The following is a 57,671-nucleotide window of genomic DNA, read 5'->3' as shown; positions in this document are numbered from 1 at the left end:
TCAGCAAAGGGGCTCCTCCTGTTGAACACCGGCAGCGACCAGCGTTTACATTGAACAAGCGTTCAAGTTAAACATGGATCGGCAGTCAATTGCGACCCGGGGGCGCCAGGCGGGCGGGCATCTGCGTCGGCCTCTTCGCGGGTAAACCCGCTCCCACAGGGTCTTGCGCTATCCCTGTAGGAGCGGGTTTTACCCGCGAAGAGGCCAGTGCTGAAACCCTGTGGCTACTTCTGCCCCTCGCAGTCGAGCTGCAGGTTGGCCTGGGTAATGTTGCTCTCGGCCGGCACGCTGCGGGTCAGCCAGACATTGCCGCCAATGGTCGAGCCCTTGCCGATGGTGATACGCCCGAGAATAGTCGCGCCGGCGTAGATCACCACATCATCTTCAACGATCGGATGGCGCGGGTGCCCTTTATGCAAAGTGCCCGACTCGTCCGCCGGGAAGCGCTTGGCGCCCAGGGTCACGGCCTGATAGATGCGCACCCGCTCGCCAATGATCGCGGTCTCGCCGATCACCACGCCGGTGCCATGGTCGATGAAGAAGCTCGGGCCGATCTGCGCGCCGGGGTGGATGTCGATGCCGGTGGCCGAATGCGCCAGCTCCGAGCTGATCCGCGCCAGCAGCGGCAGCCCGGCCTGGTACAGGTGGTGGGCCAGGCGGTGATGGATGATCGCCAGGATGCCCGGGTAGCACAGCAGCACCTCATCGACGCTGCGCGCCGCCGGGTCGCCGTGGTAGGCCGCCAGCACATCGGTGTCGAGCAGCACGCGCAGCGCCGGCAGCGCCGCGGCGAAGTCCTGGATCAGGCGCAGGGCGTGCGCGTCGACATCGCTCAGGTCGGTCTTGCCCTGGCGCGTGGCGTAGCGCAGCTCCAGCCGCGCCTGGGTCAGCAGTGCGGTCAGCGCAGCGTCCAGGGTATGGCCGACATAGAAGTCCTCGCTCTCTTCGCGCAGGTCGACCGGGCCCAGGCGCATCGGGAACAGCGCGCCACAGAGTTGTTCGAGGATGTGTCGCACGGCCTCGCGCGAGGGCAGCTCGCGCCCACCCTGCTCGCCGCTGCTGCGGCCGTTGCGCGTGCGCCACTGCTCACGCGCGCCGCGCAGGCCGCTGACGATGTTGTGCAATTGCCAATGCCCTGGGGCTGGAAGTTCGCTCACGGTGCTCTCCTGGCTGGCGGCATTTTTTGTTGAAAGTGCGAGGTAACGGGCGTGGGACGCCGCCGGTGCAAACCACTGTACGGCAAATCCGCCTCTTGGAAAAAACAACGCTTTATTCCATCCTGCGCTAAGTCGGGCATAAGCAGTGCTGACGCGGGCGCCATTCGTGGCCTACCCTCAAAGCTGCCTACCTGTCACAAAAGGCCATAAGGAAATAACAAAAGAAGTTTTTATTATTTCCAGGTCTATGCAGCCCACCTTTATAGTCGCCACCCACTACTTCCACACCAAGCGCGGGGCCCTGCCATGTCGAAATTTGCCAAACCGCTTCTCAACGCCAGCCTGGCCATCCTGCTCGGCACCGGCCTGTTCAGCCACGCCTTTGCCGGCGAGCAGCTGAACACCATCAAGGACAAGGGCGTCCTCAGTGTCGGCCTGGAAGGCACCTACCCACCGTTCAGCTTCCAGGACGAAAACGGCAAGCTGGCCGGCTTCGAAGTCGAGCTGTCCGAGCTGCTGGCCAAGGAGCTCGGGGTCAAGGCCAAGATCCAGCCGACCAAGTGGGACGGTATTCTCGCGGCCCTGGACTCCAAGCGCCTGGACGTGGTGATCAACCAGGTGACCATCTCCGAAGAGCGCAAGAAGAAGTACGACTTCTCCGAGCCCTACACCGTGTCCGGCATCCAGGCGCTGATCCTGAAGAAGAAAGCCGAGCAGCTGAACATCAAGACCGCCCAGGACCTGGCCGGCAAGAAGGTCGGCGTCGGCCTGGGTACCAACTACGAGCAGTGGGTCAAGCAGGACGTGCCGAAGGCCGAAGTGCGCACCTATGAAGACGACCCGACCAAGTTCGCCGACCTGCGCAACGGCCGCATCGACGCGATCCTGATCGACCGCCTGGCCGCGCTGGAATACGCACAGAAAGCCAAGGACACCGAACTCGCCGGCGCCGCCTTCTCGCGCCTGGAGTCTGGCGTGGCCGTGCGCAAAGGCGAGCCTGAACTGCTCGACGCGATCAACAAGGCGCTGGACAAGCTCAAGGCTGACGGCAGCCTGGCCAAGCTGTCCGAGAAGTACTTTGGCGCTGACGTGACTAAATGATTGAAGAAAGCCTGCAACTGGTAGCCGATTCGGTGCCCTTCCTGCTGAAGGGCGCTGGCTACACGGTCATCCTCAGCGTCGGCGGGATGTTCTTCGGCATGCTACTGGGCTTTGCCCTGGCGTTGATGCGCCTGTCGAAGATCCTCCCGTTGAACTGGCTGGCGCGGATCTACGTGTCGTTCTTTCGCGGCACGCCGCTGCTGGTGCAGCTGTTCGTGATCTACTTCGGCCTGCCGCAGATCGGCATCGAGCTCGACCCGATCCCGGCGTCGCTGATCGGCCTGTCCCTGAACATGGCGGCCTACATCTGCGAGATCCTGCGTGCGGCGATTTCCTCGATCGACCGTGGCCAGTGGGAAGCCTGCGCCAGCATCGGCATGACCCGGACCCAGGCAATGCGCCGCACGATCCTGCCGCAAGCCATGCGCACCGCCCTGCCACCGCTGGGCAACAGCTTCATCTCGCTGGTCAAGGACACCGCCCTGGCGGCGACCATCCAGGTGCCCGAGCTGTTCCGCCAGGCCCAGCTGATCACGGCGCGCACCTTCGAAGTGTTCACCATGTACCTGGCCGTGGCCGTCGTGTACTGGATACTCTGCACGATCCTTGCGCACTTCCAGAACCGCATGGAAGCGCGGGTCAACCAGCATGACCAGGAGCACTGAAGATGATCGTAGTAAAAGGCCTGAGCAAGCAGTTCAAGGGCCAGACCGTGCTCAACGGCATCGACCTGACGGTCAAGCCGGGTGAAGTGATTGCCATCATCGGCCCCAGCGGCTCGGGCAAGACCACCTTTCTGCGCTGCCTCAACCTGCTGGAGACGCCCGATGCCGGGCACATCCAGATCGGTGACATCAGTATCGATGCCAACCGCTCGCTGGGCAGCCAGCAGACGGCCATTCGCCGCTTGCGCCAGCAGGCCGGGTTCGTCTTCCAGAACTTCAACCTGTTCCCCCACCGCACTGCGCTGGAGAACGTTGTCGAAGGGCCGCTGGTGGTCAAGAAGACCCCGCGTGACCAGGCCCTTGAACTGGGCCGGCGGTTGCTCGCCAAGGTCGGCCTGGCGGGCAAGGAAGACGCCTACCCACGGCGCCTGTCCGGCGGCCAGCAGCAACGCGTGGCGATTGCCCGGGCGTTGGCGATGGAGCCGGAGGTGATCCTGTTCGACGAACCGACCTCGGCGCTCGACCCCGAGCTGGTTGGCGAGGTGCTCGAGACCATCCGCGGCCTGGCCGAGGAGAAACGCACCATGGTCATCGTCACCCACGAGATGAGCTTTGCCCGCGATGTGGCCAACCGGGTGATCTTCTTCGACAAGGGGGTGATCGTCGAGCAAGGCGAAGCCAAGGCGTTGTTTGCCCATCCGAAGGAGGAGCGGACGCGGCAGTTCTTGCGCAAGTTCCTTGGGACGACTGCCAGTCAAGACTAAGCCCCAGCGTTAAATCCTCTATCGCATTCGCGGGTAAACCCGCTCCCACAGGGTTCTCCAAAGACCCTGTGGGAGCGGGTTTACCCGCGAATGCTTTGGGGCTGGCAAAACACCTGTATCAGACCTACCAGTTCTTCTATCAATATTCCTAAACGTTAGTTCATAAAGCGTTTATAAGCGATTAGGGTATATACACCGGACCACCGGACCAGCAAACGTCTGTCGCCACTACCCCAAGCGACACATCCACTTTGTGAGGTAAGGAATGGTCAGGATCACAATCACCCCAGTGCATAACGCCAGGGCATTGAGTGCAGCCAAGGAGCGGTACTGATGTCCAGCCAACCAGAAACCCTATTCTCCAGCGACCTCGACAGCTCGCCATTGCTGCTCCCGGCCAAGGTCCTGCGCAGCGACGCAGAAGCCTTGCAAGCGGCCCACGAACTGGCCGACGTCGCCCGCCAGCAGGCCGCCAAACGCGACCAGCAGCGCAAACTGCCCTGGGCCGAGATCGAGCTGTTCACCCGCAGCGGCCTCGGCAGCATCAGTGTGCCCAAGGCCTTTGGCGGCCCTGACGTGTCGTTCGCCACCGTCGCCGAAGTGTTCCGCATCATCAGCGCCGCCGACCCGGCCCTGGGGCAGATCCCGCAGAACCAGTTCGGCATGCTCCAGCTGCTGCGCCTGACCGCCAGCGAGGCCCAGCAAGCGTTGATCTTCCGCTCGGTGCTCGACGGCTGGCGGATCGGCAATGCCGGCCCCGAACGCGGCACCAAGGACACCCTCACGCTGAAGGCGCGGATCACCCGCGACGGTGACAGCTATCGCATCAGCGGCGAGAAGTTCTACTCCACCGGCGCCCTGTTCGCCCATTGGGTGGCGGTCAAGGCGCTGGACGACGAAGGCCGTCAGCGCCTGGCGTTCGTGCGCCGCGGCAGCCCGGGCCTGCGCATCGTCGATGACTGGTCCGGCTTTGGCCAGCGCACCACCGCCAGCGGCACCGTGCTGCTGGATAACGTGCCGGTCGACGCGGAGCTGGTGATCGACAACTGGCGCCAGCGCGACCGGGCGAATATCCAGGGCGCTGCGTCGCAACTGATCCAGGCGGCGATCGACGCCGGCATCGCCGAAGCGGCCATTGATGAAGCGATCAGCTTTGTTCGCGAGAAGTCGCGGCCGTTCATCGAGGCCAATGTCGAGCGGGCCAGCGACGATCCTTATGTGATCGCCGACATCGGTCGCCTCAAGCTCGAGCTGCATGCCGCCGAGGCATTGCTGCGCCGGGCCGCACGGGTGCTCGACGAGGTCAATGCCGGGGAAATCGACGATGACGCCGCCGCGCGCGCCTCGATTGCCGTGGCCGAAGCCAAGGTGCTGACCACCGAGATCGCCCTGCAGGCCAGCGAGAAGCTCTTCGAGCTGGCCGGCAGCCGGGCCACGCTGGCCGAGTTCAACCTTGATCGGCACTGGCGCAATGCCCGGGTGCACACCCTGCACGACCCGGTGCGCTGGAAGTATCACGCGGTGGGCGCCTGGCACCTGAACGGCACCCGTCCTGCCCGACATTCCTGGATCTGAGTGAGCGCCTGGGGCCGCCTTGCGGCCCTTCGCGGGTAAACCCGCTCCCACAGGGAACCACGCCGATCCTGAGATCTGCGCCGTACCTGTGGGAGCGGGCTTGCCCCGCGAAGGGCCGCACGGCGGCCCCATGGCCCCGGAGAACACTATGAACGCATCCGTCATCACCAGCGACGCCCAGGCCCTGGCCGTCGCCGAACACATTGCCCAGCAACTGCGCCGCGACAGCGCCCTGCGCGACCGCGAGCGCCGCCTGCCGCACGCCGAACTGGAGCTGTTCACCCGCTCCGGCCTGTGGGCCATCAGCGTACCCAAGGCCTTTGGCGGCGCCGGCGTGTCCAACGTCACCCTGGCCCAGGTCATCGCCCGCATCGCCCAGGCCGACGCCTCGCTGGGGCAGATCCCGCAGAACCATTTCTATGCCCTCGAAGTGCTGCGGGTAAACGCCAGCCCTGAACAACAGCAGCGCCTGTACGCCGAGGTGCTGTCCGGTCGACGCTTCGGCAACGCCCTGGCCGAGCTGGGCACCAAGACTTCGCACGACCGCACCACCCGCCTCAGCCGTGACGGCGCGGGCTATCGCATCAACGGCCGCAAGTTCTACTCCACCGGCGCCCTCTACGCGCAACGCATCCCGACCTCGGTGATCGATGACGACGGCATCCAGCAGCTGGCCTTCGTGCCGGCCGACAGCCAGGGCCTGCAAGTGATCGACGACTGGAGCGGCTTCGGCCAGCGCACCACCGGCAGCGGCTCGGTGGTGTTCGACAACGTCTATGTCACTGCCGACGACGTGGTGCCGTTCCAGAGCGCCTTCGAGCGGCCAACCACGGTCGGCCCGCTGGCGCAGATCCTCCACGCCGCGATCGACACCGGCATTGCCCGCGCCGCCTACGAAGACGCCCTGCACTTCGTCCGTACGCGCAGCCGGCCGTGGGTCGACTCCGGCCTGGACAAAGCCAGCGAAGACCCACTGACCCTGAAGAGCTTCGGTCACCTGTCGATCCGCCTGCACGCCGCTGAAGCGCTGCTGGAACGCGCCGGCGAATACCTCGACCGCGCCCGCGACGACAGCACCGCCGACAACGTCGCCGCTGCCTCGATCGCCGTCGCCGAGGCCCGCGCCATCAGCACCGAGATCTCACTCGCCGCCGGCACCACGCTGTTCGAACTGGCCGGCAGCCAGGCCACCCTGGCCGAGCACAACCTCGACCGCCACTGGCGCAACGCCCGCGTGCACACCCTGCACGACCCGGTGCGCTGGAAGTACCACGCGATCGGCAACTACTACCTCAACGAGGTCAATCCGCCGCGCCGAGGCACGATCTGATGAGCAAGCAGATCCTCCTCAACGCGTTCAACATGAACTGCATCGGCCACATCAACCACGGCCTGTGGACGCACCCGCGCGACACCTCGACCCAGTACAAGTCGCTGGCGTACTGGACGAGCCTGGCCAAGCTGCTCGAACGCGGCCTGTTCGACGGCCTGTTCATCGCCGACATCGTCGGCACCTACGACGTCTATGGGCAATCGGTCGAGGTGCCGCTGAAAGAGTCGATCCAGCTGCCGGTCAACGACCCGCTGCTGCTGGTCTCGGCCATGGCTGCGGTGACCGAGCACCTGGGCTTCGGCCTGACCGCCAACCTTACCTACGAGGCGCCGTACCTGTTCGCCCGGCGGCTGTCGACGCTCGACCACCTGAGCAACGGCCGGGTCGGCTGGAACATCGTCACCGGCTACCTCGACAGCGCCGCCCGCGCCATGGGCCTGGAGCAGCAGCCCGAGCACGACCGGCGCTACGACCAGGCCGAGGAATACCTGCAGGTGCTGTACAAGCTGCTCGAAGGCAGTTGGGACGACGACGCCGTGGTCGCCGACCGCGAACAGCGCGTGTATGCCCGGCCCGACAAGGTGCACAAGGTCGAGCACCAGGGTGAGTTCTACAAGGTCGAGGGCTATCACCTCTGCGAGCCCTCGCCGCAGCGCACGCCGGTGCTGTTCCAGGCCGGCAGCTCGCCGCGTGGCCTGGCCTTTGCCGGCAACCATGCCGAATGCGTGTTCATCAGTGGCCAGGACCACGCCGCCACCCGCGCCCAGGTCGACAAGGTGCGCGCCGCCGCCCAGGCGGCAGGCCGCGACCCGCAGGCGGTCAAGGTGTTCATGGGCATCACCGTGATCGTCGCGCCCACCGAGCAGGAGGCGCACGCCAAGCATGCCGAGTACCTGCGCTACGCCAGCGCCGAAGCCGGTGTCGCCCACTTTGCCAGCTCCACCGGCATCGACTTTGCCGCCTATGACCTGGACGAGCCGATCGGCTTTGCCAAGGGTAACGCGATCCAGTCGGCCACCCGTCAGCTACAGGACAACGCCTGGACCCGCCGCCGCCTGCTCGAGCAGCACGCCCTCGGCGGGCGCTACGTGACCCTGGTCGGCAGCCCCGAACAGGTCGCCGACGGCTTGATCGCCTGGCTCGACGAGACCGGCCTGGACGGCTTCAACCTGACCCGCACCGTCACCCCGGAAAGCTACGAAGACTTCATCGACCTGGTCGTCCCCGAACTGCAACGCCGCGGCCGTTACAAGACCGCCTACCAGGCCGGCAGCCTGCGCGAAAAACTCTTCGCCAGCGATCAGCCGCACCTGCCCGCCGACCATCCCGGCGCCACGTACCGCACCCCTACCCCTGCCCCGACTGGAGCCCTGCGCCATGCTTGATAAACTGTTCCGGCCCGTCGCGGCCGCTGTGTTGTCCCTCGCCATCGGTGGCCACGCCCTGGCCGCCGACCCGCTCAAGATCGGCACCACCGCCGCCTTTGCCATCCCGCTCGAAGCGGCGGTGGAAGAGGCGCACAAGCAAGGCCTGGAAGTGAAGCTGATCGAGTTCAGCGACTGGATCGCGCCCAACGTCAGCCTCAACAGCGGCGACATCGACGTGAACTACTTCCAGCACATCCCCTTCCTGGAGAACGCCAAGGCCGCCGCCGGTTTCGACCTGGTGCCGTACAAGCCCGGGATCATCAACAACGTCGGCCTGTACTCGAAAAAGTACAAAAGCTTCGCCGAGCTGCCCGAAGGCGCCAGCGTGGCCATCGCCAACGACCCGATCAACAGCGGCCGCGGCCTGCAACTGCTGGCCAAGGCCGGCTTGATCACGCTCAAGCCCGGGGTCGGCTACAAGGCCACCGAGGACGACATCGTCGCCAACCCGAAGAAGCTGAAGATTCTTCAGGTCGAGGCGGTGCAACTGGTGCGCGCCTATGACGACGCCGAACTGGTCCAGGGCTACCCGGCCTACATCCGCCTGGCCAACACCTTCGACGCCACCTCGGCGCTGCTGTTCGACGGCCTGGAGAACAAGGAATACGTGATCCAGTTCGTCATCCGTCCGCAAACCAAGGACGACCCGCGCCTGGCCAAGTTCGTCGACATCTACCAGCACTCGCCGGCCGTGCGCGCCGCCCTCAACAAAGCCCACGGCAGCCTCTACCAGGCCGGCTGGGAAGGCTGACATGAGCAACGCCAGCGCCCTCAGGGCGCCCACTGCCCCCGCCACGCCGGCGCCCGGGCGCGAAACGGCCCTGCGCCCGGAGGTCAACCAGGCCCATGTGCGCTTCATCGGCCTCGGCAAGACCTACGCCGGCCAGGCCCAGCCTGCGCTGCACGGCATTGACCTGAACATCCGCCGCGGCGAGATCTTCGGCATCATTGGCCGCAGCGGCGCCGGCAAGTCGTCGCTGCTGCGCACCATCAACCGCCTCGAGCAGCCGAGTCAGGGCCGGGTGCTGATCGACCAGGTCGACATCGCGCCCTTCGACGAAGACCGCCTGGTCGCGTTGCGCCGGCGCATCGGCATGATCTTCCAGCACTTCAACCTGATGTCGGCGAAGACCGTCTGGCAGAACGTCGAACTGCCGCTCAAGGTCGCCGGCGTGGCCAAGGCCGAGCGCCAGCGCAAGGTGCGCGCGCTGCTCGAACTGGTCGGCCTGGCGGAAAAACACCATGTGTACCCAGCGCAGTTGTCCGGCGGGCAGAAGCAGCGTGTCGGTATCGCCCGGGCGCTGGTCCACGACCCCGAGATCCTGCTGTGCGACGAGGCCACCTCGGCGCTCGACCCGGAGACCACGGCGTCGATCCTCGAGCTGCTGCGCGACATCAACCAGCGCCTGGGCCTGACGGTGGTGCTGATCACCCACGAGATGGCGGTGATCCGTGACATCTGCCACCGCGTAGTGGTGCTCGAGCGCGGCGAAGTGGTCGAGCAGGGCGAGGTCTGGCAGGTGTTCGGCAGCCCGCGCCACGAGGTCACCCGCACCCTGCTCGCGCCGCTCCAGGCCAAGCTGTCGGCAGCCTTGCAAGACAGTCTGCGGGCCAGCCCGGCCAGCCGCGAGGCGGCAGTGGTGCTCAAGCTGGTGGTGATCGGCGAGCTGGAGTTGTCGGGCCTGTTCAAGGACCTCGGCGGCCAGGTCAGCCTGCTCCAGGGCGGTGTCGAGACCATTGGCGAGCACGCGCTGGGGCGCCTGATCCTGTCCGTGCGCGGTTCGGCGCATGAGCCGCACCACTTGCTGGAGCGTGCCCGGCGCTGGGCCGATGACGTGGAGGTACTCGGTTATGTGGGTTGATCGTCTGCTGCAAGGCTTGCTGGATACCCTGCTGATGGTCGGTGTGTCGTCGTTGATCGCGCTGCTGGTCGGCGTGCCGATGGCGGTGCTGCTGGTCACCAGCGACAAGGGCGGGATCTACCAGGCGCCGTTGCTGAACCGGGTGCTGGGGGCGTTCGTCAATCTGTTCCGCTCGATCCCGTTCCTGATCCTGATGGTCGCGCTGATTCCGTTCACCCGGCTGGTGGTCGGCACCACTTACGGGGTGTGGGCCGCGGTGGTGCCGCTGACGATTGCCGCGACGCCGTTCTTCGCGCGCATCGCCGAGGTGAGCTTGCGTGAGGTCGACCATGGTTTGGTCGAGGCGGCGCAGGCGATGGGGTGCCGGCGTTGGCACATCGTCTGGCATGTGCTGCTGCCAGAGGCGCTGCCGGGGATCGTCGGCGGCTTCACGATCACCCTGGTGACCATGATCAACTCGTCGGCGATGGCCGGGGCGATTGGTGCCGGGGGGTTGGGGGATATCGCCTATCGCTATGGGTATCAGCGCTTCGACAGCCAGATCATGCTGACGGTGATCGTCATGCTGGTGGCGTTGGTCGCGGTGATTCAGCTGGGGGGGGATCGCTTGGCGAAAGGCTTGAACAAGCGTTGATGCCTCGCGGGCAAGCCCACTCCTACAGGTTTCGCGGTGACCCCTGTAGGAGCGGGCTTGCCGGGACGCCGGACCGCCGCGAAGGGCCGTAAAGCGGCCCCAAAAACATCAATCCCAGCGCAAGTCTTCAGCCGGCACCGGCCGGCCAAACCAATACCCCTGCCCCAACTGACACTGCTGCTCCAGCAGGAACTGCGCCTGCTCCGCCTGTTCGACCCCTTCGGCATGCACCTGCATGCCCATGCTCCGCGCCAGGGCGATGATCACCCGCACGATCGCGATGTCATCCTCGTCCTGCGGCAACCCGGCGACAAAGCCCTGGTCGATCTTCAGCTTCTGCACCGGCAAACGCTTGAGCCGCAGCAGCGAGGAATACCCCGTACCGAAATCATCGATCGCCAGGCTCAAGCCCAGCTCGCGCAACCGGTGCAACTGCTCCAGCGCCACCTCCGGGTCTTCCATCACCGCGCTTTCAGTGACTTCCAGCTCCAGCAGCGCCGGGTCCAGGCCCGTTTCGGCCAGCACCTCGGCCACCTGCCGGTACAGCGTACGCTGGCCGAATAGGCGGCTGGACAGGTTCACCGCGACAAACGCCAGCGCATGCCCGTCGGCCTGCCACTGGACCATCTGCCGACACGCCTGGCGCAACACCCAGGCATCGATCTCGGCGATCAGCCCGGTGCGCTCGGCAATCGGGATGAACTCGCCCGGCGGCACCAGGCCGCGTTGCGGATGCTCCCAGCGGACCAAGGCCTCGACCCCGACCCGCTTGCCGCTGGCCAGGTCATGCACCGGCTGGAAGAACACCCGCAGCTCCTCCTGCTCCAGCGCCCGGCGCAACTCGCTGGCAGTCTCGACCCGATGCTGGGCATGCGCGGTCAATTCTTCGGTGTACAGCGCATAACAGGCGCGGCCATTGTTCTTGGCCTTGAACAGCGCCGCGTCGGCGTTGCGCAGCAGCTGCTCGGCACTCAGCGCGTCACTGGGGAACAGGCCGATGCCGACGCTGACGCTGATGAACAAGCGGTGCTCGTCGAAGCTGAACGGCTCGCGCATGCGCTCGATGATGTCCTGGGCAACGGTGGCGGCCTGGCCGACCTGCTGGCAGTTCTCCAGCAGCACGCCGAACTCGTCGCCCCCCAGCCGGGCCAGGGTCACGCCATTGCCGAGCAGCTCGCGCAGACGCTCGCCGACCAGCTTGAGCAACTGGTCGCCAATGGTGTGGCCCAGGCCGTCGTTGATGCTCTGGAAGTGGTCGAGGTCGAGCAGCAACAGGCCACAGCCGCGCTTGTTGGCCTGGGCGAGGGCCAGCGCCTGCTCGGCGCGATCATTGAACAGCAGCCGGTTGGGCAGGCCGGTCAGCGGGTCATGGTGGGCGAGGAACGCCAGTTCCTGCTCGGAGTGTTTGATCGCGCTGATGTCGCTGAACACCGCGACGAAGTGGGTAAGTTCATCGTTGTCGTCGCGAATGGCGCAGATCGTCTGCCATTGCGGATAGATTTCACCGCTTTTGCGGCGGTTCCAGATTTCCCCGCTCCACTGGCCGTCACGTTCCAGCGCGGTGTAGATCTGCTGGTAGAACGGTGCGCCATGGCGGCCCGACTTGAACTTGCTCGGGCGCTGGCCGATGACCTCGTCCTGCTGGTAACCGGTGATGCGCATGAACGCGCGGTTGACGTGCACGATCAGGCCGTTGCGGTCGGTCACCAGCACGCCTTCGAGGGTGCTGTCGAACACCGCTGCGGCCATGCGCAGGCGCTCGCGGTCCTCGCTGCGCAGGCGCGCACCGATACCGATGAAGTTGAGCAGGCGGGCGCGGGTGATGAAGATCAGAAACCCGCTGAACAGCACCCACACCAGCACATTGATGCAGCGCCCCAGGTTCAGCGCCAACGGGCTCTCGGTCCACTGCTGCAGGAGCTGCTCGGCCAGCACCAGCCAGAGCATCGAGAACACCACGTAGAGCGCGGCCATGCGCAAGGCGTCGCGAACGGAAACAGACATGTCGGGTGGGTAAGCCCATGAAAAAAGAATTGGTATTATAAGGGGGGAAACATGCCGTGACGCATTCCCAGATCATAATTCGCGTCAGGCCGAGTGCCCGTCATCGCCGGGCGAGCCCGCCCCCACGCGGGCTGCAGTGCCTGAACGGGCACTGGCGGGCCACGCGCACGGTGACGCAGGGCTCTGGTTTTATTTCCCCGCGAGGGGATAATGCCAAGCGCAACTTCCCCCGTTTTTCCGAGGGCTTCTACACCTATGTGGTACTACGGTTTACTCGATCTGTCGGCCTGGCAACTGGTCGCGGTCACCTTGCTGATGACCCACGTGACCATTGTCAGCGTCACGATCTACCTGCATCGCTATTCGGCGCACCGCTCGCTCGAGCTGAACGCCGGGCTGAAGCACTTCTTCCGCTTCTGGCTGTGGCTGACCACGGCGCAGAACACCCGTGAGTGGACGGCCATCCACCGCAAGCACCACGCCAAGTGCGAAACCGCCGACGACCCGCACAGCCCGCTGTTCAAGGGCCTGGGCACGGTGTTGCGCAAGGGCGCCGAGCTCTATCGCGAAGAGGCGCGCAACCCCGAGACCCTGCGCATCTATGGCAAGAACTGCCCGGATGACTGGATCGAGCGCAACCTCTACTCGCGCTACAAGCTCGGCGGTATCGCCCTGATGGCGGTCATCGACCTGCTGCTGTTCGGCACCATCGGCATCACCATCTGGGCCATCCAGATGATGTGGATCCCGGTGTGGGCCGCCGGCGTGGTCAATGGCCTCGGCCATGCGGTCGGTTACCGCAACTTCGAGTGCCGCGACGCCGCCACCAACCTGGTGCCGTGGGGCATCCTGATCGGCGGTGAAGAACTGCACAACAACCATCACACCTACCCCAACTCGGCCAAGCTGTCGGTCAAGCGCTGGGAGTTCGACATGGGCTGGGCGTGGATACGCCTGCTGAGCCTGCTGCGCCTGGCCAAGGTGCAGCGCGTGGCGCCGATCGCCCACCGCGTCGAAGGCAAGGCCAACCTGGACATGGACACGGCCATGGCGATCCTCAACAACCGCTTCCAGATCATGGCCCAGTACCGCAAGCTGGTGATCGCGCCGCTGGTCAAGCAGGAGCTGGACAAGGTCGACGCCTCGGTGCGCCATCGCTTCCGCCGGGCCAAGCGCCTGTTGTCGCGCGAGACCAGCCTGCTGCAAGACCGCCATCACCTGCGTATCGAGTCGATGCTCGCGCACAGCCAGTCGCTCAAGACCATCTATGAAAAGCGCCTGGCCCTGCAGCAGATCTGGGCGCGCACCAGCGCCAACGGCCACGACATGCTCGCGGCCATGAAAGACTGGGTGCACGAGGCCGAGGCCAGTGGCATCCAGTCGCTGCGCGACTTTGCCGGCCAACTCAAGACCTACTCGCTGCGCCCCACCGCCTGACCGCCGTTGATCGACACGCCCCGTCCTGGGGCGTGTGGTCCGGAACTTCACCCCCGATTTTCACTCGAATTCGGCATATCGCCCGCGTGGCGGGCCGGATTGTGGCCGCACGCTTCCAGCCGAGAATCGCTCCGTGCTCATGGCCAATAAAAATCCACCCGCGCCGCCCACGCATCGCCCTCCCGAAGTTGCCCAGACGCTGCTTGCGCTGCTCCACGCCCAAGGCGAAGTCGCCCGCCTGAGTGAGCGTGAGCAACTGTTCAGCTCGCTGCTCGACAGCGTCAACGCGGTGCTCTGGGCGTTCGACTGGGAGAGCCGCCAGGTGCTTTACGTGAGCCCGGCCTTCGAGCGCATCTTCGGCCGCCCGGTGAGCCTGGTGCTGGCCGACTACAACGAGTGGCGCGACAGCATCTACCCGGATGACCTGGAGTACGCCGAGCACAGCATGGCCCAGGTGCTGGTCAAAGGTGCGGTGGAAGACCGCGAGTACCGCATCATCAATGCCCAGGGCGAAGTGCGCTGGCTGAGTGACAAGTGCTTCATCAACCAGCAGCGCGAGGGTGAAGACCGGGTGATCATCGTCGGCATCGCCGAAGACATCACCGACAAGAAGCAGCTCGAAGGTGAGCTGCAACGCTTGGCCACCACCGACGTACTGACCCAGAGCAGCAACCGTCGGCACTTCTTCGAATGCGCCCAGCAGGCGTTCGACACGGCCCGCGAAGACGGCTCGGCGCTGGCCTTCCTGCTGCTAGATATCGATGACTTCAAGCTGATCAATGACAGCTATGGCCACCAAGAGGGTGACCAAGTGCTGCAACGCATAGCCGACAGCGGCAAGGCGGTGTTGCGCCGGGGTGATCAGTTCGGGCGCATCGGCGGTGAAGAGTTTGCAGCCGTGTTCCCCGGCTGCACGGCCGAGGTCGCCGAGCAGATTGCCGAGCGCTTGCAGCGTGAGATCCAGCGGTTGAGCTTTACCCATGGGCAGCAGGCCTATGGTGTGACCGTGAGCCAGGGCCTGACCGGGCTGACCGCTGCCGACGACAGCCTCGACAGCCTGTTCGCCCGCGCGGACGCCGCGATGTACCAGGCCAAGCGCCAGGGCAAGAACCAGATCGTACGCGGCTGACCCTGGGGGCCGCTTTGCGGCCCCAGCAATCTAGCCGTCAGCGCTGAGCCAGCGCCCTGCTCATCCCCATCTCCATGTCATCGATCAGCGCTTTGGCAAACCCGCTGAGGATCCGCACCGCACTCCCCGCTTGCCGATCACCCTCCATCTCTGCCTCCGTCGCCAGGTGCCGAATGCACCCCAACAACACCGACAATTCGGAAAACGCATGGTCGAGCGGAATATCCTCACGCACCCGAAACAGGTCCATGAACGGCTCAGTCCCCACCGTGCGCCCCTGCAGCAGAAAGTCACTCATGTGCCTCCCCCTTCGCTCTCGCGTGGACGACCAAGGTGCAGATCATCTGCGAAAGCATCTGGGCATTCTCGAGGCGGAAATCACCCGCATCGATGTGTTCGGCGCTCAGGTAGGATTCGAGGTTTTGGTTGAGCGAGTCCATCAGCGTGCTGGCAGCGGCCAGCGCATCATCGGCCGCGAGGTCGCTGATGATCGAGAAGTAGGAAACAGGTGGGGTGAGGGGTGGATCGGGGACAATCTTTTTCATGGTCAGAACTCTCGTGTGGTTTCAGAGAACCACCACTGGCGTCCTTTCTCACGGAACGAGGGTGGCAGCCGTGCACAGGGTGAGAAACCGAGACACAAGAGAAACCCGGCCAGACCGAAGTCTGCCCGCGCACGGCCGCCATAAAAACTGCCGCAACTTGTGTTGTCGGGTTCTCACACCCGGTCGCCAGAACAAAGCAACCCGATGACGTTATCCCTGGGGTATTTCCCCGACAACACAGCCGCTTCCGCAAGACGCGTAGGATAATTCCTAAGCACAATCAAGCAGTAGTATTTGGTTTCAAGTTAGGAAAGGTCTTACAAGTTGGTTCGATCACCCATCGCACGGACGACACTAATCCTGTGGGAGCGGGTTTACCCGCGAAGCCAACACCGCGGTGGATGGCACCGGCTTTGCCGGTGTTCGCGGGTAAACCCGCTCCTACAAGGTCCGCGCTCCCGTGAAACTGGCGCTGTTCCTGTGGGAGCGGCCTTGTGTCGCGAAGGGCTGCGCAGCAGCCCCGGCGGGCTCAAGCCAGGTGCAATCCAGAAGACCGCGCCACCTCAAACTCATCAGTCGTACTTGAAATCCGCACTGAACTTGCCGCTATCCAGCCACAGCGTGATCAGGCAACGCTTCCAGGGCTTACCGTTCTCGAACAGGTTATTGGCGGCAAAGAACGACCTGAGTTTCACCAGCAACACACGAATGTCATGATCGACGCGCGCAGTTTCAGGCATGAACCACTGCACCTCGCCACCCGACACCTGAAAGTCGTAAAGAAGCTTTGCGTGGTCGCCCTGTTCAGACAACTCGACATCGACAGAAACCCACTGGGCGTGCGTGGGTGCGATTGCCCGCACTGTTTCACCGAGGCCCTGATAAATTTCATCATCGGTATACATTCGGTCCTACCTCACCGGGTGATAATGCCGAGAAACCTGGCCGGCCGATTCAATAAACGTAATTGATCTTGACCTGCTCGCCGCGGCGATAAGAAAGCTTGATCGCCTGCCAAGGCTCACCGCGATTCACGGCATTCTGTTTCAACTCCTTGAGCAATCGATACAATGTCGCGCCATTGTAGTCGCGTTGCGCATCGGTGCTCTCGCGACCCTCTTTCTCGACAGTCAGCTCTTCCTGCATATACCCCTCACCGAGTTCGGCTTCATAGCGCAAAGCATCGTAGCCCTGCGTGATACCCGCTTCGATGAGGCTGAAGATTTCCTCCAGCAGTCGCCCATCCTGCGCAACACTCGTATCCGCTAGAGGAGGATTTGGAATCTTCATCTGGGACTCTCCAACATTCACGCGCTCATATCGCGTTGATCTTGCAAAGCCTCGACCGACTCAGCGCCGCAGCTGATCGAGGATCATCAGATGAACATCCATATTCAGCTTCACCAGATGCTCCAGGTCCGCTTTCCCGCCGATGCACAGCGCAGGCTCGAACGCGTACATCTCGTCTTCGCCTACCGGCCCCAGCTTGGCCAACGCACGCTGGAAAAGCGGTTTGCCCTGGTTGTCTTCAAAGTCGAGGCTCTCCCGCGTGGAGGAGCCTAAAAAGATCCCCACGCTGCGGTCAGGCTGAGGGTTGGGTTTGTGCAGCTGATTTTTCAGCGCGACGATGCCACCCGCCAGGCTCGATACGGTGATCTTGCGCTGGTAACGCTCGCCCCACGCATACAGCGAGCCAAACGCATCCCGTGCGATCACGTGATAGTTGTCGATCTCCGCCAGCCCACTGCCCTGCAGCCACATGTCCAGCGTGGCCTTGTAGGCGTCTGGGTCGACGATCCAGAACAGGCCATCGGCATAGGAGCACCAGCCTTCATCTCGCCAGTAACCGAGCAGCGCCTCGGGCAAGATCGACCGGTACTTGTCGATACTCGACGCGGGCACTTCGCGACGCGAGCACGCTTCACCCAGATTATCGATCAGCGCCTGGAAAAATTCGTCTCTCACTTTGCAGTTCCTCTGAGTAGCTCCAGCCTTACATTCATCTGCGCCTGCCCAGAGCCATTGGCGATAGCCGAAGACACGCTTTCATCCAACGCCTTCAAGCGGCTTGGCCAACTGCCGCCAATCGACGAGTTGACCAGCGAATCGCCCATTCTGACAGGTTCAGGGCTGAACCAACCACCGGCGACCATGTCCGGATCGTGCAATGCCGCCAGCTCCGAGCGGATCTCTTTGGCCCGCACCGTCGCTTCGGCAGAGGCGGTCTTGAAGTCCTTGCCCTTGTTCATCAACGATTCGGTAATGCTCTCCCTCACGTCATTCTCGAAGTCCTTGCCGAACTTGGTCTGTGCGGCGACGGAGTCCGGATTGCGGCCCACTTTATCGTAGGCGTCGCGGGCGCTTTTGAACTCATCCACGGTCATCTTGTTGATTGCATCTTGCTGCGCTTGAAGCTGCTTGTTGTATTCCTTGAGGAAGGTCTTTTGCTGCTCCGGCGTCATGGCCTTGAACTTGTCGCTGTTGAACGGGTTGAACGCCTTGACCGTGAACTCATCCATGGGCGGCACGGCGTTGGCCGGATCTTTCGGTGCCTCAGGCTTGGCCTGTGCGTCATTGGCATTGGTCGCTGGCTTGCCATTGCCCGCCAGCTCATCCGGCGCACGCGTGACCGGCGTCTGCGGGGCATCGACCACCGGCCGTTGTGGCAAGGTCTTGCCCGCTCCCGAGGCCTCGGCCTTGACCACCTTGGCGCCATCCACCGCCATTTTTTCCAGGCTCTCGCGGCCAAGCTTGATGCCGACACTGGCCAGCTTGACCCCACTCTTGGCCACACCGCCGACCCCGGTCAGCACGCTGCCGACGTCCCACACCAGTTCGCCCATGTCACGCCCCAACTGCACGGCGTGCTCGTCACCGCCCTCGGTCAGTGCCGTTTCAATGCGGGCGACCTTTTCCTGAAGACGCTGCTTCACCTCATCCGGATACCCCGCCAGCGCCCCAGGCTCATCGATCAGCCGGCCAATCGCCTGCACCGTCTCGACCGGGTGCAGCAGCATCTGCGCCAGCCCCTGGACATCGTCGAAGCCCGCTTCAGCCAGGCCCAGGCCGACACCGGTCTGGGTCAGGAAGTCCTGCTTCTTGTGGATGTAGCCCCACTTGGCGACCACCTTCATCTTCTCGAGGGCGCCGTCAGCCGCTTCATATTCCTTCTTCGCCTGCACCAGCTGCTGCGTCGCCAGCCAGTTGTTATCCACAGCCCCCGAAGCCGCCGCATTGGCCGTCGCCGCGTCCAGGCTGGTGGTCGCGGCAAGGCCGGTGACCAGGCTGACGATCAGGTTGCGCTTGGCCTCGCGCTGGCTTTCGCTCTCGTTCGGGCTGGCCTCGGAGAACAGCCCGGTGAGCAGGCTCGACGCCGCCGCACCGGCTGCGCCACTGCCACAGCTCTGGCTGCTGGCGGCGGCACCGGCGCAGGCGACGATGCCGTGCAGCGCGGCGTGCAGGGGGTCACCTTCGGCCAGGGTGCCGTCGGCGACCAGGTTGCCGATGTAGCCGGCGCCCTGCTGCTGCACGTAATTGACCACCATGCCTTGCAGGAAGGCACCGTTGCCGGCACTGATGTTGCCGCTGGCGGCGGCCACCAGGGCGGTGGTGATCTGCCGGTAGGTGCCGCCTGCACCCCAGTTGCCGGCTACGCCGTCGGCTTCGTTGCGCAGGCGGATGGCCTTGTCGCGCAGGTCCTGGCTGATGCCGGCATTCGCTTCTTTACTGGCCTGGGCGTCGGCTTCATCGGCCGCCTTGCGCTTGGCGTCGACCTCTTTGGCCTTGTTCGCCAGTAGCGTGCCCGCCTCGTTGGCGAAGGCCTGGACGATCTCGAAGCCGGCACGGATCTGCTCTTCGTCGAAGATCGGCTTGAGCGCATTGCTGCCGTCGCGGTCGCTGGACACGTCGCGGTTGAGCCCGGCCAGGGTTTCGTCGACGCTCTGGCCGGTGCGCTCGCGCTGGGCGGCCGCGTCGGTGATCAGGATCGAGCCGCCACTGATACCGCTGCGGGTCACGCTGCTGGCGCTGTCGCTGGCACTGATGGCGATCGGCAGGCTGGCGCCGATGTCTTTCTCGTTGGTCGGGATCTCGGTGCCCGGGGTGATGTTGCCGCCGGTCTGGACGTTGCCTTTCTGGTCCTTGCCGATCTCGCTGTAACCGCCGCCGACGCTGAAGGTGCTGGCGTCGTACTCGGCCTTGTTGCGGATGTCGCTGGTGGTCAGGCTGGCCGTCACCAGGCGGTTCTTGCCGTCTTCCACGGCCTTGTCGCTGCTGGCGATGACCGCGCCCTTGAGGTCGGTGTTGCCGCCCACGCGGACGTCGAAACCGCCATCGCCGGCCTTGATCCCCGACTGCTCGGTGACGCTGGCGTAGTCGGAGTCCATGTCGGTGCCGCCGAAGTTGGCGCTGCCGCCACTGACCGTACTCATGCCATAGCAGAACGGCGGGATGCACAGGCTGATGCCGACGCCCATGCTCTTCTCGTCGACCTTGAAGGTGTCAGTGTCCTGCAGGCTCTCGATGTTGAGGTCGCCGCCGACATACGCCAGCACCTGCCGGCCGCTGACCACGGCGCCGCGCAGGTTGGTGTCGCCACCGGACACCAGGGTCGCCGTATTGCCCGCTTCGACCAATGCGTTGGTGTGGGTCAGGGTGTCGCCGTCGGCCTCGCCGCGGTTGCCGCTGACGCCCAGGTCGAGGGTGAAGCCGTTGCGCGAGCCGCCCAGCGACAGGCCGATGCCGACGCTGGCGCTGCTGCCCTTGCTGTCGCTGTCCTGCTGGCTGGTGTTGCGCGCCGCCAGCAGGTTGATGTCGCCATCGGCGGCCAGCGTGGCGTTGTTGCCCGCGCGGATCTGGCTGCCCTGCACGGTGATGTCGCTGTCGCTGCCCGCACCGGTGGCGCGCAGGCGCACGTCGTTGCCGGCGACCACGGTCGAGCTGGCGGCGGCATCGCTTTGCTGGACGGTGGTGCTCTGCTGCTGCTTGGTGCCCAACGACAGGCTGATATTGATCCCGCCCGCCGAGCCCGGGTCTTGCGCCACGGCGGTGGCGGCGTTGTTCACCGCCAGCGCTGCGGTGGCCGCAGCCAGCGCCTGCATGCGGCCGTCTTCGGTCTTCTGCGAAGCCTGCTGCATCTGCTGGGTGGTCTGGATGGCGTTGATCACTGGGTTGGTGACCGTCAAGGTAAAGCCGGTCTGCTTGAACAGCGTTTCGCGGGTGCGCTCGCTGGTTTCGCGGGCCTCGGTGATCGCGATCTGCTGGGCCAGGATGTCGATGTCGCCCTTGGGCGCCATGACGTCGCTGCCGACCTGGCGGTACTGGCGGCCGGCTTCGATCATCACGTCGCCGTCGGTGCTGCCAATGGTGCTGGCGCGCGCGGTCTCGCGGGTGGTGAGGTCCTTGACGCTCTGCTGCTGGCTGCCCATGGTCACGGCAATGCCGCCACCGCTGAACAGGCCGCTCTTCTTGGTCGACTTGTCGTGGAGCTCGCTGCTGCTCTCGCTGGCGGCTTCAATGTTGACGTCGCGCTCGGCGACCAGCACGGTCTGCTCGGTCGACACCACATCGCTGCCGCGCACGCTGATGTCGCGACCGGCCTGCAGGTAGGTCTGCTCGGCGCTGAGCGTGGTGCCCGTGGCCTGGGTCTGGCTGACCGTGTCGCGCAAGGTGGTGGTCTTGCTCGAGAGCATGCCGTTGCTGCCCTTGAACTTGTGCGCTTCGTCGGCGAACTGGTACTGCTCGGAGGCCGTCAGGTTGATGTCGCGGGCGGCCTCGGCCAGGACCATGCCCTGCTCGCTGTTGACCGTGGCGCCGCGCGCGTTGAGGTCCTGGCCGGCGCTGATACGCAGGTCGCCGGTGCTCTGCACGGTGCTGCCGACTTCGCCGCGGCTGGCCTCGTTGCGCCAGTTGCTGGCGTTCCACTGCACTGACTGCTGCTGGCTCTCGGCGACCGTGGTGAGGTTCACGTCGCGCCCGGCCTGCAGCTGGGTCACCCCGCCCTGCCCGGCGTTGACCACCTGCGAACCGACCAGGTTGAGGTCGTTGCCGGCAGCGACTTTCATGCTGCCGTTGTCGCCACTGACGAACAGCCCGGCCACCCGCGAAACGCTGGTGCGGCTGCCCTGCTCGCTGCTGCTGTCACGGGTCAACGAGCGGCTGTTGATGTCCTGCCCGGCTTCGATCGCCAGGCTGTCGGTGGCGCCGATCAGGCCGCCGAGGTTGTTCAGGTTGTCGCGGGTCTGCAACGCGACGTTGTTGCCCTGGATGCGCCCGCCGAGGTTGTCGATGTTCTGCGCGGTCAGCGCGACCACGCTGCGCCCACCGAGGCTACCGCTGTTGAGCAGGTCGCCGGAGAGGTCGAGCTTGAGCTGCTGGCCGGCGATCAGCGCACCGTTGCCGTTGAGGTCGCCCTCCTGCACGCGTACATACACCTGCGGCACCAGCACCTGGCGGGTTTCGCCCGTGGCCAGGGTCACGGTGCGCTCCACCAGCCAGACAATGTCGCTGGTCAGCTGGGCCATCTGCTCGGCGCTCAGGGCCACGCCCGGCACCAGGTTCCAGTCGCTGGCCAGGGTCACTGCATTGTCGATCAGCGCGCGGTACTGGGCTTCGTCGCTGGCGTAGCCGTCGAGGAAGCGCCGCCCGGTGAGCTGGGCGATCTGCTCGCGGATCAGCTTCTGTTCATAGAAGCCGTCGCCCAGGCGTTGCTGGGTTTGCGCCGGGTCGAACTGCAAGCGCTCGAGCATGTAGTCCGAAGACAACCAGTTGCGGTAGCTGGTAAAGCGCGGATCGGTCTCGATCAGGTAGTTGCGGGTGCCTTCGGGGTTGGTCTGGAACAGGCTGTTGCTCGGCAGCGCGAGGTTCAGGCCGCCAGTGCGCACCTGGTCGGCGACGCCCTGGCCGTCGTTGAGCTTGACCTCGACCACGGCACCGACCCGGTACTGGTCGCCGACGTCGGCGCTGACCGCGCCGACCGTGGCCACTTGCTGGCCGACCTGCAACAGGTCACGCCCGCTCACCTGGGTGCCGCTGCCGTTGATCACGGCGTGCTCGGCCCACTCGGTCGGGGTCAGGTCGATGTCCTGGATCAGCGGCGCCGGGCGGTAGTCGGCGACACTGCTGCCCTGGCGGTCACGGCCCTTGCGCTGGATGCGGTAGAAGTTGGTCGCGGTGCCGGCATCGCTGGTCACCCGCTGGCCGTCCACCTCGGTGTTGATCACCTGCGCCGCGCCGGCCTGCAACAGGCCACCGGCGAGGATCCGGCTCTTGTCGTTGAGCACCGTGTCGCCGCTGAAGGTCAGGTTGCCGCCCGCCAGGATCTGCGCCGGTGCCGAGGTGGCGATGCGGGTTTCGGTGACCACGCGGGTGTAGTCGTAGCGGTTGAAGTTGTCGCGCACGCCTTCCGGGGTGTTCAGGTGATCGACTTCGTCGCGGTAGACGGACACCTGGCCGGCCTGGTAGCGGTTGGGCGAGCCGCTGATCTGGTACTCGCGCAGCTGCTCGCGGCTGAGTTCGACGTCGACGGTGCTGAAATGCTCGTTGGTGTTGCGCAGTTCGCGCACCGCCAGGTTCATGGCGCCCAGCGACTCGACCGTGGCACTGGCGTTGGCCAGCACATCGGCGCGGCCGGTGGCGTGGTCGTCGGCATCCAGCGCGCCGCCAATGGCCATATCGCCGGCACTGAAGATCAGCGCCTGTTCGCGGTTGTCGATGCGCTGGCTGCCGATGTCCAGGCGCTCGCGGGCGGCGATGACGGCCGCGCGGTCGCCTTCGTTGAGGTTGGCCAGGGTACGGCTGGCAATCGCCAGTTGGTCGCCGTAGAGGCGCCCGGTGCCCAGGTTGTACAGCTCGTCGGCTTGCAGGCGCACCTGCTGGCCGTCGACCAGGCCACGGTTGATCAGTTGCCCGCTGACGCGCAGGTCGACCTGGTTGGCCGACAGCTCGCCGCTGGCGGCATTGTCCAGCGACTGGCTGCGCACCCGCAGCGACTGCCCGGCGAGGACCTGGCCGCTGTTGACCAGGCTGCCACCGACCTCGAGGTCTACCTTGCCATTGGCTTGCAGCTGGCCAGCCAGGACCAGGTTGCCCTGCTGGCGCAGGATCAGGTCACCGAGGCTGAGCACCCGGCCACTGCCGCTGAAGTAGGCGGCATTGAGCGACAGCAGGCTGCCGCCGATCAGGGTGCCGCTGCCGTTGTCGATGGCCAGCCGCAACTGCGCCGGGTCGCGGTCGGCCAGGCGCAGCTCGCTGCCGGCGGAAATCAAGCCGGCATCGTTGTACAGCGCCTGGGCCAGGCCCAGGTCGATCACGCCGTCGGCGCGCAGCGCGCCTTGCTGGTTCTCGAGGGTGTCGGCACGCAACAGCAACGACGCGCCTTCGATGCCCTGGTCAGCGCCCTGGGTGGTGCGGTTGTCGAGCTGCGCGGCAGTCAGGCTCAGTTGCCCGCCGCTGCGCAGCAGCCCGCCACGGTTGTCGATGCGCTCAGCCGGGGCGACGGTCAGGGCGCCCTTGGCCTGGACCTGCCCCGCCTGGTTGTTGAGCTGGCTGGTGTGCAGCTGCACCTGGCCCTCGCCGACCACCTGGCCCTGGTTGTTGAGGGTGGTGGCGACCAGCAGCAGGTCGCCTTTGCCGGCGATAAAGCCCTGGGCGTTGTCCAGTTGCGCGGTGCGCAGCTCGACGTCGGCCTGGCCGACGATGCCCTTGTCGCTGCCGGAGTCGGCGTTGTACAAGGCCGCGCCGCCGGTGTCGATAAACAGGCGGCCAGCGGCCTGGATCAGGCCGGCGCTGTTGCGCAGCTCGCCGCTGCGCAGGTCGAGGGTGGCACGCGCGTCGATCACCCCGGCGCTGTTGTCGAGGGCCTGGCCACGCGTGTCGAGCAGCAGCTTGGCGCCGCTGATCACGCCTTGGCGGTTGTCCAGGCCAAGGGCACCCAGCTGGATATCCTGGGCCGCCTCGAGCCGGCCGCCCTGGTTGATCAGGGCGCCGTCGCTGACTTCGAGCAACAGCCCGGCCTGCACCGAACCGAGCACGCCGCCGCTGTTGTCGAGGCGCCCGGCCACGACTTGCATGGCCTCGGTCGCGGCCAGGGTACCGGCGATGTTGCTCAGGCTGTCGGCGCGCACGTTGAGCGTGTCGCCAGCGCTAAGGGTACCGCCGTCGTTGACCAGCTCGGTCGCGCTGAGGGTCGCCGCGCCGCCTGCGGCAAGGGTGCCGCCACGGTTGTCGAGGCGCTCGGCGTCGCGCACTTCCAGGCTGCCGCCGTGCGTCGCGATGACAGTTGCGCCACGGGTGTCGAGTTGCCGGCTGTCGAGCAGCACCTGGCGGCCCTGCACCTGGGCATTGGCAAGCACGGCCTGTTGCGCGGTCACCTGCAAGGCGCCATTGCTGGCCAAGGTCCCGTCGCTGCTGTCGATTGTCGCGGCGCGCACGTCGAGGGTGCCGCTGCCGGCATGTTCGATCTTGCCCTTGCGGTTGGCCAGGGTGCCGGCGTCGAGGTTCAGCTGCTGGGCGTTGCTGGCGATGCGTCCGTCACTGTTGTCCAGGGTCCCGGCGACCTTGAGGGTGCTCGCGCCTGTGCCGGTCTGCACCAGCTCGCCGCGGGCGTTGCTCAGCTGAGCGGCTTCGATCTGCAGGTTGCCGACGTTGACCTTGGCGTCATCGCTGCGCAGCGTCCCGCTGGCTTTGGCGTCGAGTTTGCCAGCGGTGTCGAGGGTGGCTGCGGAAAGGTCGAGATCACCCTGGCTGGCGGTCAGCTTGAGGGTCTCGGCATAGCTGCGGCTGTGGCTCAGGTCGATGCTCTCGCCCTGCAGGTCGAGGGTGCCGCTGGCGTGGTTCTGGCCATGGGCGGCGATCTTTGCCGCCTTGACCTGGAGGGTGGCGTTGCCGCTGGACTTGCCTTGGGCATCGACCCCGGCCGCGATCAGTGAGTCACGCCCACTGTTCAGGCTGGCGGCGTCGATGCGCACGTCGCGCTGGGCGGCCAGTTCGCCGCTGTTACTGACCTTGCCCTGGCTGCTGACCTGCAGCTCGCCCTTGGCGTACAGGCTGCCGCTGTTGTCGATGGCGGTGGCGCTGGCCACGCGGGTGTCGCCGGCGCTGCTGATCGCACCCTGGTTGAACAGCTTGCCGTCGGCGCTGATCTGCACGTCGCCGGCCATGGCGCCGATCTGCCCGGCGTTACTCACGCCAACGCCTGCTTCGGTGCCCACCAGCTTGATCTTGCCGGCGTACATGCCGCCCAGCTCGGCGACGTCGATGGCCACCTCGGGCTTCTCGCTGGCGTCCTTGGCCAAGGCGCTGGCCTGGGTGTTGTCGGCGTTGACCTGGTTGCGCCCGGCAGTAACCTTGAGGTCGTTGGCCCAGATCCCGGCGTTGACCTCGACGCTGCGCGCGATCAGGTCGGTGTAGTCGCTGTCGCGGGCGTCCAGGCCCTTGCCGGTGATGCTCAGGGTGCCGCCCTCGACGCGGTAGCCGGTGATCCGCCCGTTCTCCAGCTGGGCGCGGCCAGTGGTCAGGGTCGAGCGGTCGGCGTTGATGAAGCCGCAACCGTTGCAGCTGATGCCGGCCGGGTTGGCAATCACCACTTCGGCGCGCTGCCCAGCCACTTCGACATAGCCGCGCAACTGGCTCGGGTTGCTCGAATTGACCTCGTTGAGGATCACCCGCGCGCTGCCGTTGCCCAGGTACGGGTTGCCTTCGATCCAGCCGCCGAGCTGGGTCTGGCTGTTGCCCACCGAGTTGTTGAGGATCGCCCCGCGCCCGTCGACGTCGAACTGGCTGTAGGTGTTGTGCGACACGCCGCCAGCGCTCGGCGCCTGGATGTTCACCTGCGGCGTGCCGTTGGCACTGTCGATCACCATCGGCCGCTGGCCGCCTGGGGCGCTCGGGTCGGCGACGATGCCGGCGGCCCAGGCCGGGGCCACGCTCAGGCTGATCAGGCCGAGCGCGCCCATCAGGGCAAAGCGCAGCCCGCCGAGGGTGGCCACGCACGGCTGCACGCTGGCGCCGCCGCCAGCACGCTCACCGGGCGCCTTGCCCTGGCTGCTGACCGTCTCCGCCACTACCATGAGCAGGCCGCGCGCCTTGTTGAAAATGACTCGATACAGATGCTTGTTCATTGCAATTCCCTTGCGGTGCGGTCAGGCGCGGGTGGCCAATGGGTGAGCGGCAAACCAGGCGCGCGCCTGCTCGGGGATCACCCCGATGCCATGGAAAGTCTTGACCTTGAGGCCGCGCTCTTCGCCGCGGTGGTACAAGGCGCGGGCGCAGCGGTTGTGGAACAGGCGGTGGGTCAGCAAGCGGGTGAGCGCGGCCGTGTGGCCGAACGGGGCAACCCAGTCGTTGAACCACAGGCGCTCGCCGCTGTGCCAGTCGGCCTCGGCCAGTTCGACCGGCGCGTTGCTCAGGTAGCGTTGCTCGGCGTCAGCACTGAGGTTCAGCCAGGAAACGAAGAACACCGGCTTGCCGCCCTCGCTGCCAAGCACGAACTGGCGATGCTTGAGCGCGGGCAGAAGCAGGCTCGACAAGCTGTGCAGGGGCGCATCGCGGTGGGCCTTGGAGTGCATCCACAGCCAGGTGGCGCAGCCCAGGGCCGTGGCTTCGTTCCACGGTTCGTCGAAGATCGCGGGGGCGGTGATGTCGAAGTCGTCGATACGCATGGCAGGCCCTCAGAACGACAGCGCGACAGTGAAGGCGCTGGTGAAGTTGGCGGTTTCGAAGCCATCCGGCTTTTTCAGCGGGGTGCCCCACGACCAGTCGTAGGACAGGTTGCGGTAGCCACCGCGCACACCGACCACCGCGCCGGCCAGGCGCCGGCCGACCAGGTAGTCGGCGGAGTTGCCGCCGACCTCGCCATAGTCGACCCCGGCGTACAGCTCCTGGCCGCTGCTGCCCAGCGCCAGCCCCAGCTCGTTGCTGAGGGTCCAGCCGCGGTCGGCGGAAAGGATGTTTTCGCCATCGAAGCCGCGCACCGAATAGCGCGTGCCGATGCTGAAGCGGTCCTGCGGGACCAGCTCGGTGCGGTTCCATTGCGCGCGCCAGCCGCCGATGTAGCGCAGGCGCTGGCCGTAGGCGTTGAACGGCACCTGCAACTGGGCGTCGGCGGTGATGATCTTCGAGCGCGAGGTGCCGTCGCCGAAGGCCTCTTCGGGCGCCGCCAGGGCGCTGTGTGCACCGGTGCCGCGGCGGTAGGCGAGGCCCAGGTCGAGGGTCGCCGGGCCGATGAACTCACGGTGGCCGACCCCGGCCTGCCAGCCGGCCATGCGCCGGTGCTGCTGGAGGATCTCGGTGTCATCGATGAAGTTTTCCGAGGAGCGCGTCCACAGGCTGCCCCACAGGGTGGTCTTGCGCACCGCGTCGCGGTAGACGAGGCGCGACAGGCGCAGCTCGTTGTTGCGGCTCTCGCCGCGGTACTGGAACGCCTGGTTCACCCCGGCCACGGTCTGGTGGTAGTCGTACTCGCTGCTGGTAAAGGCCAGCTGCCAATAGCCGAACGGCAGCGAGTAATGCAGGGTGTGGCCCTTGGAGCCCTTGTTGCCCGAGGTGCCGCCGCCCAGGTCGTGGTTGAAACTGGCGTAGAACAAGTCGTTGAGCGACAGCGGGTTGTCCAGCGACAGGGCCACCGCGCCCTGGTACTTGCCGGTGGTCTTGCTGCCGCCGTTGTCCACCGACAGGCTCACTCGGGCCGGCAGGCGCTGGCGCCAGGCGATGATCACGTCGCTCTCGCCGGGCTTGGCGTCGCTGGCGCTGGCCGGGGCGATACGGATGTCGGCCTCCGCGGTCGGCACCCGCTTGAAGTTTTCCAGGGCTTGCTCGATGTCGCGCAGGTTGAGCAGCTCGCCTGGGCGGGCGGGCATGGCGTTCCAGGCGTTGGCCCGGCCGCTGGTGCCCTCGGCGAAGCGCACCTGGCCGATGCGCCCGGGCAGTACGGTGAGCACCAGGATGCCGCTGTTGAGGTCCTGGGCCTCGGCCATCACCCGGGTGGTGACGTAGCCCTTGGCGATGATCGCGTTCTGCATGCGCTTCATCGTCAGGTTGATGCCAAGGGCGCCCAGGCACTGACCGACCGCCGGATCGTCGCTCGGGTTGGCCGCACGCAGCGCCCACTGGAACTGCTCGGCGGCGTCGCCGATCAGGCGGATGTCACGGATCGCGAAGCACGGTTTCTCGTTGCGTGGCAGGCGGCCTTCGGCCTCCTTGGGCTGGGCCGCCTCCAGGCGCACGTCGGGCCGTGCCTCGAGTTGCTCGCGCAGCAGCCGCTCACGTTCACGCTGGCGCAGCTCTTCATCGGCGGTCGCCGCCACGGCCGCCTGGGCAGCGACCAGCCCGCCCAGCAACAGGCACAGCGACACGGGGCGCAGGGTATCGAGAAGGCGGCGGGCGACAGCAGCTGTCGACGCCCGGCGTGGCGGGAGTGAGGGCATGGCACATCCTTGTGGTACGGAAACAGGGACAGGCCGGGGACAAGGGGGGAAATTGTCCTACAGGCCTAAGATCGACCGGTGAGACGGGTGAGGGCAGGAAAAGTTGCGTGGGATGTGCAGAAAAACCTGAGGAAATCGGGTTTTGTGAAGCAAATCCCATTAGTTGCGTCGGGTTTTGTCGCGGCAGTATTGGCGAGGTGTCAGGCGCTGCGGGGTTGACTGGCTAACCGTGGGGCCGCTCTGCGGCCCTTCGCGGCGGTCCGGCGTCCCGGTAAACCCGCTCCCACAGGGTTCGGCGCAATCCCTGTGGGAGCGGGTTTACCCGCGAAGGGCTGCAAAGCAGCCCAATGCAGACTCACTGGCCAGGGGCTGGCGCTTGCTCGCCGTTATCAGCCTGGGCCTCAGGCTCAGCCTGTGGCACCTGCACTTCGGGCTGGTCAGGCTCCGCCGCCTTGGCCGGTGGGTGCTGCACCTTGCGCAAGCGGGTCAGCTCCGGCAGGCCAAGCTTGAGCAAGCGCGCGGTCTTGTTGCTGGCGACCTTCTCCAAGCCTTGGTCGGCCGGCAAGCGCGCCAACTGCCCGGCCAGGCTCATCGCCAGAATCTCCCGCGAATACACCCCGCCACCCAACGCATAAACCGCGGCGATCAACTCGCGCAAGGTCAGCGGCAGGCGCCAGCGGGTGCGCAGGGCCGAGCCGAACGGTGCGCCGAAGTCATTCAGCGCCGACTGCACCTGCGCTTCGTCCAGCTCGCCACCGGCCAGCCGCCACTCCTGCAGGCAACGCAGCACCGCCAGGTCGCCCAGGCAATGCAGCAGCCCCGCGCAGTAGCAGCGCGCTTCGTCGACTTCCAGCAGGCGCGCCAGGGTGCGGCCGTACTCGGCGGTGTGCAGCGAGAGGTCCCAGAAATGCGCGGCGTGCCTGGCCAGCAGCGGGTCACTGAGGCGCGCGCTGCGCTTGAGGGTGAGGCCGAGGAGGAGGTTCATGCTCTGCGTGCTGCCGAGCTTGTTCAGCGCCTGCAGCAGGGTCTGCACCGGCGCCTCGCGGTGCATCGCCGCGCTGTTGGCGGCGGCGATCAGCACACCGGTAACCTGCGGATCGTTGCGCACCTCCTCTTCCAGCACCTTGAGGTTGAGGCCCTGAGGGTTGAGCGCGCGCTTGATCGCCACCTGCACGTCGGCCAACAGCGGGCCGCCATCGGCAGTGGCGCGGCGTTGCTCGAGAAACGCTGGCAGCTTGGCCCCGGGATGCAACGGTGGCACCGGGCAGGCGATCTCTTCGCCCGCGGCGGTCAGGAGGATCTCCAGGCGTTTGCGCAGTTTGTCGAGGTTGAGCGGTTTGCTCAGGTATTCGGTGGGGTGCAGCGGCAACACTTCACGGACACTGGCGCTGTCGCTGCGCTCGCTGAGCAGGATGAACGGCAGGCTCGGCGTCTCACCCTTGGTGCGCACCTTGCGCAGCAGCTCCAGGCCATCGACCCCGCCCAGCTCGCGGGCGGCGATGATCAGGTCAGGTTTGCTGGCCAGGGCGCTGACCGCTTGCGAGCCGTCGGCGCAGATCTGCAGGCGGGCGTCGCAACGTACGCTGAGCAAGGTTTCGCGCAACATGTCACGCACCCAGGGATCGCCTTCGGCAATCAGTACGCAAGGCGGGTTGGGGTCTGCAGCGCTCATGGTCAACTCCTGAGTAATCCTGACACGCAATCCGTTGCAGCTTCCAAGGCAAGTCCATCGGCTTACCATAGCGCCTGACGCTGACAATAGGCATAAAAAAACCCGCCTAGGCGGGTTTTTTTCTAACGCGTTTCACACTTTTCAGGCGAGTTCAGCGAAGCACGCTTCGATGATTGCCAGGCCCTTGTCGAGCAGTGCGTCTTCGGCAGTCAGCGGCACGAGGATGCGCAGGACGTTGCCGTAGGTGCCGCAGGACAGCAGGATCAGGCCCTTGTCACGCGCCTTGGCAACCACTTGGTTGACGGCAGCGGCGTTCGGGGTGTGCGAGCCAGCGGCGTCGAACACTTCAACGGCGATCATCGAGCCCAGGGCACGCACGTCACCGATGATCGGGTGCTTGGCCTGGATCTGCTTGAGGCCAGTGACCAGACGCTCGCCGACAGCCTTGCTGCGGTCCAGCAGTTTCTCTTCTTCGAACACTTCGATCACGGCCAGGGCCGCGGCGCAAGCGATCGGCGAACCGGCGTAGGTGCCGCCCAGGCCGCCTGGAGCAACGGCGTCCATGATCTCGGCCTTGCCGCACACACCGGCCAGCGGGAAGCCGCCAGCGATGGATTTGGCGAAGGTGGTCAGGTCAGGCGCGACGCCCATCTGTTCCATGGCGAAGAAGGTGCCAGTACGGCCAGCGCCGGTCTGTACTTCGTCGGCGATCAGCAGGATGCCGTGCTGGTCGCACAGGGCGCGCAGGCGCTGCATGAACGGCTTGGTGACCGGGATGAAACCACCTTCGCCCTGAACCGGCTCGATGATGATCGCGGCGATGTCACGTGGCTCGGCGTCGTTCTTGAAGATGCGCTCGATGGAAGCGATCGAGTCGTCGATGCTCACGCCGTGCAGTTCGTTCGGGAACAGCGCGCGGAAGATGCCGCCTGGCATCAGGCCCATGCCGGCCGAGTACGGTGCGACTTTACCGGTCAGACCCAGGGTCATCATGGTACGGCCGTGGTAGCCGCCGGTGAAGGCGATCACGCCAGCACGGCCGGTGGCGGCACGGGCGATCTTGACGGCGTTTTCAACGGCTTCGGAGCCGGTGGTGACCAGCAGGGTCTTCTTCTCGAAGTCGCCTGGGACCAGCGCGTTGATCTTCTCGCAGACTTCTACGTAGGGTTCGTAGGCCAGCACCTGGAAGCAGGTGTGGCTGACCTTGGTCAGCTGCTCTTGCACGGCCGCAACCACTTTAGGGTGCAGGTGGCCGGTGTTGAGTACTGCGATGCCGCCCGCGAAGTCGATCAGTTCGCGGCCTTCAACGTCGATCACGGTCGCGTTCTTCGCCGATTCGACGAAGATCGGGTGGATCTGGCCAACGCCACGTGGGACGGCGGCGACACGACGTTGCATCAAGGATTCGTTGGTCTTGCTCATAATGCCCTCATTCGCGCCGATGCTGACGGCGCTTTTATTCGGGGGTGGCTGGGTGTGTTCACGATCAGTATTCGTTGATCGACTGGCGTGAACGCCCTGGCCACCAGGTACTGCGATGTAAAAAAGACCAGCGAGACGTCGCTCTCGCGCCCCGCTGGCAGAGGTAAAAACCTTGCTACTGAATCAGACGCTGATGCACAGGTACTTGATTTCGAGGTAGTCCTCGATGCCGTACTTGGAACCTTCGCGGCCCAGGCCCGAGGCCTTGATGCCACCGAACGGTGCAACTTCGTTGGAAATCAGGCCGGTGTTGATACCGACCATGCCGTATTCCAGGGCCTCGGCGACACGGAACACGCGGCTCATGTCACGGGCATAGAAGTACGAGGCCAGGCCGAACTCGGTGTCGTTGGACATGGCGATGACTTCGGCCTCGTCCTTGAAGCGGAACAGCGGCGCCAGCGGGCCGAAGGTCTCTTCTTTAGCGACAGCGGCGGTTTTCGGGACGTCGATCAGGATGGTCGGCTCGAAGAAGTTGCCTTCGATCAGCTTGCCACCGGACAGTACCTTGGCGCCCTTGGAGATCGCGTCTGCGATGTGTTCCTGGACCTTGGCCACAGCCTTGCCATCGATCAGCGGACCGGTGGTGGTGCCGTCTTCCAGGCCGTTACCGATCTTCAGCTTGGCGACAGCGGCCTTGAGCTTCTCGGCGAACGCGTCGTAGACGCCGTCCTGGACGTAGATACGGTTGGCGCAGACGCAGGTCTGGCCGTTGTTGCGGTACTTGGAGATGATCGCGCCTTCGACTGCCTTGTCCAGGTCAGCGTCGTCGAACACGATGAACGGGGCGTTGCCACCCAGCTCCAGGGAAACCTTCTTGATGTCCTTGGCGCATTCCTGCATCAGCTGGCGACCGATTTCGGTCGAGCCGGTGAACGACAGCTTGCGCACGATCGAGTTGCCGGTCAGCTCGGTACCGATGTCGCCGGCGCTGCCGGTGACCACGCTGAACACGCCAGCCGGGATGCCGGCACGGGTGGCCAGCTCGGCCAGGGCCAGGGCCGAGTACGGGGTCTGCGAAGCAGGCTTGAGGACCATGGTGCAGCCAGCGGCCAGGGCCGGGCCGGCTTTACGGGTGATCATCGCCGCCGGGAAGTTCCACGGGGTGATGGCCGCGGTAACACCGATTGGCTGCTTGATGACGATCAGGCGCTTGTCCGGCTGGTGGCCCGGGATGGTGTCGCCGTAGACGCGCTTGGCTTCTTCGGCGAACCACTCGATGAACGAGGCGGCGTAGGCGATTTCGCCCTTGGCTTCGGCCAGTGGCTTGCCTTGCTCGGTGGTCATCAGGCGAGCCAGGTCGTCCTGGTTCTCGATCATCAGCTCGAACCAGCGGCGCAGCTTGTTCGAACGCTCTTTGGCGGTCAGTGCACGCCAGGCCGGCAGGGCCTTGTCGGCGGCTTCGATGGCGCGACGGGTTTCGGCGGCGCCCATCTTTGGCACGGTACCAATCACTTCACCGGTGGCCGGGTTGGTCACCTTGATGGTCTGGCCGTTGTCCGCATCCAGCCATTCACCGTTTACGAAGGCTTGCTGGCGGAACAACTGAGCGTCTTTGAGCTGCATGTCGGCTTCCCTTGAGCACCGTGCGCGCACGGGGCGAATTATTGATTGTTGAAATAAGCGCCCCTGCAGGAAAACGCCATCGCGGGGCATCGCGCGTTTGAAATCTCAAACGAATCGTAAGGGTCTGTTGGGTCTTGGACAATAGGCTGTTCGAAAAAAAGAACGAGTGGTTGAACACCTCGTCTGATTTTCGATCGCCAAAGGGCCGCAAATCGGCCCCGAGAAAGGTAGCCCATGTGGGCCAGAAGGTAAAAAGGAGGGCCGACGGCCCTCCGGCAGGAAGGGATCAGAACGCCTTGGCCAAGTCGATCACCAATGCCCGGTAGCCGACACTCCCGGGCTGGCGGCTACGCACTTTCAACTCGACCAGCACTTCCTGGGTGCCACGGCGCACTTCGTTCAGGGTGGTGGTGGTCAGCTTCTCCTTGGTCAGGAAGTCCACCGACGCCGAATAGATGAACTGGGTATCGGTCTCCGGCCGGTAGGCCACCACCGAGGTCACCGGGCTGTACCACTCGTCGCCACGCTCCTTGCCGTACTCCCAGACCTGCTCGACGGTGCCCTTGGCCTCGTCGATCCGGTACTCCACCGCACGGCTGTAGTTGCCGCTGAGCCTGGTCGGGGCGAAGTTGCGCCCCCAGCCATTGTCGAACACGGTCAGCGTGCCCTGCCCGGTCAGCCAGGCGGTGTGCTGGGTCCACGACCAGTCGAAGCCTTCGGCGTAGATCCCGTCCTTCTGCGCGAGCACCTGGCCCTGGCTGTTGACCGGGGTCAGCACCTTGCCCTGCAAGCGCTCCGGCCAGCCTTGCGGCGACGCCAGAATCCACTTCACGCTCTTGTCGCGGGCAATCTTCACCACGCCCTGATGGCGTGCTGAAATGATAATGCTGTCGTCATCTGCGTCGTAGTCGATGGCATTCACGTGCGCCCAGTTGCGCCCGGTGCCCACGCCCGGAATGTCACCGAACGGCAGGTCGCCTTCAGCCAGCTCATTGGCCAGGTTGCTGTCCTGCTTGTGCACGCCGTCGGGCAACTGGATCGCCGCCTTGCCGAGGGTGCCGAGCAGCGCGCCGCGGTACGGGTCGAGGATCTGGTTGAGGTCCCAGAAGTCCAGCACGTCGCCGGCTTCATTGACTTCGATGATGTGGTCGCGCACCGAACGCACGCGCTTGCCGTCCGGGCGGCGGTAGTCGCTGGTGCCGACCCGCAGCAGGTAGGTGCCGTTGGGGGTTTCGCGGATCTCGTGCGAGAAGTCGGCGAACTTGTCGGGCAGGTTGCGCTGCCACACCTGGCGGCCGAGCAGGTCGTATTTGGAGTAGGTCTGGCCCTGGCCCCAGATCAGCTTGCCGTCGCGGGTCTGCTGGAAGCCCATGGTCCCGCCGAGGCCGTCGCGACGGTTGGAGTCGTGGATCTGCTCGATGTCCAGGTACCAGCGCACGTCGCCGTTGCTGTCGGCGATCCAGTTGTTGCCGACCTGGTCCCACTCGGCGGCGCCGCCCAGGGCGTTCCACTTCAGCGCGCGGCCACCGGGGATGTCGCCCAGCAGGTGGTTGAACAGGTACAGGCGCTTCTCGAAACCGGGGGCGACCTTGACCGGCTCGACTTCAGGCAGGGCTGCGGTCTGCTTGGCCACCACCGGCAGGCGCACGGCCGGGGCGTAGATCTGGTAGTCCTCGCGGATCCGCTCACCGTCCAGCTTGTAGCTGACTTCGACCTGGTTGACGTGGTCCGGGTACAGGCCGAACACCGGAATGCCGCCGTAGGTCCACAGCGAACGGTCAGACACCTCGTAGGCGATGTCCACGCCGCGCTCGCCACGGCCACGCACACGGACATGGGCGGCGCTGATGACCCGGCCGCCATCGCGGATGATCGCGGTCAATGGCGCCAGGCGGTACGGGTTGACGACCACATCGCCGAGCAGCGCTTCATCGTGATCGGGCACCTTGGCGGTCAGGCAGGCGCCTTCCGGCAGAACAGGGGTTTGGGTCTTGGCATTCATGGCAAAGCTCCTTGTGCTCAGAAGTCGTAACGGGCGGTGGCGCCCACGGTGCGCGGGGTACCCAGCACGCCGGCATAGCCGCCGTTGGCGGAGTTCCACAGGCTGGTGAAGTAGGTCTTGTCGCCGGCGTTCTTCACCCACAGCGACAGGTCGAGGACGCCGTCGCCCTGGTCCAGGCGCACGCCGGTGGAGAGGTTGACCAGGGCGTAGCTGGGGATCTGGCCGAAATCGGAATCGTCGATGGTGCCCACCGCGCGGGAGCGGAAGGCGTAGCTGGCAGTCACGTAGGGTTCGATCCGCTCGGACAGCTGCCACTTGTATTGGGCATTGAGGTTGGCGATGTACTTGGAGGCGCCGACCACCTGATGGCCAGACAGGTCGCAGGTGGCGTTGGCGTCGGCCAGGCTCACTTCAGGCGGGCACGGTGCGTCCTTGTACTCGGTGTAGCGCACGTCGTTCCACGAGCCGTTGAAGTTGACCGTGAGGCCGTCGATCGGCAGCGCGGTGGCCTCGAACTCCAGGCCACGCGAGCGCACGCTGCCGGCGTTGGCCAGGTACTGCACGCGGTTGACCTGGTCGTAGACGTTGGCCTGGTAGCCGTGCACCTGGGCCCAGAACAGGTTGGCGTTGAGCTGCAGGCGGTTGTCGAGCAGGGTGCTCTTGACCCCGACTTCGGCGTTGTTGACCCGCTCGGTGCCGACCAGCAGCGAGTCGGTGCCCAGCCGCGGCGCGGCGCCCACGGTGAGGTTGACCCCACCGGACTTCTCGCCATGGGTCAGGCTGGCGTAACCGAGCACCTCATCGCTGAAGCGGTAGCTCAGGCTGACCAGGCCGGACGGGCTGAAGCTGTACTGGTTGAGGTCACCGGAATCGTAGGCGCCGATCCGCCCGTTGCGCGCCGTGGCCGCCGCGCCGGTCACCGCCGCGCCACCGCTGGGTGCATCGCGGGTGACCCAGGCGCTCTTCTCTTCATAGGTGCCGCGCACCCCGGCGGTGAAGTCCAGGCGATCCGTCAGGTGCCAGGTGCCTTGGGCAAACAACGCGTAGCTGTCGGTGTCGATGTGGCCATCGCCGAGGGTCGTGACGTTGGCCAGGGCGCCGGCCGGGGTGGCGTTCCAGATGTCCGCCTGCGGGCCATAAGCGGTGAACGATTTGTTGTCCAGGTCCTGCTTGAAGTAGTAGGCGCCGAGCACATAGTCGAAGAAACCACCGGTAGGCGATGCCAGGCGGATCTCCTGCGAATATTGCTTGTCGCGCACCGAGACCCCGGCGTTGTAGCTCGCGGCCACGTTGAGGCCGTCGTCGTTGCGCGGGGTGAAATCCCACCAGCGGTAGGCGCTGATCGAGGTCAGGGTGAAGTCGTTGGGCAGGGTCCAGTTGGCCTCGACCGAGGTGCCGCCCTGGAACACCGTCACCTGCTGGTCAGAGTCGAAGTTGACCTGGCGGTCCTTGCCCGACACCAGCGTGGCACCGGCCTGCGCGGCCAGGCTCTCGTAGCGGTTGACGCCGTTGATGGTCGGCCCGGTGCTGTACAGGCTGAGGATGCCGTTGTTGGAGTCTTCTTCGTTGTACTCGCCGATCCAGCGCAGGTTGAAGGTGTCGCTCGGCTGGAACAGCAACTGCGTGCGGAAACCCTGGCGCTTGCCGCCATTGAGCGTGTCGCCGTTATAGACGTTCTTCACATAGCCGTCGTCTTCGGTGCGGTAGGCACTGATGCGCCCAGCCAGGGTCTCGCTGATCGGGCCGGAGAAGCTGCCCTGGGTCTGCCAGTAGCCGTCTTCAGCCAGCGACGACTGCACGCTGCCTTCAGTGTGAAAGGTCGGTTTGCGGGTGGTGATGTTGAGCACCCCAGCCGTGGTGTTCTTGCCGAACAGGGTGCCTTGCGGGCCGCGCAACACCTCCAGCTGCTCGACGTCGAGCAGGTCGAACACCGCCATGCCCGGCCGGCCCAGGTAGACGTTGTCGAGGTAGATGCCGACGCTGCCTTCGAGGCCGTCACTGGCCGGGTTGTTGCCCAGGCCGCGGATCGAGATGCTCGACTGGCGGGCATGCACGTAGGACACGTTGGTGCTCGGCACCAGTTGCTGGAGGTCCTGCACGCGGTAGATGCGTTGGGTTTCCAGGGTTTCGCTGCCGAGCACGCTGATCGGCGTCGGCACGCTCTGCGCGGTCTCTTCACGGCGACGGGCATTGACCGTGACCGTGCCGAGCTTGGCGGCCTGCTCGGCCGCAGGCTTGGCGCTGACCGGCTCTTCGGCATGACTGCTGCCGGCGGCGGCCAGCAACACGCCAGCGGCCAGGGGTTGCAGGGCAAACAGTGCGGCGCGCTTGGGCCAACGGGATAGTCCAGACATATACATGCTCCTTGAGGCTTGGGCCGTGGCGAGCATTTCCGTTGGCGGAACCGAATCGCGGTTTGGCAGACTTATATTCTTATTGGGTATATAAATATGTTTAATTCATATTTTGTGGAATAAGTAACACCCTTTATAAGGTTCACGACCCTTCCCATCAATTGCATTTCACCGAAAGTTTCCATGTAGAAAATGCATATAGATCTCCGTCAGCTCCGCCACTACATCGCGCTCGTCGAGCACCGCAGCTTCGTCGCCGCGGCAGCGGCGGTGAACTTGTCGCAATCGGCGTTCAGCCGCAGCATCCAGACCCTCGAGCACAACATCGGCTGCCGCCTGGTCGACCGCGCCAGCAAGGAGCTGGCGCCGACCCGGCAGGGCTTGCTGGTGCTCGAGCATTCGCGGCGCCTGGTGCATGGCGCGCATAACCTGGTCAACGAGATCAACCAGTTCAACGGGGCTACCACCGGGGTGGTGCGTTTCGGTTCGGGGCCGGCACCGGCAGGTGGCCTGGTGCCGCGCGCGGTGGCGCGTTTCGTCAGCGAGTTCCCGGCGGCGCGCACCTGCTTCCAGGTGGATAACTGGCAGGCGCTGAACCGCCGGCTGATTGCCGAGGAGATCGAGTTCTTTGTCGCCGACACGCGCCAGTTCGAGGCCGACCCGGATTACCGGGTGCACAAGCTGACGCCGCAGCGCTGGCACTTCTGCTGCCGGGCGGGGCACCCGTTGACCGAGCAGGCCGAGGTGCGTGCGCGGGACCTGTTCGACTACCCGCTGGCGACCACCTTTCGCCCGCCGAATATCCGCAAGATCCTCAGCGACCTCAGTGGCCGGCAGGACTTCCTGCCCAGCGTCGAGTGCGAGCATGGCTATGCGCTGCTCAACGTGGTGTTGCATTCGGACACGATCGGCATTGCCTGCGGGGCCAACCTGCGGCCGTATCAGGGCGAGGGTGGCCTGGTGGCGTTGAAGCTGGTGGATCTGAGCCAGGAGCAGGAAGACGAGTGCTACACCCGCTATGGCGTGGTGAGCCGGGTGGGCTATGGCTTGTCGCCGTTGGCGCAGGGGTTGGTCAGGCAGCTGATTGCCTGTGACAGCGAGCTCTAGGTTCGCCAGAAAGATTCTGGTGCCGCTTCGCGACCCTATCGCGGGCAAGCCCGCTCCTACAACCCTGTAGGAGCGGGCTTGCCCGCGAAGGGCCGCAGCGCGGCCCCGGCTATGTCAGCCTTTACGCGTGGTCCGGCTCAACTGCCCATCGATGCCCACCGGCACCTCGCCGGCCAAGGTCACCCGCCGCACGATCCGCGGCTGGGTACCGTAGTCATCCAGCGCATAATGCTGCGTCGCGCGGTTATCCCAGATCGCCACGTCACCCACCTGCCAGCGCCAGCGCACGGTGTTCTCGAGCCGCGTCACATGCCCCTGCAGCACCGCGAACAGATGCTGCGAGTCCGCCAGCGAATAGCCCTTGATGCGCTTGACGAAGTGCCCCAGTTGCAACGCCCGCTCGCCACTGATCGGGTGCACCCGCACCACCGGGTGCTCGGTCTCGTACACCGTCGAGGCGAACACCTTGCGGTAGCGCTCGAGCTTGGCCGGATCGACGTCCGGCTTGACGCTGGCATAGTCATATTCATTGCTGTGCACCGCCCAGAGCTTGTCGGCCAGCTCGCGCAGCGCCTCCGGCAACTCGCGATACGCCGCCGCCGTGTTGGCCCAGACGGTATCGCCACCCGACGCCGGCGCCACCACGCTGCGCAGGATCGACGCCTTGGGGTAGGCGTCGACGAAGGTCACGTCGGTGTGCCACGAATTGGCCCGCTGGCCCTCGGCACCGTCGAGCTGCATCAGGTAGCTGGTGCCATCGACCACCGGCACCGTAGGGTGCGCGACCGGTTCACCGAGGCGCTTGGCAAAGGCCTCCTGGCGTTGATCGTCGAGATGGTCCTGGCCGCGGAAGAAGATCACCTTGTGCTCCAGCAACGCCGCCTGGATGGCATCGAGGGTGGCGGCGTCCAGCTCGGCAGACAACTTGACCCCGCGGATCTCGGCGCCAATGCGCCCGGCAATCGGTTGAATCTCGAGTTCGACAGTGTGTGGCGCAGCGGCCAGTGCGGCATTGCTCATGGGGTGCTCCTCAAGGTCTGATAACGGGCTTTGTGCGGATCAACGGGCGGCCTGTACGGCCTGGTCGTGTTGCAAGGCGGCATCGAGGAAGCGCGGCTCGATCCATTCGGAAACCTGGAAGCCGCGGCGGATCAGGCGCTCCTTGGCAGCCAGGTCGACGCCCTGCTGCAGCAGGCCGACGAATTCGGCGTCCAGCCGCGGATCGAAGTAATGCGCGAGGTTTTCATTGGCCAGGTCGCCTTCGAGGATCACCCGCGGGTAGTTGGCGGTGTTGGCGACCAGGTCGACATAGGCCTCGCGGTTGTTCTCGTCACGCAGCCACTGGGTGGCTTTTTCCTGGGCCTTGACCAGGCGTGCGGTCAGCTCCGGATGCTGGCGGATGAACGCGCCGGTACCGAGCAACACCGCCTGGGTGCTGCCGGCGCCTTTCAGGTCACGCGAGTTGACCGGCAGCTCGACCAGCCCCCGCTCACGCAGCGAGAGCAGGTTGGACAGGCCCCAGGTGGCGTCGATCTGCTTGGCGGCGATGGCCGCGTTGGCCGCATTGAAGTCGAGGTTGATGACCTTCAGGTCACGCTCGGACAGGCCCTGGCTGGCCAGCGCGCTGGCGAACGAGAGCTGGTTGGCGGTGCCGCGGAACACCGCCACACGCTTGCCCTTGAGGTCTTGCAGCGAGTGGATGCCCGAGCCCGGCACCACGCCCAGGTAGCTCTTCACCCCGCGCACGCCGGCCGACAGCACGCGGGTGTCGAGGCCATTGGCCTTGCCGATGATCGCGGCCAGGTCGCCGAGGTAGGCGAAGTCCGCCTGGCCGTTGGCCAGGGCTTCGTTGATCACCGGGCCGGCACCCTTGAAGAAGCGCCAGTCGATGGTGATGCCGTCCTTGGCGAATTCGTTTTCCAGCAGTTGCTGGCTGCGCAGCACATCGACCACGCCCCCGGCGCTGGGCTTACTGCCGGCACTCAGGTCGGGCACGGCGATGCGGATCGTGTCGACTTCGGCGGCCTGGGCGGTCAGGGCAAAGGCACTGAACACACCGGCCAGTACGGTCGGGGCAAAACGGCTGAGCAAGTGACGGAGTGGGGATGTCATGGCAAGGCTCCTTGGCAGGCTGCCACCGGAAAGGTCCGGCGCTTTGCTCAGAAGCTAGGCAGGTCTGCTTAGAAGCAACAAAGATCAAATCTTCATTCTTTAGTAACTAAAAAACATAAGTCACACGCTGCGTGGCTCGCAGCGGGGTTTGCGGAAAACGCATGGAAAATATGAGGAAAACGCAACGCCCTTACCCTTCCCGATGCATGAAACGCATGCTCTTATCTCTTGAAGTCATTAATGGAGATTTTTTATTCCATAAAGGCATAACCTAAAAACGCTTTGAGAGGCGCGCTGATGAGCGAGATTCTGGGAAAGGGATGGCGATTGCCGGGGCCGCTGCGCGGACCTTTCGCGACACAACGGCGCGCCAACAACAAGCCGCGTGGCGCTCGCTGGCTGCCGTGGCTGCTGCCGCTGGCACTGGCCGCACTGTGGGTGATCGCCAGCCGCCAGCACTGGATGAGCGAGCAGATCCTGCCGGCGCCGACCCTGGTCTGGCAGAGTGCCCTGGACTTCGGCACCGGCGAACTCTGGAGCCACCTGTGGATAAGCCTGCAGCGGCTGGCCTGGGGCCTGATCGCGGGGGTCACCCTCGGCTTGCTGCTGGGCACCTGGCTGGGCGCCTCGCACCGCGCACAAACGCTGGTGCTGCCGACCTTCGTGGCCCTCGCCCAGATCCCCACGTTGGCGTGGATCCCGCTGTTCATGCTGTTTTTTGGCATCGGCGAAATGCTCAAGCTGGTGGTGCTGATCAAGGCGGTGGTGGTGCCGGTGACCCTGCACACCCTGGTCGGCGTGCGCGACGCCCAGCCCAAACTGCGCGAAGCCGCCGCGACCCTGCGCCTGCCGCGTCACCTGGTGTTCCGCCGGCTGCTGCTGCCAGCCGCCCTGCCCTCGTTTCTGGCCGGCGTGCGCCTGGCCCTGGCGACCGGCTGGACCTCACTGCTGGCTGTCGAGCTGCTGGCCTCCAGTGAAGGCATCGGCTACCTGATGGTCTGGGGTCGGCAGCTGTTCATGCTCGACCTGGTGTTCCTCTGCATCCTCCTGATCGGCCTGGTCGGTGCCGTGATGGACCGCGGCTTCAGCAGCCTTGAGCGGCGCCTGCTGTACTGGCCACAGCCGGCCACCGGCGAACAGCGCCGGGCGATCGTGCCGCGGGCCTGGCAAGGCCTGCTGCTGCCGCTCGGCCTGTTGCTGCTGTGGCAGGCCAGCAGCCACTTCGGCTGGGTCGACCAGAACATTCTCACCTCGCCGTTGGGCGTGCTGCACAGCCTGCGCGCCGGTATTGAAGACGGCTCGCTGCTCGAGGCGCTGCGCCTGAGCCTGCAGCGGACCTTGAGCGGCCTGCTGCTCGGCGGCGGCGCCGGCTTCGTACTGGGCCTGCTGCTGGGCCTGTCGAACCCTGCCGAGCGCGCGCTGGGCCCGACTCTGTCAGCCCTGCGCCAGGTGGCGATCTTTGCCTGGGTGCCGCTGCTGACCGCGTGGTTCGGCCTCGGCGAAGGGGCCAAGCTGGTATTCGTCGGCCTGGCGGCGTTCTTCCCACTCTTTATTGCCACCCAACGCGGCATCGCCAGCCTCTCGCCGCAACTGGGCGAAGCCGCCCGCGCGCTGCGCCTCGATCTGCCCCAGCGCCTGCGCCTGCTGGTCTTGCCCGGCGCCGCCCCGGCGATTTTCGCCGGCCTGCGCCTGTCGCTGATCTACGCCTGGCTGGGCACCATCGGCGCGGAATACTTCATGCCCTCGGACGGCGGCATCGCCAGCCTGATGCTCGGCGCGCAACAGCTGTTTCGCATGGACCAGGTGATGGCCGCGATGGTCCTGATCGGCCTGGTCGGCGCCCTGCTCGGCAACCTCGGACAACGCCTCGAATCGCGCGCCACGCGCTGGAGAACCGCATGAACGCCTTTATCAATGCCGCCCTCAATGCGGCCAATCAAGCCGACGCCACCCCGCCGCTGGTCAGCTTCGAGCAGGTCGGCAAGACCTTCACAGTCGACGGCCAGGCCTTCGAGGCGATCCACAACTTCGACCTGTCGATCAACGAGGGCGAGTTCATCGCCATCGTCGGCGCCTCGGGCTGCGGCAAGTCGACCCTGCTGCGCCTGCTGGTCGGGCTCGACACCGATTACAGCGGGCGTATCCGCGTCGACGGCAAGCCGGTGACCGGGATCGGCGGCGAGCGCGGCATCGTCTTCCAGGAGCACCGGCTGTTCCCGTGGCTCAACGTCGAGCAGAACATCGGCCTGGGCCTGGTCAACGAGAAGCTGACCCAGGGCGAGCGTGCCCGCCGGGTCCACGAGTTCGTCCAGCTGGTCGGCCTGGTGGGCTTCGAGTCGGCGTATCCGCACCAGCTCTCCGGCGGCATGGCGCAGCGCGTGGCAATCGCCCGTGGGCTGGTCGCCAGCCCGCGCATCCTGCTGCTCGACGAACCGTTCGGCGCGCTGGATGCGCTGACCCGCCAGCAGTTGCAGGATGAGTTGCTGGCGATTCGCGAGCGCTCCGGGATCACCACCTTGCTGGTCACCCACGATGCCGAAGAAGCTACCTACCTGGCGGATCGGGTGGTGGTGCTGGAGCCGCGCCCGGGGCGGATCAAGGCGGTGGTGGAAATCGACCTGCCGCATCCGCGCCAGCGCACTGGGGTGGCGTTGCATGGGCTGCGCGAGAAGGTGCTGCACCAGATCACCGGCGATGGGAGCTATCTCAAGCCACAGGTGCACAGGGTGGAAGGCTTGCGGCCCGAGCTGATCGCGCTCTGAGCAGTGCCAGGGCCGGCGCTGCCTGGCGTCGCCTGTGCCTTGGAAAAACACCACATATCAAGGCGATGGACGCCCTTCGCCAAGATGGGTATCATTACGCCGCGTTGCACTCGTAGCTCAGCTGGATAGAGTATTGCCCTCCGAAGGCAGTGGTCGTGGGTTCGAATCCCGCCGAGTGCGCCATATCAGAAAAAAGCCCTGGGATGATCTCCCGGGGCTTTTTCGTTTGCGCCGCCTGAACCCATCAGTCCTGTTGCGCTTCGATCAGTTGCCCGCCGCGCCTGTCGCCATGCAGCGCCATGTACCGCGCCAGCTGGCCGAGGCGCACCTCCAGCGCCTGGAGCAGGCGGTGGCGGGTGTCGAGCACCGTGCGCTGGTTGAAGAGCCCCGGCTCTTCCAGATACAGGCCAAACGCACGGTTGATCTGCGCGGCAGGGGTCACGATGTAGTTCTGCCCGGCATTGTGGTTGTACAACGCGACCATCTGGCCGTTCTTGTTTCCGGCGTTGTGCACGAACATCAAGCTCACATGTTGGCCCGGGCGAATCCGCACCTCGCCATTGTTCAGCTGGAAGCAGGCCTCCTTGCCATCTTCCAGGCGCACCCAGAATTCATGCTCCTGAACGTTGTGGCTGCTGACCTGCAGGCTCGACGAGCTGCTGGTGCCGGAGCCAGTGCCATTCCAGATGTAGCCGCCGCTGGTGCTGTGCGAATGGTAGGCGTCGAGGTGGGTCTGGTTGCGCTTCTGGCTGTCCAGCACCTCGCCATTGAAGACGAAGAAGCCCAGCTGCCGCTCGAAGTGGTTGAACGGCTCTTCGATGAAATTGACATCGTCGGGGGTCAGCGTGATGTCGTACATGGTGCGGATCATTTCTTCACGCGCGGCCTTGTCGCGCTTGGCCTGTTCCTGCAGCTGGGCCCGGCGCACCTTGGCGTCGTCGATGGCCTTGAGTGCCTGGGCCTTGAGCAGCGGGGTCTTTTCCTGGGCGTAGCCGGCGGCCTTGTCACTGGCCTGCTTGATGATCGGCGCCGCTTTCTGCCCGGCTTCCACGGCCAGGTCACGCGCCTTGTCCAGGGCCTGGGCAGCCTTGGCGGCCAGCTCGGGGTTAGCGTCGTAGGCTTTCTTCTTCAGGTCATCCCAGAGACTCATTCTCTTCACGCTCCATTCATCGATGATCGGATCAGCCCATGCGCTGACCGGGATGCTGGCAGTTTAACCTCAACCGAGGGAATCTGACGTCAAAAAGCCAGCTAACAAAATTGACGGGGAAATCATTTTGCCAGTAGTGTTGTCCGGTTATTCGGTATCAAGGTATGTATGCCGAACGGATTGATTCAAGACTAGGCAGGGTCTACAAGGATGCGCGGAGTATTGCTACGCAGCGGTAAAAGTGAAGACTTCACCGCATTGGGAGAGACCGGCCAGCCTGTCTATCGCGCGGCCTTGCAGCTTCGCGAGGCGATCCGGCGCAAGTACCCGGAGCATCCGCACCTGGTCGAGCACCTGGCCATCCCGCAGTCGGATGCGCTGGGCAGCACACTCGATTGGTACAGCGAGCGCCCCGGTGACGTGATCCCCTGGAGCAGCGCCACCGAGGAAGAGCGGGCGCCTGCGCGTGCGCAACTGGAAGTGCTGCAACTGCGTATCAACGACCTCAGCAACAGCATGCTGGGCCTCGACAGCAACGGCGCGCCGCTGCCCAACACGCGCAATGCCGCCCAGGGCGACAGCACGGTGTTCGGCAAACTGCTGACCTGCGTGGTGCCGTTCCCCGACGAAAACTTCGTCTACCTGGTCGATGGGCGCCCCGTCCTGACCTTCTGGGGCTTCATCCATGCCGGTGCCGAGCGCAGCCGGCAGCCGCTGCACTGCCTGTATCCGCGTGTAGCCCCGGTCGCCGAGCCGGCCCCCGTCGTGCCACCGCCGATTACCCCCGCACCCGTCGCCCCTGCTGCGCCCATCGCACCGGTACCGGTGCCCGCCAGCCCGTGGTGGCGCCGTTGGTGGCTGTGGCTGCTGCCCTTGCTCCTGCTGTTGGCCTTGCTGCTGTTCGGCCTGCGCGCTTGCGTGCCCGGCTTTAACCTGCCTGGCATGGGCCTGCCGAACGGCGACCTGAAACTGCCTGACACTGGCCACAACCTGCCGAGCGGGAATGGCACGGGCGCCGGTAACCTGGTGCCTGGCAACGGGCAAGTGCCCGGTCACACGGTTGTGCCGCCGACCGATGGCGGTCAAGCCCCCGAAGTCGCCAATCCCGACGCTGCCACTGGCACCGAGCAACCGTCGCCCGAGGCGCCCGTTCCAGCACCAGAGCCAGGCAACGAAGCTCAAACGCCGCCGGCACCGCCAGAGCCGCCCCAGCCAGAGCCCCAGCCCGAGCCAACCCCAACGCCCGCGCCGCCCGAGCTGACCGAGGACAACCCGCAGACTGGCGCCCAGCCCAACTTGCTGAGCATCCCGCCGGATGCCGCCGATGGCACCGCCAAGTTCCTCAATGGCGACTACGCCGGCGCTGGCATCCAGGAGGTCGGCACCGGCAAGCCGCTGCGCCTCAAGTACGACTTCCAGGACGGTAAAGGCCAAGCCACCGTCAGCCGCTCGGACGGCGTGCGTTGCCAGGCGCCGGTTGCGGCACAAATGAACCAGGGTCAGCTGTCGATCAACAGTGCAGGCCAGGCGGCCTGTGCCGATGGCAGCAGCTACGACCTGCCCCAGGTGAACTGCAAGCCAGGCGCTTCCGGCCCGGCTGACTGCAACGGCAACTACGGTGCCGACGCCTTCCCGATGCTGATGAAGCAAGCCGGCCAATAACACGAGACGCAGACGATGTTGCCCGAAATCACCCAGTTCGAAGAAACGGTCACGCTGGTCAGCGATACCGGCATTCAATTCATGGATTTCGCCCTGCGTCTCGGCCCCGATGGCGAGCAGGCCGGCAAGTTCGTGCAGTTGAACAACGGCATGGTGCCGACCCGCCTGTTGTGGTCGCGCGAGTACAAGGACTTCTACGAGCCCGAGCCGGACAAAGTCGTCCAGGTCGAGTTCGACAGCAGCGACGACAACCACTTCCGGGTCTCCATGGAAGAAAGCCTGAAGCTGTTCGACGGCGTCTGGCTGCCGCTGCCGTTCCTGCGCTTCATGCCGCCGCACCGCTTCGACGAAGGCCCGAACAACTGGGCGCGGATGCGCCTGGTGAAACTCGCCGAGCCTGACGTCGATGGCAATACCCACCGCCTTACGCTGGGCTTCGACAGCCGCATCATGCCGGCCGTCGCCGGGTCGCACTACCTGGCGCCAAGCGACGAAGACGTGCGCGCAGGCGTGGCGTTCAAGCTGGCCTGCAGCGCCCGCGAGTATGGCTGGTTCCTGACCCACGGCTGGATCCGCGAGTGGCTTGCCGAGCTGTATGGCGAAGCCCGCGCCGAATGGACCCGCGAGCGCCTCGAGCGCGACCTGCAGGGTAACCGCCACCTGGGCCACTACCTCAACGTGCTGAGCCTGCTGCGCCGGCCGATCCCGGCCGAGCAGAGCAACGAGAAGCCCAAGGTCGAGATCCCGGAAATCAAGGTGGTCGCCAACGAGACCCAGGGCGTGGTCCAGCCGATCCCGGTGGACCTGGTGCTCGACGTCGGCAACTCGCGCACCTGCGGCATCCTCATCGAAGACCACGGCCAGGCCGGCTCCGGCATGCGCCACAACTACGTGCTCGAGCTGCGCGACCTGAGCGAGCCGGAGAAGGTCTACAACGAGGCCTTCGAGAGCCGCGTCGAGTTCACCCAGGCGTACTTCGGCAAAGACAACTTCTCGGTCAAGAGCGGCCGCCACAACGCCTTCCAGTGGCCGACCATCGCCCGTGTCGGTGGCGAGGCCGGGCGCCTGGCCAGCCGTCGTCGCGGCACCGAAGGTTCGACCGGCTTGTCCAGCCCGAAACGCTACCTGTGGGACGAGAAAGCCTACGGCCACGGCTGGCGCTTCAACACCTCCTACGTCAAGACCGACAAGGAGCCGCTGGCCACCGCCGCGCCGTTCGCGCACCTGATCAACGACCTCGGCCAGGCCCTGTACCTGCCGCCGAAAAACGACATGCCGGTGTTCACCCCGCGCTACTCGCGCAGCAACCTGATGACCTTCATGCTCGCCGAAGTGGTCACCCAGGCTCTGTCGCAGATCAACAGCCCGGCCCAGCGTTCGCGCCAGGGCCATGCGCGGGTGCCGCGACGGCTCAACAGCATCACCCTGACCGTGCCGCCAGGCATGCCCCAGGCCGAGCGCAGCATCCTCAGCAACCGCCTCTATGAAGCGGTCGGGCTGGTCTGGAAGAGCTTTGGCTGGCACCCCGGCGAGAGCAACCCGTTCAAGGACAAGAGCATCGTCCCGCGCACGCCGCTGCCGAGCATCCGCGTCGAGTGGGACGAAGCCAGCTGCGGCCAGCTGGTGTACCTGTACAACGAGGTCAACGAGAACTTCGCCGGCCACCCGGAAGAGTTCTTCGCTGCCCTGGCCCGCCCGGACAAGCAGGAAACCGAGCAGATCACCCTGGCGACCATCGACATCGGCGGCGGCACCACCGACCTGGTGATCACCGACTATCGCCTGGACCGTGGGGCCAACGGCGGCGCCGGGGCCAACGCGCACATCGTGCCGAGCCAGCGTTTCCGCGATGGCTTCAAGATCGCCGGTGACGACATCCTGCTCGACGTGATCCAGGAGTTCATCCTGCCGTCGTTCCGCAAGGCCCTGCAGCACGCCGGGGTCAGCGCGCCGGACGCGATGATGTCGCGCCTGTGCGGCAACGGCGACGCCTCGGCGCAAGAGCGCATCCTGCGTCAGCAGCTCAACCTGCAGATCTTCGTGCCGCTGGGCCTGGCCCTGCTCAAGGCCTACGAGAACTACGACCCGGCGCAGCCGCAGGACGTGCTCGAACAGACCTGGCAGCAGGTGCTCGGCAACGCCTCGATCAACGACAGCGTGCTCGAATTCGTCAACGCCGCGGTGCGCCGCGAAGTCGGCCGCGAGGGCACCCTGGAGCTGCTGCAGACGCCGATCGCGTTCGACCTCGAGCAGGTCCACGCGGCCTTTGTCGGCGGCCAGATCAACATCACCCGGATCCTCGCCGAGCTCTGCGAAGTGGTGTCCCACTACCCGTGCGACATGCTTCTGCTGACCGGCCGGCCGTCGCGCCTGCCCGGCATCCAGGCGTTCATCCGCCAGCGCCTGCCGCTGCCGCCGGGGCGCATCCTGCCGCTGCAGAACTACCGCACCGGTGGCTGGTACCCGTTCCACCGCAACGGCCTGATCGACGACCCGAAGAGCACCGCCTCGGTCGGCGCGATGATCTGCCTGCTGTGCTCCAAGCACAGCGTGCCGAACTTCTATTTCCGCACCGTCGAGCTCAAGCCGTACTCGATCATCAAGCAGTTTGGCCAGATCGACACCGCCGGCACCATCAAGCATGCCGACGTGCTCTATCACGACCTCAAGTCGGCCAAGGGGCGCATCGAGCTGCCGATCGTCGGTGACGGCGAGCAGCGCGGTACGCCGTGGCTGGAGATGCGCGGCGACATGCACCTGGGCTATCGGCAGTTGTCGGCCGAGCGCTGGTCGGCCTCGCCGCTGTACACCCTGCGCTTTACCGCGCGTGGCAGCAGCGCCTTCTCCAAGGCGGTCGGCAAGGGCGGTGAAGCGCCAGTGCTGCGCGTGCGCCTGGAGGTCGAGGAGCCGTCCGATCAACTCCTCGAGCAGGGCCTGATCAGCGACAAGCTGGTCATCTGCGACCTGCAATCGAATATCCAGGACGCCGATTTCGACTACGACCGGGATCTGGAGCTTGCACTCAACACCATGCCAACCATGAGCCTGAGTGACAGCGACTATTGGCTCGACAGCGGGAACGTCAAAGGAAAATGAGCGACCTTACGCCGAAGCAACAGCAATTGATGAACGCCTGGGGCGCCATTCACCAAGGCGCCGGTGAGGCCCTGTCGTGGATCGACCAGGTACGTGGCAATGCTGCCAGCGTCGAGGCCGAAGCGGATGGCTTGAGCCTGCGCCTGCGCCAGGCCCGCAACCGCGCCAAGGACCTCCGTCTGGCCGCCTCGACGCCCATGGTGATCGGCTTCTTCGGCCTGTCCCAGGCCGGCAAGTCGTACCTGATCTCGGCCCTCGCTGCTGACCGCAGCGGGCGCCTCGAGACCGACTTTGGCGGCAAGACCCTGGACTTCATCGACCACATCAACCCGACCGGGCTGGGCAAGGAGGCCACCGGCCTGGTCACGCGCTTCAGCCGCCTGGCCAAGCCCAGCCCCGACGCCAGCTACCCGGTCGAGCTGAAGCTGTTCAGCGAAGTCGAAGTGGCGAAGATCCTCGCCAACGCCTGGTTCGAAGACTTCGACCAGGAAAAACTCGACTACAGCTTTACCGACGACAGCCTGCAGGCGCTGCTCAAAGGCTTTGAAGGCCGCGAGCAGGAGCAGCTGCAACCGGGCGTCAACGGTGACGACGTGGTCGCCCTGTGGGACTACCTCAAGGGCAACTACGAAAAATCCGTGCGCAAGCTCGACGAGCTGTATTGGCCACGGGCGATCAAGCTCGCCCCGCACCTGAGCTACCGCCAGCGCGCCAAGCTGTTCTCGGTGCTCTGGGGTGAGCAACCAGCACTGACCGAAGTCTACGAACTGCTGGTCGGCGGGCTGCACAAGCTGGGCTTCCCGGACACCGTGTACGCGCCTTTGAGCGTGCTGGTGAAGGAAGACAACGGCGTCTACACGCAAACCAACAGCATCATGAACGTCGATATTCTCGGCCGCCTCGGCACTGGCCGCGACCTGCCGGTCAACGTGCTGCCGCGTCAGGGTGACAAGGTCCAGGGCAGCGTCGCGCTGACCGTCGCCCAGCTGGCGGCGCTCACCGCCGAGATGACCTTCCGCCTGACCAACAGCCCCAAGGACCCGGTGGTCGAAGCCGTCGACCTGCTCGACTTCCCTGGCTACCGCACCCGCCAGAAGCTGCTGCGCCTCGAAGACGCGGCCAGCCCGGACGCGGTCGAAGAGGTCAACCCGGCCTCCAGCCTGATCCTGCGCGGCAAGGTCGCCTACCTGTTCGAGCGCTACACCGACTCGCAGCAGATGAACGGCCTGGTGCTGTGCACCAGCTCGTTCAAGCAGAGCGAAGTGGTCAGCGTGGGCCCGGTGCTGACCCGCTGGATCCACAAGACCCAGGGCGCCACGCCGAAAGAGCGCGGCCAGCGCACCCCCGGCCTGATCTGGGCCCTGACCATGCTCGACGGCTTCATCGGCAACACCCTCGGCCTCAGCGAAGGGCAACTGCCCGAAGGCTGCGAGAACATGATGAAGCTGACCATGATCGAGCGCTTCGGCGCCCAGGAATGGATGAAAGACTGGTCTGGCGTACCGTTCAACAACACCTACCTGGTGCGCAAGCCGCGCCTGGACACCGCGTTCATCGAGCGCGATGAAGGCAACGGTGAAGAAACCCAGTTCAACCAGCGCCACGCGCCGCGCCTGCAACAGCTGCAGGACTGCTTCGCCCAGAGCCCGTCGGTACAGCGCCACATCAAGGACCCGGCCAACGCCTGGCGGGCCATGCTCGAGCTCAACGACGGTGGCATCAGCCGCTTCAGCGGCAGCTTCCAGGGCATCAGCGACATCGACTTCAAGCTGACCCGGATCGACGAGCAACTGCAACAGTGCCGCAGCGACCTGCTCGAGCACGGCCTGCACGCCTGGCGCGAAGAAGACTTCGAGCAGCTGCTGAACAAGAAGCGTGAAAAGACCCAGTACCTGGTCGACAACCTGGGTGCCGACCCGGATGCGATCAGCGAGTTGATCAACGCCCTGCAACTGCCGGTCGAAGAACTGCGCGAGCTGTACCTGGGTGGCGTCTACGAGATCGACGGCATCGACGGCGACGCCGAGGCCGAGCCAGAAGCCGCCGCCAAGGCACCCGCCAACAAAGCCCCGGCGATCAACTTCGGCAACCTGTTTGCCAGTTCCCAGGCCGCTGCGGCGCCCGCACCGGCCGCCAAGCCGCTGACCCAGCGGCTGAACGCCGAACAGCGCTTCGCCCGCGCCGCGCTGAAAGCCTGGATCCGCCACATGCGCGAGCTCGGCACCCAGACCCTGCGCCTCAACAGCCTGCGCATCAGCCGTGAACTGGCCGACGCACTGACCGAGGAGCTGATCAGCGCCGTGCGCCGCCCAGGCTTCCTCGAGCAGCTCGACCAGGCGGTGACCCGGCGTATCGTCGGCGGCGCGCGGCGCGACCAGATGGTTCAGCGCCAGGTGATGAGCGTGCAGTTGCTGATGCGCGACTTCCTGTCGTGGTTCGGCCTGCTGCAGTTGCCGGCCAGCCAGCGCCCGAACAGCCTGCTGGGCGAACGCCAACCGGTGTTCAACTTCTACCAGAGCGTGGCCGTCGGCGAACTGCCGCAGTTGCCCGAGCAACCGTCGCACCAGGAGCAACGCTTCCTGGTCGACTGGCTGTCGGGCCTGGCCTGGCTGACCCAGGAAAACGCCAAGAACGGCGCCGACCCTGAAATCACCACCGAGCAGCGCCGCCAGTTGGCGGTTCTGCTGAACACCTTCGAAGCGAGCTGACTGCAATGGGTATCAGAGTTGATGTGCTGCCACTGGATGTGAACACGCCGGGCCATGGCCTGCTGCGGATCACCGGCTGGGAGGGCGCGAGCGAAGGCCTCGAGTGCTCCCTGCAGAGCAGCCAGACCCACGACTTCCTGCACCCGGGTGGCCAGTGGAGCAATGTCGCCCACGGCTTCAAGCTGGACGGCCTGCGCCCGGTCGACGGTGCCCCGGCCATCGAGACGCGGATCGGCCCGGAGCTGATCGACCCGCTGCTCGAAGCCAGCGGCACGGCGAACTTCCGCGTCGAGCTGAGCAACCCGCAGCTGGGCCAGAGCGACATGGGCATGGTGCGCATCAACAGCGCGGTGCTCGCGTCGAGCTCGGCGGCGCCAAACCAGGCGCCGCCGGCCCCTGCGCCACAGGCGCCAGCACCGGTACCCGCACCGGCACCTCTGCCAGAGCCGGAGCCGGAGCCGGTCGCCAGCGCGCCAGTGATCGAACCCGAGCCCGTTGCAGGCCTCGCCGCAGAACCCATCGCCCCCGCGCCAGCCGCCAAGGCCAAGTCGGGCAACCGCTGGCTGCTGCCACTGCTGCTGGTGCTTGCCCTCGCGGCCGCCGCTGCGGGCGCCTGGTGGTGGTTCAGCAAGAAGCCGGAGGCGGTCGTCGAGGCCCCGGCCCCTGAAACAACAGTGGAGCAGCCGCCCACTACCGATACACCGCCAGCCGCCCTGCCCTGCACCCTGGAAAGCATGCAGAGCCAGCCCGAGATCGCCTTTGTCCAGGCCTGTATCCAGAACGCCCCAGGCAGCGCTGCGCTGCTCGAAGTGATTACCCAGGCCAAGGCCAGTAACCACTGCGGCGTTGCCCAGCGCCTGTACGCCAACCGCGCCCAGGGCGGCGACGTCGAAATCGCCAGCGCCTACGCCCGTGAGTACGACCCCAAGTACCACCAGCCGAGCGAATGCTTCAAGGCGCCCGACGCCGCCACCGCCGCGTACTGGTACGAAACCATTCTCGGCTTCGACGAGAACAACGCCGAAGCCAAGCAGCGCTTCGAGGAGCTCAAGCCATGAGCCTGCGCAGCCTCAGTGCGGCCCTGCTGGCCCTGACCCTCAGCCCGGCCCTGCACGCGGCCGACAAGCCGCTGCTGCAGGACGGCAAGAAGACCCTGTTCCAGCGCGTGCTGACCACCCCCGGCTGCAAGCTCAGCGATGCCGCCGGCGCCGCGCCGGGCAGCGCCCAGCCGACCTTCAGCCGCTTCTACGTCTACGAACGCGCCACGGCCGACAACCGCGAGTGGCTGCGCGTCGGCCCCGACACCCAAGGCAAGAGCATCGGCTGGCTGCCGGGCGACTGCACCGTCGAGTGGAAGATGCAGCTGACCCTGGCCTTCACCAACCCGGCCAACCGTGACCGGCTGATGTTCTTCAAGGACCGCGCCCAGCTCGAGGGCATCCTCGACGCGCCGGACCCGGTCAGCCAGGTCGCGCCGCTGCGGGCCAAGCTCAAGCACGGCAGCGAGGCGCCCGGTGTGCTCGCCGAAGAGCCGCAATACTTCGTCGACCTGCAGAAGAACTTCTACCTGCTGCCGGTGCTCAGCGGCGAAGAAGTGATGACCGAAGAAGGCTTCCGCACGCGCATCCTCAACGTCGCCTCGGTCAGCAAGGCCGACCCGGCCAGCGCGGCCAGTGCCTCTGCCGGCGCCAGCGCAGCGGCCAAGACCGCGGCCAACACCCAGCTCAAGGCCTTCAGCGCCGCCGTGGTGTTCGTCATCGACTCGACCATTTCGATGGACCCGTACATCGACCGCACCCGCGAGGCGATCAAGCGCGTCTACGCCCAGATCGAGAAGGAAAACCTCGGCAAGCAGGTCAAGTTCGGCCTCATCGCCTACCGCTCCAGCACCCAGGCGGTGCCGGGCCTGGAATACGTCAGCAAGATGTACGCCGACCCCAACACGGTCAAGGACGGCGCCGACTTCCTGGCCAAGGTGGCGGACCTCAAGCAAGCCAAGGTGTCCAGCAAGGCCTTTGACGAAGACGCCTATGCCGGCGTGATGCACGCCGTCGACAAGGTCGACTGGAGCCAGTTCGGCGCCCGTTACGTGGTGCTGATCACCGACGCCGGCGCCCTCGACGGTGGCGACAAGCTGTCGAGCACCGGCCTGGGTGCCGAACAGGTGCGCATCGAAGCCAGCAACCCGGGCGTCGCGCTGTACACCCTGCACCTGAAGACCCCGAGCGGTGCCAAGAACCACAGCAGCGCCGAGGCCCAGTACCGCTCGCTGTCGACCTACCCCGGCACCAACACGTCGCTGTACTACCCGGTCAACGCCGGTGACGTCGACGAGTTCGGCCGCAAGGTCGACAGCCTCGCCGGCGCCATCACCCAACAGGTGCGCTCGGCGTACATGGGCGAAGACGCGGTAGGCAGCGCGACCAACGCCAAGGCCGCCCCCGCCGAGCAGAAGATGCTCGAGGACGCCGCGCTGATCGGCCACGCCATGCAGCTGGCCTACCTCGGCAAGGCCACCGGCACCCAGGCACCGCCGGTGTTCCAGGCGTGGATCAGCGACCGCGACCTGATCAAGCAGAACGTACCGACCACCGACGTCCGCGTGCTGCTGACCAAGGCCCAGCTGAGCGACCTCAGCGACGTGCTCAAGCAGATCCTCGACGCCGCCAACGAAGGCATGATCTCGCCCAGCGAGATGTTCACCCGCCTGCGCTCGGTGGCCGCGACCATGGGCGCCGACCCCAACCAGCTCAAGCAAGGCTCGACCACCCGCGTGGCCGACCTCGGGGTCCTCGGCGAGTACCTGCAGGACCTGCCCTACCAGAGCGAAGTGCTCAACCTCGATGAAGAAACCTGGAAAGGCTGGGACGGCCTGGCCCAGGAGAAATTCATCCGCAACCTGAGCACCAAGCTGCGCCACTACCAGCGTTACAACGCCGACGTCGACCGCTGGGTGGCCCTGGCCCCGGGCAGCGACAGCCGCGACAACGTCTACCCGGTACCTCTGGAAATGATGCCCTGACCGCTTATGCTCGATATCAAGGGATTGCGAGTGGTCCGAGGCCAGGGATCGCAGGCGCACGCAGTGCGCCTGGATGCGCTGCAACTGCGCCCGGGCGACGTGTGGGCGATCACCGGCGAAAGCGGCTGCGGCAAGAGCACCCTGCTCGAAGCCATCGGCCTGCTGCTCAAGCCTGAGCGGCTGAGCCACTATTACCTCGGCGCGCAGCGCCTGGACGTCGGCCAATTACTGGCCAGCGACCAGCAACCGGCGCTGGCCGCGCTGCGTTCGCGCGAGCTCGGTTTCGTCCTGCAAAGCGGCGGCCTGCTGCCGTTCATCAGCGTTCGCGAAAACATCCTGCTGCCACGTCGCCTGCTCGGCCTCGGTACCCACAGTGCCGCCGTCGACAAGGCGGTCGCGGCGCTGGGCCTGACATCCTTGCTCGACAAACTGCCGCAAGCGCTGTCGATCGGTGAGCGCCAGCGGGTTGCCTGTGTCCGCGCCATCGCCCACGAGCCGCGGGTGCTGCTGGCCGACGAGCCGACCGCGGCGCTCGACCCGCACAATGCTCAACGGCTGTTCGAACTGTTGCTCGAGCTGGTCGCCGAACTGGGCCTCAGTGCCTTGCTGGTGTCGCACGACTGGGGCCTGGTCGAGCGCTTCGGCCTGCCGCGCCTGGGCGCCTTGCACGGCGAGGGGGAGACACGCTTTGAACCGATGGTATAAGCGCCTCGCCCTGCTCGTGCGGCTGTCGCTGGCCGACCTCTGGCACGACCGCAATGTGTCGCTGTGCATGGCCGCCTCGCTGGTGGCGGTGATCGCGCCGCTGTTGCTGTTGTTCGGCCTCAAGCACGGCGTGGTCAGCCAACTCCAGCAAGAGCTGCTCAGCGACCCGCGCAACCTTGAAGTGAAGATGCTCAGCAGCGGCCACTACGACAACGCCTGGCTGCAAGGCCTGCAGCAGCGCCCCGAAGTCGGTTTCGCCATCGGCCAGACCCGCTCGCTGAACACCCAGGCCGACCTGCTCGGCGCCCAGGGGCGCTTTGCCGACAATGTCGAAGTGATCCCTACCGGGGCCAACGACCCGTTGCTGGCCAACCCGCTCAGCGCCCTGCAGCCCGACCAGCTGATCCTCAGCGAGCGTGCCGCGCAGCGTCTGCAGGCGCAGGTCGGCGACAGCGTGCGGCTGCGCGTCAGCCGCCGGCTCAACGAGGTCAACGAGCGTGGCGAACGCAGCCTGCGTGTGCAGGCCATCGTCAGTTCGCTGCGCTTCGCCCGCCCGGCGGCGTTCGTCAGCCCCGAGCTGCTGCTGGAGCTGGAGCACTACCGCGATGGCTATCTGGTCGCGGCGCTCGGCTCCGGCAGCGGCCAGTCGCTGGAGGCGGTCAAGGTCGGCTATGCCCGCGCCCGGGTGTATGCCCGCGACATCGACAGCGTCGCCGGCCTGGAACGCTGGCTCAACGAGCAGCGCATCGAAACCAGCAGCCGGCTGGCCGAAATCGACAGCGTCAAGGCCATCAACCATGTGCTCGGGCTGATCTTCGGCGTGATCGCCGGCGCCGCCCTGCTCGGCTGCATCGCCTCGCTGGTCGGCGCGTTCCTGGCCAACATCGACCGCAAGCGCCGCGACCTGGCGGTGCTGCGCCTGCTCGGCTTCACCAGCGCGGCGGTGGCCGGCTACGTGGTCCTGCAAGCGCTACTGCTGAGCCTGGCCGGTTACCTCGGTGGGCTTGGCTGCTATTACCTGGGCAGCCTGCTGTTCGACCAGTTGCTTGGCAGCAGCCAGGCGACCGGCGCCTTCATCTGTCACATCACTGTCTGGCATGGCCTGGTGGCCTTGCTCCTGGCCCTGCTGGTCGCTGGCCTGGTCGCCCTGATCGGCGCCGTACGAGCGATCCGAATCCAACCTGCGGAGAGTCTGCGTGAACTCTGAAACCTGTGCT

Annotated in this window: 39 protein-coding genes and 1 tRNA gene; 22 read left to right on the top strand and 18 right to left on the bottom strand. The window is 65.7% G+C overall.

All coding sequences use genetic code 11. The features are described 5' to 3' along the window. Positions 1-224: 224 nt before the first annotated feature. Positions 225-1,157, bottom strand: a complete 933-nt coding sequence (epsC, locus tag CCOS865_RS01895) for a serine O-acetyltransferase EpsC (RefSeq protein WP_119137378.1) — start codon at positions 1,155-1,157, stop codon at positions 225-227. A gap of 306 nt (positions 1,158-1,463) precedes the next feature. Here epsC and tcyJ point away from each other — a divergent pair, with 306 nt between their 5' ends. The 9 genes from tcyJ (at position 1,464) to CCOS865_RS01850 (ending at position 10,518) form a co-directional block, all read left to right on the top strand. Next, positions 1,464-2,258 carry a cystine ABC transporter substrate-binding protein gene (gene tcyJ, locus CCOS865_RS01890; protein WP_119137376.1) on the top strand — a complete coding sequence of 265 codons (795 nt, stop codon included), beginning with the start codon at positions 1,464-1,466 and terminating at the stop codon, positions 2,256-2,258. After that, on the top strand, positions 2,255-2,923 hold the full coding sequence (gene tcyL, locus CCOS865_RS01885) for a cystine ABC transporter permease (RefSeq protein WP_119137374.1): 669 nt from the start codon (positions 2,255-2,257) through the stop codon (positions 2,921-2,923). The genes tcyJ and tcyL overlap by 4 nt, the downstream gene beginning before the upstream one ends. A gap of 2 nt (positions 2,924-2,925) precedes the next feature. After that, entirely contained in the window at positions 2,926-3,687 is a 762-nt protein-coding gene (tcyN, locus tag CCOS865_RS01880) for an L-cystine ABC transporter ATP-binding protein TcyN (RefSeq protein WP_119137372.1), read from the top strand. A 333-nt stretch (positions 3,688-4,020) separates the two neighbouring features. Then, a complete protein-coding gene (locus tag CCOS865_RS01875) occupies positions 4,021-5,262 on the top strand; it encodes an SfnB family sulfur acquisition oxidoreductase (RefSeq protein ID WP_119137370.1) in 1,242 nt (413 codons plus the stop codon). Between the two features lie 148 nt (positions 5,263-5,410). Beyond that, positions 5,411-6,592 (top strand): SfnB family sulfur acquisition oxidoreductase, encoded by a 1,182-nt coding sequence (locus tag CCOS865_RS01870; RefSeq protein ID WP_119137368.1) that lies wholly within the window; start codon positions 5,411-5,413, stop codon positions 6,590-6,592. Beyond that, positions 6,592-7,980, top strand: coding sequence for an LLM class flavin-dependent oxidoreductase (locus CCOS865_RS01865; RefSeq protein WP_119137366.1), 1,389 nt, complete (start codon positions 6,592-6,594; stop codon positions 7,978-7,980). Before CCOS865_RS01870 ends, CCOS865_RS01865 begins: the two co-directional genes overlap by 1 nt. Continuing rightward, a complete protein-coding gene (locus CCOS865_RS01860) occupies positions 7,973-8,773 on the top strand; it encodes a MetQ/NlpA family ABC transporter substrate-binding protein (RefSeq protein WP_119137364.1) in 801 nt (266 codons plus the stop codon). Before CCOS865_RS01865 ends, CCOS865_RS01860 begins: the two co-directional genes overlap by 8 nt. A 1-nt stretch (position 8,774) precedes the next feature. Continuing rightward, the gene (locus CCOS865_RS01855) at positions 8,775-9,884 is read left to right on the top strand and encodes a methionine ABC transporter ATP-binding protein (RefSeq protein WP_119137362.1); all 1,110 of its coding nucleotides are present in this window, start codon (positions 8,775-8,777) and stop codon (positions 9,882-9,884) included. After that, positions 9,874-10,518 carry a methionine ABC transporter permease gene (locus CCOS865_RS01850; RefSeq protein WP_119137360.1) on the top strand — a complete coding sequence of 215 codons (645 nt, stop codon included), beginning with the start codon at positions 9,874-9,876 and terminating at the stop codon, positions 10,516-10,518. Before CCOS865_RS01855 ends, CCOS865_RS01850 begins: the two co-directional genes overlap by 11 nt. Before the next feature lie 108 nt (positions 10,519-10,626). On the opposite strand, the gene dibA is transcribed toward CCOS865_RS01850, so the two are convergent. After that, entirely contained in the window at positions 10,627-12,522 is a 1,896-nt protein-coding gene (dibA, locus tag CCOS865_RS01845; RefSeq protein ID WP_119137359.1) for a phosphodiesterase DibA, read from the bottom strand. 255 nt (positions 12,523-12,777) lie between these two features. Here dibA and desA point away from each other — a divergent pair, with 255 nt between their 5' ends. Next, positions 12,778-13,959, top strand: a complete 1,182-nt coding sequence (desA, locus tag CCOS865_RS01840) for a delta-9 fatty acid desaturase DesA (RefSeq protein ID WP_119137357.1) — start codon at positions 12,778-12,780, stop codon at positions 13,957-13,959. A 139-nt stretch (positions 13,960-14,098) separates the two neighbouring features. Beyond that, positions 14,099-15,088 carry a GGDEF domain-containing protein gene (locus CCOS865_RS01835; RefSeq protein ID WP_119137355.1) on the top strand — a complete coding sequence of 330 codons (990 nt, stop codon included), beginning with the start codon at positions 14,099-14,101 and terminating at the stop codon, positions 15,086-15,088. A 37-nt stretch (positions 15,089-15,125) separates the two neighbouring features. Here the strand turns inward: CCOS865_RS01835 and CCOS865_RS01830 are convergent, their stop codons facing one another. From CCOS865_RS01830 to CCOS865_RS01770, 13 genes are all read right to left on the bottom strand, one after another. Continuing rightward, the gene (locus tag CCOS865_RS01830; RefSeq protein WP_119137353.1) at positions 15,126-15,386 is read right to left on the bottom strand and encodes a DUF3077 domain-containing protein; all 261 of its coding nucleotides are present in this window, start codon (positions 15,384-15,386) and stop codon (positions 15,126-15,128) included. Then, complete coding sequence (locus CCOS865_RS01825; protein ID WP_119137351.1) at positions 15,379-15,633, bottom strand: hypothetical protein; 255 nt, start codon at positions 15,631-15,633, stop codon at positions 15,379-15,381. The genes CCOS865_RS01830 and CCOS865_RS01825 overlap by 8 nt, the downstream gene beginning before the upstream one ends. A 572-nt stretch (positions 15,634-16,205) precedes the next feature. Then, complete coding sequence (locus CCOS865_RS28135) at positions 16,206-16,538, bottom strand: hypothetical protein (protein WP_119137349.1); 333 nt, start codon at positions 16,536-16,538, stop codon at positions 16,206-16,208. 49 nt (positions 16,539-16,587) lie between these two features. Then, the gene (locus CCOS865_RS01815) at positions 16,588-16,923 is read right to left on the bottom strand and encodes a hypothetical protein (protein ID WP_119137347.1); all 336 of its coding nucleotides are present in this window, start codon (positions 16,921-16,923) and stop codon (positions 16,588-16,590) included. A gap of 60 nt (positions 16,924-16,983) precedes the next feature. Beyond that, complete coding sequence (locus CCOS865_RS01810) at positions 16,984-17,598, bottom strand: GAD-like domain-containing protein (protein WP_119137345.1); 615 nt, start codon at positions 17,596-17,598, stop codon at positions 16,984-16,986. Further along, entirely contained in the window at positions 17,595-26,750 is a 9,156-nt protein-coding gene (locus CCOS865_RS01805; protein WP_119137343.1) for a two-partner secretion domain-containing protein, read from the bottom strand. The genes CCOS865_RS01810 and CCOS865_RS01805 overlap by 4 nt, the downstream gene beginning before the upstream one ends. A 21-nt stretch (positions 26,751-26,771) precedes the next feature. Beyond that, entirely contained in the window at positions 26,772-27,290 is a 519-nt protein-coding gene (locus tag CCOS865_RS01800) for a toxin-activating lysine-acyltransferase (protein ID WP_119137341.1), read from the bottom strand. A 9-nt stretch (positions 27,291-27,299) separates the two neighbouring features. Continuing rightward, positions 27,300-29,054 (bottom strand): ShlB/FhaC/HecB family hemolysin secretion/activation protein, encoded by a 1,755-nt coding sequence (locus tag CCOS865_RS01795; RefSeq protein ID WP_119137339.1) that lies wholly within the window; start codon positions 29,052-29,054, stop codon positions 27,300-27,302. A gap of 355 nt (positions 29,055-29,409) precedes the next feature. After that, the gene (locus CCOS865_RS01790; protein WP_119137337.1) at positions 29,410-30,726 is read right to left on the bottom strand and encodes a response regulator; all 1,317 of its coding nucleotides are present in this window, start codon (positions 30,724-30,726) and stop codon (positions 29,410-29,412) included. A gap of 141 nt (positions 30,727-30,867) precedes the next feature. Beyond that, positions 30,868-32,148 carry a 4-aminobutyrate--2-oxoglutarate transaminase gene (gene gabT, locus CCOS865_RS01785; RefSeq protein ID WP_119137335.1) on the bottom strand — a complete coding sequence of 427 codons (1,281 nt, stop codon included), beginning with the start codon at positions 32,146-32,148 and terminating at the stop codon, positions 30,868-30,870. A 183-nt stretch (positions 32,149-32,331) separates the two neighbouring features. Further along, a complete protein-coding gene (gene gabD, locus CCOS865_RS01780; protein ID WP_119137333.1) occupies positions 32,332-33,774 on the bottom strand; it encodes an NADP-dependent succinate-semialdehyde dehydrogenase in 1,443 nt (480 codons plus the stop codon). Positions 33,775-34,060: 286 nt separating this feature from the next. Next, complete coding sequence (locus CCOS865_RS01775; RefSeq protein ID WP_119137331.1) at positions 34,061-35,776, bottom strand: aryl-sulfate sulfotransferase; 1,716 nt, start codon at positions 35,774-35,776, stop codon at positions 34,061-34,063. Between the two features lie 17 nt (positions 35,777-35,793). Further along, entirely contained in the window at positions 35,794-38,130 is a 2,337-nt protein-coding gene (locus CCOS865_RS01770) for a TonB-dependent receptor (RefSeq protein ID WP_119137329.1), read from the bottom strand. A 192-nt stretch (positions 38,131-38,322) separates the two neighbouring features. Here CCOS865_RS01770 and CCOS865_RS01765 point away from each other — a divergent pair, with 192 nt between their 5' ends. Further along, positions 38,323-39,237 (top strand): LysR family transcriptional regulator, encoded by a 915-nt coding sequence (locus CCOS865_RS01765; RefSeq protein ID WP_119137327.1) that lies wholly within the window; start codon positions 38,323-38,325, stop codon positions 39,235-39,237. A 114-nt stretch (positions 39,238-39,351) separates the two neighbouring features. On the opposite strand, the gene CCOS865_RS01760 is transcribed toward CCOS865_RS01765, so the two are convergent. Continuing rightward, positions 39,352-40,257 carry a TauD/TfdA dioxygenase family protein gene (locus CCOS865_RS01760; protein WP_119137325.1) on the bottom strand — a complete coding sequence of 302 codons (906 nt, stop codon included), beginning with the start codon at positions 40,255-40,257 and terminating at the stop codon, positions 39,352-39,354. 39 nt (positions 40,258-40,296) lie between these two features. Continuing rightward, positions 40,297-41,349 carry an ABC transporter substrate-binding protein gene (locus tag CCOS865_RS01755; protein ID WP_119137323.1) on the bottom strand — a complete coding sequence of 351 codons (1,053 nt, stop codon included), beginning with the start codon at positions 41,347-41,349 and terminating at the stop codon, positions 40,297-40,299. A 297-nt stretch (positions 41,350-41,646) separates the two neighbouring features. Here CCOS865_RS01755 and CCOS865_RS01750 point away from each other — a divergent pair, with 297 nt between their 5' ends. The 3 genes from CCOS865_RS01750 (at position 41,647) to CCOS865_RS01740 (ending at position 44,294) form a co-directional block, all read left to right on the top strand. Continuing rightward, a complete protein-coding gene (locus CCOS865_RS01750) occupies positions 41,647-43,251 on the top strand; it encodes an ABC transporter permease (RefSeq protein ID WP_119137321.1) in 1,605 nt (534 codons plus the stop codon). Next, a complete protein-coding gene (locus CCOS865_RS01745) occupies positions 43,248-44,111 on the top strand; it encodes an ABC transporter ATP-binding protein (RefSeq protein WP_119137319.1) in 864 nt (287 codons plus the stop codon). The genes CCOS865_RS01750 and CCOS865_RS01745 overlap by 4 nt, the downstream gene beginning before the upstream one ends. Positions 44,112-44,217: 106 nt before the next feature. Continuing rightward, positions 44,218-44,294, top strand: a tRNA-Arg gene (locus tag CCOS865_RS01740). A gap of 61 nt (positions 44,295-44,355) precedes the next feature. Here the strand turns inward: CCOS865_RS01740 and CCOS865_RS01735 are convergent. Beyond that, positions 44,356-45,261, bottom strand: coding sequence for a hypothetical protein (locus tag CCOS865_RS01735; protein WP_119137317.1), 906 nt, complete (start codon positions 45,259-45,261; stop codon positions 44,356-44,358). A gap of 210 nt (positions 45,262-45,471) precedes the next feature. On the opposite strand from CCOS865_RS01735, the gene CCOS865_RS01730 reads away from it, so the two are divergent. From CCOS865_RS01730 to CCOS865_RS01700, 7 genes are read left to right on the top strand one after another with little or no spacing between them, the layout of a single operon-like run. Further along, positions 45,472-46,923: an SrfA family protein gene (locus CCOS865_RS01730; protein WP_119137315.1), complete on the top strand. Its 1,452-nt coding sequence runs from the start codon at positions 45,472-45,474 to the stop codon at positions 46,921-46,923. Between the two features lie 15 nt (positions 46,924-46,938). Continuing rightward, positions 46,939-50,019 (top strand): virulence factor SrfB, encoded by a 3,081-nt coding sequence (locus tag CCOS865_RS01725; protein ID WP_119137313.1) that lies wholly within the window; start codon positions 46,939-46,941, stop codon positions 50,017-50,019. Further along, on the top strand, positions 50,016-52,727 hold the full coding sequence (locus tag CCOS865_RS01720; RefSeq protein ID WP_119137311.1) for a virulence factor SrfC family protein: 2,712 nt from the start codon (positions 50,016-50,018) through the stop codon (positions 52,725-52,727). Before CCOS865_RS01725 ends, CCOS865_RS01720 begins: the two co-directional genes overlap by 4 nt. Positions 52,728-52,732: 5 nt before the next feature. Continuing rightward, positions 52,733-53,785 carry a hypothetical protein gene (locus CCOS865_RS01715; protein ID WP_119137309.1) on the top strand — a complete coding sequence of 351 codons (1,053 nt, stop codon included), beginning with the start codon at positions 52,733-52,735 and terminating at the stop codon, positions 53,783-53,785. Beyond that, positions 53,782-55,749: a vWA domain-containing protein gene (locus CCOS865_RS01710; protein WP_119137307.1), complete on the top strand. Its 1,968-nt coding sequence runs from the start codon at positions 53,782-53,784 to the stop codon at positions 55,747-55,749. Before CCOS865_RS01715 ends, CCOS865_RS01710 begins: the two co-directional genes overlap by 4 nt. A gap of 6 nt (positions 55,750-55,755) precedes the next feature. After that, positions 55,756-56,454, top strand: a complete 699-nt coding sequence (locus CCOS865_RS28270) for an ABC transporter ATP-binding protein (protein ID WP_119137305.1) — start codon at positions 55,756-55,758, stop codon at positions 56,452-56,454. Beyond that, the gene (locus tag CCOS865_RS01700; RefSeq protein ID WP_119137303.1) at positions 56,438-57,661 is read left to right on the top strand and encodes an ABC transporter permease; all 1,224 of its coding nucleotides are present in this window, start codon (positions 56,438-56,440) and stop codon (positions 57,659-57,661) included. Before CCOS865_RS28270 ends, CCOS865_RS01700 begins: the two co-directional genes overlap by 17 nt. Positions 57,662-57,671: the final 10 nt, after the last annotated feature.

The organism is Pseudomonas reidholzensis (assembly GCF_900536025.1).
In the GTDB taxonomy this organism is placed as follows: Bacteria; Pseudomonadota; Gammaproteobacteria; order Pseudomonadales; family Pseudomonadaceae; genus Aquipseudomonas; species Aquipseudomonas reidholzensis.
This window is presented reverse-complemented; position numbering and strand designations above follow the sequence as displayed.

Bases quoted from the DNA above. Each gene is read 5' to 3' on its own strand.
- tcyN (WP_119137372.1), top strand. From the start codon at position 2,926: ATGATCGTAGTAAAAGGCCTGAGCAAGCAGTTCAAGGGCCAGACCGTG.
- CCOS865_RS01775 (WP_119137331.1), bottom strand. From the start codon at position 35,776: ATGAATGCCAAGACCCAAACCCCTGTTCTGCCGGAAGGCGCCTGCCTG.
- desA (WP_119137357.1), top strand. From the start codon at position 12,778: ATGTGGTACTACGGTTTACTCGATCTGTCGGCCTGGCAACTGGTCGCG.
- CCOS865_RS01730 (WP_119137315.1), top strand. From the start codon at position 45,472: ATGCGCGGAGTATTGCTACGCAGCGGTAAAAGTGAAGACTTCACCGCA.
- CCOS865_RS01800 (WP_119137341.1), bottom strand. From the start codon at position 27,290: ATGCGTATCGACGACTTCGACATCACCGCCCCCGCGATCTTCGACGAA.
- CCOS865_RS01795 (WP_119137339.1), bottom strand. From the start codon at position 29,054: ATGCCCTCACTCCCGCCACGCCGGGCGTCGACAGCTGCTGTCGCCCGC.
- CCOS865_RS01835 (WP_119137355.1), top strand. From the start codon at position 14,099: ATGGCCAATAAAAATCCACCCGCGCCGCCCACGCATCGCCCTCCCGAA.
- CCOS865_RS01745 (WP_119137319.1), top strand. From the start codon at position 43,248: ATGAACGCCTTTATCAATGCCGCCCTCAATGCGGCCAATCAAGCCGAC.
- tcyL (WP_119137374.1), top strand. From the start codon at position 2,255: ATGATTGAAGAAAGCCTGCAACTGGTAGCCGATTCGGTGCCCTTCCTG.
- CCOS865_RS01760 (WP_119137325.1), bottom strand. From the start codon at position 40,257: ATGAGCAATGCCGCACTGGCCGCTGCGCCACACACTGTCGAACTCGAG.
- CCOS865_RS01830 (WP_119137353.1), bottom strand. From the start codon at position 15,386: ATGAGTGACTTTCTGCTGCAGGGGCGCACGGTGGGGACTGAGCCGTTC.
- CCOS865_RS01720 (WP_119137311.1), top strand. From the start codon at position 50,016: ATGAGCGACCTTACGCCGAAGCAACAGCAATTGATGAACGCCTGGGGC.
- CCOS865_RS01790 (WP_119137337.1), bottom strand. From the start codon at position 30,726: ATGAGCGCTGCAGACCCCAACCCGCCTTGCGTACTGATTGCCGAAGGC.
- CCOS865_RS01825 (WP_119137351.1), bottom strand. From the start codon at position 15,633: ATGAAAAAGATTGTCCCCGATCCACCCCTCACCCCACCTGTTTCCTAC.
- CCOS865_RS01875 (WP_119137370.1), top strand. From the start codon at position 4,021: ATGTCCAGCCAACCAGAAACCCTATTCTCCAGCGACCTCGACAGCTCG.
- CCOS865_RS01715 (WP_119137309.1), top strand. From the start codon at position 52,733: ATGGGTATCAGAGTTGATGTGCTGCCACTGGATGTGAACACGCCGGGC.
- CCOS865_RS01710 (WP_119137307.1), top strand. From the start codon at position 53,782: ATGAGCCTGCGCAGCCTCAGTGCGGCCCTGCTGGCCCTGACCCTCAGC.
- CCOS865_RS01765 (WP_119137327.1), top strand. From the start codon at position 38,323: ATGCATATAGATCTCCGTCAGCTCCGCCACTACATCGCGCTCGTCGAG.
- CCOS865_RS01850 (WP_119137360.1), top strand. From the start codon at position 9,874: ATGTGGGTTGATCGTCTGCTGCAAGGCTTGCTGGATACCCTGCTGATG.
- tcyJ (WP_119137376.1), top strand. From the start codon at position 1,464: ATGTCGAAATTTGCCAAACCGCTTCTCAACGCCAGCCTGGCCATCCTG.
- gabT (WP_119137335.1), bottom strand. From the start codon at position 32,148: ATGAGCAAGACCAACGAATCCTTGATGCAACGTCGTGTCGCCGCCGTC.
- CCOS865_RS01750 (WP_119137321.1), top strand. From the start codon at position 41,647: ATGAGCGAGATTCTGGGAAAGGGATGGCGATTGCCGGGGCCGCTGCGC.
- gabD (WP_119137333.1), bottom strand. From the start codon at position 33,774: ATGCAGCTCAAAGACGCTCAGTTGTTCCGCCAGCAAGCCTTCGTAAAC.
- CCOS865_RS28135 (WP_119137349.1), bottom strand. From the start codon at position 16,538: ATGTATACCGATGATGAAATTTATCAGGGCCTCGGTGAAACAGTGCGG.
- CCOS865_RS01860 (WP_119137364.1), top strand. From the start codon at position 7,973: ATGCTTGATAAACTGTTCCGGCCCGTCGCGGCCGCTGTGTTGTCCCTC.
- CCOS865_RS01770 (WP_119137329.1), bottom strand. From the start codon at position 38,130: ATGTCTGGACTATCCCGTTGGCCCAAGCGCGCCGCACTGTTTGCCCTG.
- CCOS865_RS01865 (WP_119137366.1), top strand. From the start codon at position 6,592: ATGAGCAAGCAGATCCTCCTCAACGCGTTCAACATGAACTGCATCGGC.
- CCOS865_RS28270 (WP_119137305.1), top strand. From the start codon at position 55,756: ATGCTCGATATCAAGGGATTGCGAGTGGTCCGAGGCCAGGGATCGCAG.
- CCOS865_RS01735 (WP_119137317.1), bottom strand. From the start codon at position 45,261: ATGAGTCTCTGGGATGACCTGAAGAAGAAAGCCTACGACGCTAACCCC.
- CCOS865_RS01805 (WP_119137343.1), bottom strand. From the start codon at position 26,750: ATGAACAAGCATCTGTATCGAGTCATTTTCAACAAGGCGCGCGGCCTG.
- CCOS865_RS01855 (WP_119137362.1), top strand. From the start codon at position 8,775: ATGAGCAACGCCAGCGCCCTCAGGGCGCCCACTGCCCCCGCCACGCCG.
- CCOS865_RS01870 (WP_119137368.1), top strand. From the start codon at position 5,411: ATGAACGCATCCGTCATCACCAGCGACGCCCAGGCCCTGGCCGTCGCC.
- CCOS865_RS01755 (WP_119137323.1), bottom strand. From the start codon at position 41,349: ATGACATCCCCACTCCGTCACTTGCTCAGCCGTTTTGCCCCGACCGTA.
- CCOS865_RS01815 (WP_119137347.1), bottom strand. From the start codon at position 16,923: ATGAAGATTCCAAATCCTCCTCTAGCGGATACGAGTGTTGCGCAGGAT.
- CCOS865_RS01725 (WP_119137313.1), top strand. From the start codon at position 46,939: ATGTTGCCCGAAATCACCCAGTTCGAAGAAACGGTCACGCTGGTCAGC.
- dibA (WP_119137359.1), bottom strand. From the start codon at position 12,522: ATGTCTGTTTCCGTTCGCGACGCCTTGCGCATGGCCGCGCTCTACGTG.